Source organism: Arthrobacter sp. Leaf337, from assembly GCF_001423745.1.
Lineage (GTDB): Bacteria > Actinomycetota > Actinomycetes > Actinomycetales > Micrococcaceae > Arthrobacter.
In genome coordinates this window covers 285372-339611 of sequence record NZ_LMPC01000012.1, presented here as the reverse complement: position 1 = coordinate 339611, position 54240 = coordinate 285372, and the positions used below count along the sequence as shown (strand labels likewise).

The 54240-nt window shown below is 65.4% G+C and carries 60 protein-coding genes (2 of these 60 running past the window's edge); 32 read left to right on the top strand and 28 right to left on the bottom strand.

Annotated elements, in window-relative coordinates; translation table 11 throughout:
- The 7 genes from ASF98_RS10740 to ASF98_RS10710 all read left to right on the top strand — a co-directional run.
- Positions 1 to 435, top strand: the 3' portion of a protein-coding gene (locus ASF98_RS10740) for a glycoside hydrolase family 68 protein (protein WP_055801323.1). It extends 1161 nt beyond the left edge of the window; only the last 435 of its 1596 coding nucleotides appear in the window; its start codon lies off the left edge, out of view; the stop codon is at positions 433 to 435.
- A gap of 222 nt (positions 436 to 657) precedes the next feature.
- Positions 658 to 1107 (top strand): hypothetical protein, encoded by a 450-nt coding sequence (locus tag ASF98_RS10735; RefSeq protein WP_055801321.1) that lies wholly within the window; start codon positions 658 to 660, stop codon positions 1105 to 1107.
- A gap of 88 nt (positions 1108 to 1195) precedes the next feature.
- The gene (locus ASF98_RS10730) at positions 1196 to 1657 is read left to right on the top strand and encodes an Asp23/Gls24 family envelope stress response protein (RefSeq protein ID WP_055801318.1); all 462 of its coding nucleotides are present in this window, start codon (positions 1196 to 1198) and stop codon (positions 1655 to 1657) included.
- The gene (locus ASF98_RS10725; protein ID WP_055801316.1) at positions 1654 to 1845 is read left to right on the top strand and encodes a hypothetical protein; all 192 of its coding nucleotides are present in this window, start codon (positions 1654 to 1656) and stop codon (positions 1843 to 1845) included. Before ASF98_RS10730 ends, ASF98_RS10725 begins: the two co-directional genes overlap by 4 nt.
- Positions 1842 to 2225, top strand: coding sequence for a hypothetical protein (locus ASF98_RS10720; protein WP_055801313.1), 384 nt, complete (start codon positions 1842 to 1844; stop codon positions 2223 to 2225). The genes ASF98_RS10725 and ASF98_RS10720 overlap by 4 nt, the downstream gene beginning before the upstream one ends.
- Complete coding sequence (locus ASF98_RS10715; RefSeq protein WP_055801310.1) at positions 2222 to 2890, top strand: hypothetical protein; 669 nt, start codon at positions 2222 to 2224, stop codon at positions 2888 to 2890. Before ASF98_RS10720 ends, ASF98_RS10715 begins: the two co-directional genes overlap by 4 nt.
- Complete coding sequence (locus tag ASF98_RS10710) at positions 2887 to 3498, top strand: hypothetical protein (RefSeq protein WP_055801307.1); 612 nt, start codon at positions 2887 to 2889, stop codon at positions 3496 to 3498. The genes ASF98_RS10715 and ASF98_RS10710 overlap by 4 nt, the downstream gene beginning before the upstream one ends.
- Positions 3499 to 3538: 40 nt before the next feature.
- Here ASF98_RS10710 and ASF98_RS10705 read toward each other — a convergent pair whose 3' ends face one another.
- Complete coding sequence (locus ASF98_RS10705) at positions 3539 to 5404, bottom strand: glycoside hydrolase family 13 protein (RefSeq protein ID WP_156372367.1); 1866 nt, start codon at positions 5402 to 5404, stop codon at positions 3539 to 3541.
- 109 nt (positions 5405 to 5513) lie between these two features.
- On the opposite strand from ASF98_RS10705, the gene ASF98_RS10700 reads away from it, so the two are divergent.
- The 5 genes from ASF98_RS10700 to ASF98_RS10680 all read left to right on the top strand — a co-directional run bounded on the left by ASF98_RS10700 (position 5514) and on the right by ASF98_RS10680 (position 10168).
- Positions 5514 to 6800, top strand: a complete 1287-nt coding sequence (locus ASF98_RS10700; protein ID WP_055801301.1) for an ABC transporter substrate-binding protein — start codon at positions 5514 to 5516, stop codon at positions 6798 to 6800.
- 6 nt (positions 6801 to 6806) lie between these two features.
- Positions 6807 to 7844 carry a carbohydrate ABC transporter permease gene (locus ASF98_RS10695; RefSeq protein ID WP_028272911.1) on the top strand — a complete coding sequence of 346 codons (1038 nt, stop codon included), beginning with the start codon at positions 6807 to 6809 and terminating at the stop codon, positions 7842 to 7844.
- Positions 7841 to 8737 carry a carbohydrate ABC transporter permease gene (locus ASF98_RS10690; RefSeq protein ID WP_055801297.1) on the top strand — a complete coding sequence of 299 codons (897 nt, stop codon included), beginning with the start codon at positions 7841 to 7843 and terminating at the stop codon, positions 8735 to 8737. Before ASF98_RS10695 ends, ASF98_RS10690 begins: the two co-directional genes overlap by 4 nt.
- Positions 8737 to 9003 carry a hypothetical protein gene (locus tag ASF98_RS10685; RefSeq protein WP_055801296.1) on the top strand — a complete coding sequence of 89 codons (267 nt, stop codon included), beginning with the start codon at positions 8737 to 8739 and terminating at the stop codon, positions 9001 to 9003. Before ASF98_RS10690 ends, ASF98_RS10685 begins: the two co-directional genes overlap by 1 nt.
- Before the next feature lie 100 nt (positions 9004 to 9103).
- A complete protein-coding gene (locus ASF98_RS10680) occupies positions 9104 to 10168 on the top strand; it encodes a LacI family DNA-binding transcriptional regulator (RefSeq protein ID WP_055801293.1) in 1065 nt (354 codons plus the stop codon).
- 12 nt (positions 10169 to 10180) lie between these two features.
- Here ASF98_RS10680 and ASF98_RS10675 read toward each other — a convergent pair whose 3' ends face one another.
- Positions 10181 to 11149, bottom strand: coding sequence for a hypothetical protein (locus ASF98_RS10675; RefSeq protein WP_055801290.1), 969 nt, complete (start codon positions 11147 to 11149; stop codon positions 10181 to 10183).
- 10 nt (positions 11150 to 11159) lie between these two features.
- Positions 11160 to 11966 (bottom strand): exodeoxyribonuclease III, encoded by an 807-nt coding sequence (locus tag ASF98_RS10670; RefSeq protein ID WP_055801287.1) that lies wholly within the window; start codon positions 11964 to 11966, stop codon positions 11160 to 11162.
- A gap of 324 nt (positions 11967 to 12290) precedes the next feature.
- Here ASF98_RS10670 and ASF98_RS10665 point away from each other — a divergent pair, with 324 nt between their 5' ends.
- From ASF98_RS10665 to ASF98_RS10650, 4 genes are read left to right on the top strand one after another with little or no spacing between them, the layout of a single operon-like run.
- Positions 12291 to 13790, top strand: coding sequence for a CoA-acylating methylmalonate-semialdehyde dehydrogenase (locus tag ASF98_RS10665; protein WP_055801285.1), 1500 nt, complete (start codon positions 12291 to 12293; stop codon positions 13788 to 13790).
- Complete coding sequence (locus ASF98_RS10660) at positions 13790 to 14902, top strand: enoyl-CoA hydratase/isomerase family protein (RefSeq protein ID WP_055801281.1); 1113 nt, start codon at positions 13790 to 13792, stop codon at positions 14900 to 14902. Before ASF98_RS10665 ends, ASF98_RS10660 begins: the two co-directional genes overlap by 1 nt.
- Positions 14895 to 15827 carry a 3-hydroxyisobutyrate dehydrogenase gene (mmsB, locus tag ASF98_RS10655; RefSeq protein ID WP_055801277.1) on the top strand — a complete coding sequence of 311 codons (933 nt, stop codon included), beginning with the start codon at positions 14895 to 14897 and terminating at the stop codon, positions 15825 to 15827. Before ASF98_RS10660 ends, mmsB begins: the two co-directional genes overlap by 8 nt.
- Before the next feature lie 36 nt (positions 15828 to 15863).
- Complete coding sequence (locus ASF98_RS10650) at positions 15864 to 16643, top strand: enoyl-CoA hydratase (protein WP_055801275.1); 780 nt, start codon at positions 15864 to 15866, stop codon at positions 16641 to 16643.
- A 29-nt stretch (positions 16644 to 16672) separates the two neighbouring features.
- Here ASF98_RS10650 and ASF98_RS10645 read toward each other — a convergent pair whose 3' ends face one another.
- The 4 genes from ASF98_RS10645 to ASF98_RS10630 form a co-directional block, all read right to left on the bottom strand.
- Positions 16673 to 17305 carry a class I SAM-dependent methyltransferase gene (locus ASF98_RS10645; RefSeq protein ID WP_055801272.1) on the bottom strand — a complete coding sequence of 211 codons (633 nt, stop codon included), beginning with the start codon at positions 17303 to 17305 and terminating at the stop codon, positions 16673 to 16675.
- A gap of 142 nt (positions 17306 to 17447) precedes the next feature.
- Positions 17448 to 17876 carry a DUF1761 domain-containing protein gene (locus ASF98_RS10640; RefSeq protein WP_055801269.1) on the bottom strand — a complete coding sequence of 143 codons (429 nt, stop codon included), beginning with the start codon at positions 17874 to 17876 and terminating at the stop codon, positions 17448 to 17450.
- A gap of 87 nt (positions 17877 to 17963) precedes the next feature.
- Positions 17964 to 18470: a MarR family winged helix-turn-helix transcriptional regulator gene (locus ASF98_RS10635; protein ID WP_055801266.1), complete on the bottom strand. Its 507-nt coding sequence runs from the start codon at positions 18468 to 18470 to the stop codon at positions 17964 to 17966.
- Positions 18471 to 18495: 25 nt separating this feature from the next.
- The gene (locus tag ASF98_RS10630) at positions 18496 to 20286 is read right to left on the bottom strand and encodes an AMP-binding protein (protein WP_055801263.1); all 1791 of its coding nucleotides are present in this window, start codon (positions 20284 to 20286) and stop codon (positions 18496 to 18498) included.
- A gap of 159 nt (positions 20287 to 20445) precedes the next feature.
- On the opposite strand from ASF98_RS10630, the gene ASF98_RS10625 reads away from it, so the two are divergent.
- The gene (locus tag ASF98_RS10625; RefSeq protein WP_235505870.1) at positions 20446 to 21579 is read left to right on the top strand and encodes an acyl-CoA dehydrogenase family protein; all 1134 of its coding nucleotides are present in this window, start codon (positions 20446 to 20448) and stop codon (positions 21577 to 21579) included.
- Between the two features lie 53 nt (positions 21580 to 21632).
- On the opposite strand, the gene ASF98_RS10620 is transcribed toward ASF98_RS10625, so the two are convergent.
- On the bottom strand, positions 21633 to 22205 hold the full coding sequence (locus ASF98_RS10620; RefSeq protein WP_055801256.1) for a dihydrofolate reductase family protein: 573 nt from the start codon (positions 22203 to 22205) through the stop codon (positions 21633 to 21635).
- 61 nt (positions 22206 to 22266) lie between these two features.
- Positions 22267 to 22809 (bottom strand): GNAT family N-acetyltransferase, encoded by a 543-nt coding sequence (locus ASF98_RS10615; protein ID WP_055801254.1) that lies wholly within the window; start codon positions 22807 to 22809, stop codon positions 22267 to 22269.
- 174 nt (positions 22810 to 22983) lie between these two features.
- Between ASF98_RS10615 and ASF98_RS10610 the strand changes: the two genes are divergently transcribed.
- From ASF98_RS10610 to ASF98_RS10595, 4 genes are all read left to right on the top strand, one after another.
- Positions 22984 to 23385, top strand: a complete 402-nt coding sequence (locus ASF98_RS10610) for a cytochrome c oxidase subunit 4 (RefSeq protein ID WP_055801251.1) — start codon at positions 22984 to 22986, stop codon at positions 23383 to 23385.
- 347 nt (positions 23386 to 23732) lie between these two features.
- Complete coding sequence (locus ASF98_RS10605; protein WP_156372366.1) at positions 23733 to 24026, top strand: hypothetical protein; 294 nt, start codon at positions 23733 to 23735, stop codon at positions 24024 to 24026.
- A gap of 145 nt (positions 24027 to 24171) precedes the next feature.
- The gene (locus ASF98_RS10600) at positions 24172 to 24906 is read left to right on the top strand and encodes a TetR/AcrR family transcriptional regulator C-terminal domain-containing protein (RefSeq protein WP_055801245.1); all 735 of its coding nucleotides are present in this window, start codon (positions 24172 to 24174) and stop codon (positions 24904 to 24906) included.
- A 24-nt stretch (positions 24907 to 24930) separates the two neighbouring features.
- Positions 24931 to 25911 (top strand): hypothetical protein, encoded by a 981-nt coding sequence (locus ASF98_RS10595; protein ID WP_055801242.1) that lies wholly within the window; start codon positions 24931 to 24933, stop codon positions 25909 to 25911.
- Positions 25912 to 25955: 44 nt separating this feature from the next.
- Here the strand turns inward: ASF98_RS10595 and ASF98_RS10590 are convergent, their stop codons facing one another.
- A complete protein-coding gene (locus ASF98_RS10590; protein ID WP_055801240.1) occupies positions 25956 to 26993 on the bottom strand; it encodes a helix-turn-helix transcriptional regulator in 1038 nt (345 codons plus the stop codon).
- 120 nt (positions 26994 to 27113) lie between these two features.
- Here ASF98_RS10590 and ASF98_RS10585 point away from each other — a divergent pair, with 120 nt between their 5' ends.
- Together ASF98_RS10585 and ASF98_RS10580 are read left to right on the top strand one after the other, a co-directional pair.
- Positions 27114 to 27512: a DUF1304 domain-containing protein gene (locus ASF98_RS10585; protein WP_055801237.1), complete on the top strand. Its 399-nt coding sequence runs from the start codon at positions 27114 to 27116 to the stop codon at positions 27510 to 27512.
- Positions 27513 to 27747: 235 nt separating this feature from the next.
- Positions 27748 to 29538 carry an alpha/beta fold hydrolase gene (locus ASF98_RS10580; RefSeq protein ID WP_055801234.1) on the top strand — a complete coding sequence of 597 codons (1791 nt, stop codon included), beginning with the start codon at positions 27748 to 27750 and terminating at the stop codon, positions 29536 to 29538.
- An 18-nt stretch (positions 29539 to 29556) separates the two neighbouring features.
- Here the strand turns inward: ASF98_RS10580 and ASF98_RS10575 are convergent, their stop codons facing one another.
- The 4 genes from ASF98_RS10575 to ASF98_RS25015 form a co-directional block, all read right to left on the bottom strand.
- Positions 29557 to 30453 (bottom strand): SDR family NAD(P)-dependent oxidoreductase, encoded by an 897-nt coding sequence (locus tag ASF98_RS10575; RefSeq protein WP_235505813.1) that lies wholly within the window; start codon positions 30451 to 30453, stop codon positions 29557 to 29559.
- A 138-nt stretch (positions 30454 to 30591) separates the two neighbouring features.
- Positions 30592 to 31017 carry an NAD(+)--rifampin ADP-ribosyltransferase gene (gene arr / locus ASF98_RS10570; protein WP_055801229.1) on the bottom strand — a complete coding sequence of 142 codons (426 nt, stop codon included), beginning with the start codon at positions 31015 to 31017 and terminating at the stop codon, positions 30592 to 30594.
- 30 nt (positions 31018 to 31047) lie between these two features.
- Complete coding sequence (locus ASF98_RS10565; RefSeq protein ID WP_055801226.1) at positions 31048 to 31443, bottom strand: hypothetical protein; 396 nt, start codon at positions 31441 to 31443, stop codon at positions 31048 to 31050.
- A 47-nt stretch (positions 31444 to 31490) separates the two neighbouring features.
- Positions 31491 to 31613, bottom strand: coding sequence for a hypothetical protein (locus ASF98_RS25015; protein WP_268760425.1), 123 nt, complete (start codon positions 31611 to 31613; stop codon positions 31491 to 31493).
- 19 nt (positions 31614 to 31632) lie between these two features.
- Here ASF98_RS25015 and ASF98_RS10560 point away from each other — a divergent pair, with 19 nt between their 5' ends.
- Complete coding sequence (locus ASF98_RS10560) at positions 31633 to 32166, top strand: dihydrofolate reductase family protein (RefSeq protein WP_235505806.1); 534 nt, start codon at positions 31633 to 31635, stop codon at positions 32164 to 32166.
- Positions 32167 to 32176: 10 nt separating this feature from the next.
- Positions 32177 to 33250 (top strand): DNA polymerase IV, encoded by a 1074-nt coding sequence (locus ASF98_RS10555; protein WP_055801222.1) that lies wholly within the window; start codon positions 32177 to 32179, stop codon positions 33248 to 33250.
- A gap of 79 nt (positions 33251 to 33329) precedes the next feature.
- Here the strand turns inward: ASF98_RS10555 and ASF98_RS10550 are convergent, their stop codons facing one another.
- A complete protein-coding gene (locus ASF98_RS10550) occupies positions 33330 to 34199 on the bottom strand; it encodes an AraC family transcriptional regulator (protein ID WP_055801220.1) in 870 nt (289 codons plus the stop codon).
- Positions 34200 to 34291: 92 nt separating this feature from the next.
- Complete coding sequence (locus ASF98_RS10545; protein ID WP_055801218.1) at positions 34292 to 34573, bottom strand: hypothetical protein; 282 nt, start codon at positions 34571 to 34573, stop codon at positions 34292 to 34294.
- Between the two features lie 828 nt (positions 34574 to 35401).
- Between ASF98_RS10545 and ASF98_RS10540 the strand changes: the two genes are divergently transcribed.
- Together ASF98_RS10540 and ASF98_RS10535 are read left to right on the top strand one after the other, a co-directional pair.
- Entirely contained in the window at positions 35402 to 35704 is a 303-nt protein-coding gene (locus tag ASF98_RS10540; RefSeq protein ID WP_055802414.1) for an antibiotic biosynthesis monooxygenase family protein, read from the top strand.
- A gap of 19 nt (positions 35705 to 35723) precedes the next feature.
- Positions 35724 to 36035 carry a hypothetical protein gene (locus ASF98_RS10535; protein ID WP_055801214.1) on the top strand — a complete coding sequence of 104 codons (312 nt, stop codon included), beginning with the start codon at positions 35724 to 35726 and terminating at the stop codon, positions 36033 to 36035.
- A gap of 202 nt (positions 36036 to 36237) precedes the next feature.
- On the opposite strand, the gene ASF98_RS10530 is transcribed toward ASF98_RS10535, so the two are convergent.
- Together ASF98_RS10530 and ASF98_RS10525 are read right to left on the bottom strand one after the other, a co-directional pair.
- Positions 36238 to 36867, bottom strand: coding sequence for a suppressor of fused domain protein (locus tag ASF98_RS10530; RefSeq protein WP_082506792.1), 630 nt, complete (start codon positions 36865 to 36867; stop codon positions 36238 to 36240).
- Positions 36868 to 36923: 56 nt separating this feature from the next.
- Positions 36924 to 38060 (bottom strand): FAD-dependent oxidoreductase, encoded by a 1137-nt coding sequence (locus ASF98_RS10525; RefSeq protein WP_055801210.1) that lies wholly within the window; start codon positions 38058 to 38060, stop codon positions 36924 to 36926.
- 339 nt (positions 38061 to 38399) lie between these two features.
- On the opposite strand from ASF98_RS10525, the gene ASF98_RS10520 reads away from it, so the two are divergent.
- Positions 38400 to 39059: a hypothetical protein gene (locus ASF98_RS10520; RefSeq protein WP_055801208.1), complete on the top strand. Its 660-nt coding sequence runs from the start codon at positions 38400 to 38402 to the stop codon at positions 39057 to 39059.
- Between the two features lie 1628 nt (positions 39060 to 40687).
- Here ASF98_RS10520 and ASF98_RS10510 read toward each other — a convergent pair.
- Positions 40688 to 40903: a hypothetical protein gene (locus tag ASF98_RS10510; RefSeq protein ID WP_055801205.1), complete on the bottom strand. Its 216-nt coding sequence runs from the start codon at positions 40901 to 40903 to the stop codon at positions 40688 to 40690.
- A gap of 52 nt (positions 40904 to 40955) precedes the next feature.
- Here ASF98_RS10510 and ASF98_RS10505 point away from each other — a divergent pair, with 52 nt between their 5' ends.
- Both ASF98_RS10505 and ASF98_RS10495 read left to right on the top strand, forming a co-directional pair.
- A complete protein-coding gene (locus tag ASF98_RS10505; RefSeq protein ID WP_235505804.1) occupies positions 40956 to 41585 on the top strand; it encodes a DUF4166 domain-containing protein in 630 nt (209 codons plus the stop codon).
- A 737-nt stretch (positions 41586 to 42322) separates the two neighbouring features.
- Entirely contained in the window at positions 42323 to 42916 is a 594-nt protein-coding gene (locus tag ASF98_RS10495; protein ID WP_055801196.1) for a recombinase family protein, read from the top strand.
- 123 nt (positions 42917 to 43039) lie between these two features.
- Here the strand turns inward: ASF98_RS10495 and ASF98_RS10490 are convergent, their stop codons facing one another.
- The 8 genes from ASF98_RS10490 to ASF98_RS10455 all read right to left on the bottom strand — a co-directional run bounded on the left by ASF98_RS10490 (position 43040) and on the right by ASF98_RS10455 (position 51674).
- Complete coding sequence (locus tag ASF98_RS10490; protein ID WP_013599688.1) at positions 43040 to 43243, bottom strand: cold-shock protein; 204 nt, start codon at positions 43241 to 43243, stop codon at positions 43040 to 43042.
- Between the two features lie 144 nt (positions 43244 to 43387).
- The gene (locus ASF98_RS10485) at positions 43388 to 44302 is read right to left on the bottom strand and encodes an alpha/beta fold hydrolase (RefSeq protein WP_055802410.1); all 915 of its coding nucleotides are present in this window, start codon (positions 44300 to 44302) and stop codon (positions 43388 to 43390) included.
- Between the two features lie 11 nt (positions 44303 to 44313).
- Entirely contained in the window at positions 44314 to 47040 is a 2727-nt protein-coding gene (locus tag ASF98_RS10480) for a PEP/pyruvate-binding domain-containing protein (protein ID WP_055801195.1), read from the bottom strand.
- 9 nt (positions 47041 to 47049) lie between these two features.
- The gene (locus ASF98_RS10475) at positions 47050 to 47367 is read right to left on the bottom strand and encodes a hypothetical protein (RefSeq protein WP_055801192.1); all 318 of its coding nucleotides are present in this window, start codon (positions 47365 to 47367) and stop codon (positions 47050 to 47052) included.
- 91 nt (positions 47368 to 47458) lie between these two features.
- Entirely contained in the window at positions 47459 to 48610 is a 1152-nt protein-coding gene (locus ASF98_RS10470; RefSeq protein WP_055801189.1) for a GGDEF domain-containing protein, read from the bottom strand.
- Between the two features lie 140 nt (positions 48611 to 48750).
- Positions 48751 to 49806, bottom strand: a complete 1056-nt coding sequence (locus ASF98_RS10465; protein WP_055801187.1) for a zinc-dependent alcohol dehydrogenase family protein — start codon at positions 49804 to 49806, stop codon at positions 48751 to 48753.
- An 84-nt stretch (positions 49807 to 49890) separates the two neighbouring features.
- Positions 49891 to 50517 carry a response regulator gene (locus tag ASF98_RS10460; RefSeq protein WP_055801183.1) on the bottom strand — a complete coding sequence of 209 codons (627 nt, stop codon included), beginning with the start codon at positions 50515 to 50517 and terminating at the stop codon, positions 49891 to 49893.
- Positions 50514 to 51674, bottom strand: coding sequence for a sensor histidine kinase (locus ASF98_RS10455; protein ID WP_055801181.1), 1161 nt, complete (start codon positions 51672 to 51674; stop codon positions 50514 to 50516). Before ASF98_RS10455 ends, ASF98_RS10460 begins: the two co-directional genes overlap by 4 nt.
- A gap of 241 nt (positions 51675 to 51915) precedes the next feature.
- Between ASF98_RS10455 and ASF98_RS10450 the strand changes: the two genes are divergently transcribed.
- Positions 51916 to 52509, top strand: coding sequence for a GlcG/HbpS family heme-binding protein (locus ASF98_RS10450; RefSeq protein WP_055801178.1), 594 nt, complete (start codon positions 51916 to 51918; stop codon positions 52507 to 52509).
- Between the two features lie 82 nt (positions 52510 to 52591).
- Positions 52592 to 53227 (top strand): ankyrin repeat domain-containing protein, encoded by a 636-nt coding sequence (locus tag ASF98_RS10445; protein ID WP_082506826.1) that lies wholly within the window; start codon positions 52592 to 52594, stop codon positions 53225 to 53227.
- A gap of 150 nt (positions 53228 to 53377) precedes the next feature.
- Here the strand turns inward: ASF98_RS10445 and ASF98_RS10440 are convergent, their stop codons facing one another.
- Positions 53378 to 54240: the 3' portion of an acetyl-CoA acetyltransferase gene (locus ASF98_RS10440; RefSeq protein ID WP_055801175.1), read on the bottom strand. 322 nt of this gene lie beyond the right edge of the window; only the last 863 of its 1185 coding nucleotides appear in the window; the start codon falls outside the window, past its right edge; its stop codon occupies positions 53378 to 53380.

Sequence of the window (54240 nt, the reverse complement as noted above, 5' to 3'; positions counted from 1 at the left end):
GGGAAGAACAAGTACTACCTGTTCACCATCAGCCACCAGTTCACCTATGCGGCCGGCATGCGCGGCCCCGACGGTGTCTACGGCTTCGTCGGTGACGGCGTCCGGTCCGACTACCAGCCGATGAACAACAGCGGCCTGGCCCTGGGCTCGCCCACGGACCTCAACCTTCCGTCCGAGTCCCCGGAAGCACCCACTCCGAACCAGAACGGCCGCCAGTTCCAGGCCTACTCGCACTACGTGCAGCCGGGTGGCCTGGTGCAGTCCTTCATCGACAACGTGAACGGCGTCCGCGGCGGCTCACTCTCGCCCACCGTGAAGATCAACTTCCGTGACGGCGTGTCCAAGGTGGACCGCACCTTCGGCAAGAACGGACTCGGTCCGTTCGGTTACCTGCCCACGAACGTCAAGGTTGGCGGCGAGGGACTCTACAAGTAACCCTCGTCTGGCTAGCTAGCACGCGCAGTAAACAGCAGGGCCGTCCGGAACCTCTCCGGGCGGCCCTGCCGCTTTTTTCCCTTATATAGGTAGGACCTTCCGCCCGCCGCTTGGGATCCCGGAGGCCATCCGGGCTAGACTCGCACGCCGGGGACAGAACGCCATCGCCGCCTGAAGCCGGAAACGGAACGGGCGGCACAATCTCGACCAGAAAAGTGACTCTTGAACAACCTCTCACGCCCTCTGACCGCAGCCGCCCTCTTCGCCGCACTGGCGCTCACCGCATGCTCCGCGCCCGAAGCCGGCAGCGCGCCGTCGTCGTCCGCTCCCGCAACAGCAGTGGCAACGGCGACACCCACCCCCACCAAAAGCTCCGGACCATACGGGGACTTTTCCTCCGCGGCGGAGGCGTGCACCACCATCTCCCAGCAGGCCACCGGCGCCTCGCTGTTCCCGCTCTCAGCCGCACAGGGCAAAACCGCGGAACTGGAACAGCTCAAAACGGAGCTCAGCGACACTGCCGAACGCGTGCCGGACGAGCTCAAAGCCGATTTTGCCCACCTCAACGAGGTGGCCGTCGCCGGGCTGAGCGACCAGACGGTGTACTCCAGCGGAAAGTTCGACGCCGCCATGGCCCCCGTTACCGGCTGGCTCGCCGCCAACTGCAAATAGCGGATTCCGGCCTGGCCATTTTCACTGGCGTCCGGCCGCTTGTCGCGGCCAAGGGATAGGGTGGTGTTCAAGAGAAGGGGAGTGCCTGATGGAATACCAGAACCCACATCCCGCGCCGGGGGCCCACGCTGATCCAGCCGTTGCCCTGACGGCCGGCACCGGACGTACCGTCATTTCCGAAACGGCAGTTGCCAAGGTAGCCGGCATCGCAGCCCGGGCCGTTCCGGGAGTGTATTCGCTCGGCACCGGTCCGTCCCGCGCCCTCGGAGCCATCCGCGATGCCGTCGGCAGCTCGGACCATGCCGCCGGCGTCCACGCAGAGGTCGGCGAGACGCAGGTGGCAGTGGACATCAACCTCGTGGCCGTCTACGGGACGCCGCTGCACTCCCTGGCGAACCAGGTCCGTGCCGCCGTCTACACCGCCGTCGAAGAGCTAGTGGGCCTGCAGGTCATCGAGGTAAACGTGGAGATCAATGACGTCTACGTGGCGGGGCCGGCAAAGCCCGGACTGCCCGTGGAAGCCCGGACCGAAAGGGAGGCCATCCAGTGAACCTGACCGTGGTGGGAATTGCAGTGGGCGCCTTCGTGGCCTTTATGGCTTTCCAGTTCGGCGTCTGGGGCTTCCTGGTCTCGCTGCTTTTCATGGGGATCGGAGCCCTCTTTGGCCGTGCCGCGGAAGGGAAACTTGACCTGCGCAGCGTGTTCGACGCCATCACCGGCCGGCGCTCGTCCTCATGAGCAGCACGGCCGGAACCGTGGCCGGCGGCTCCGTGATGGCCGGGCACAACCGCATCAGTACCCAGGCGCTCACCAGCCTGGCCCGGGCCGCCGCCGCTGAAGCGCTGGGCGTCCCGGCACACGACGTCCGGGCAGACTGGTCCGACGACGACGGCCTGCTGGCCCTCTCGCTGGTCCTCCCGATCAGGATTCCGCCGCTCACCACGGTCCTGCGCGACCCCGGCCGGGTCGCCGGCTTCGGCGGCTCCATCCGGGACCGCGCCGTCGCGGCCAGATCCGTGATCCTGCACCGCGTTGCGGAGCTTAGCGGGGCGCAGCTGAGCCGGGTGGACATCCGCATCAGCGGCGCCGCCATCAGCGAAGGGGGAAGGGTCCAGTGAACAACGCCACCGACGTCCGCTCAAAGGGCAGCCACGCGGCAGGCAACGGGGAATCCGGTGCAGTCTCCGCGGTCAGCGCCCCGGACCCCCGCGGCGCCGGCATGCGCCGGATCCTGGACCGCGAAACACGCTCCTCCCGTGCAGGGGTGGCCGGAATCGCTGCTGTCCTGGTGATCATCCTGTGCGGCTACGGACTCCTCGAGGCCGCAGTCCGTGCGATCGGGCAGCCGCCGTGGCTCATCGATCCGCAGACCGCCGCAGAACGCATCATCGCGCTCCCGCAGGGCATCCCCCCGCTGCTGCTTGGCGCCATCGGAGCCGTGACGGCCATGGCGGGTCTGTTCTTCTTCCTTAATGCAGTGCTGCCCGGCCGCCGCGCCCGGCACCTGCTTCCGGACCGCCGCGCCGGAGTGGTGGCTGATGACGAAGTGATCGCCTCCGCCCTTGCCCGCCGTGCCAGGCTGGCCGCAAACGTCACGCAGGAACAGGTGATGGTGGTGGTGTCCCAGCGTCAGGTGATAGTCAACGTGCGGCCCACCTCGGGGGTGCCGGTCAGCGAAAACGCCGTCCTGGCAGCCGTACTCGACGAGCTGCGCGACATGGCTCCGGAACCGATGCCCGAAGTGCGCGTCAATGTGGCCACGTCAGGAGTGATCGGGGCATGAATAGCACCCCCAGGACGCTGAACAGGATCCTGATCGGAATCCTCGGACTGAAACTGCTCGCCATCGGACTCTTGCTGGTTGTGCTGGCCACCGTCCCCGCGGCGGCATCATGGTGGCAGCAGTGGTCCGCCGGTGTATGGAGCGGAATGAGCCAGCTGTTACAGCGCACCAACATTCCCGGCCGCCAGGAAAGCTGGCTCTGGGCGGTCCTTGCGCTGCTACTCGCAGTGGTCATTGCCTTGATGGTCGCCTGGGTGGCCCAGCAGGGCAAGGGCCGCGCCAGCCTGATCCTTGCCGAGGACGACGCCGAGGGCGTCCCCGGCAATGTGCGGATCGGCGGCGGCGTTGCCGAGCAGGCGCTGCGGGCGGCGTTGGCCGAACGGCAGGACCTGGCCGGTGCCACCGTGGCCACCTACGAAGTCCGGGGCGAGCCCGCGCTGAAGATCCGGCTGCAGCCCCGGCAGGGAGTGGCTCCGCACCTCCTCGCCGCGGATGTCTCGGCCCTGGTGGAGGCGCTCGACGCCGTCGTCGGCAAACGCATCCCGGTGCTGATCCACATCGGCACCGGCGCCCGTTCCCGGTTCAGCCGCGCGGAACGCGTCCGCTAGCCCCCGCGCGCCAGACAGCCACGAGCCAGGTCTCCGTCAGCTAGATCGCCACGAGGTAGGCGGCCGAGTTGGGCGCAAGTTTCCGTGTGCCTCCCGGCACCGTCCCGGATTCCGTCGGGCCGTCCGTCACGGCCTCCGGCCTGCTGGCAAGGGCAACCCGGTAGCCCCCCGGCAGCGCGGCCGCGGCGATGCCCATGTTGGCGACCACCAGGACATCCCTGTTCTGGAAAGCGAGCACACCCTCCTCGGGAGCATGCACATCGGCCCAGCGGAAGGTTCCTGCGCCCAGCCGGTGTTCCTTGCGGAGGGCCAGCGCGGCTCGGTACAGCTCTAAGGTGGAACCGTCGACGCCGTCCTGCCGGTCCGCGGCCAGTTCACCGAATGATTTGGGTTGGGGGAGCCAGGGGGCGGCGGGCGCGCTGCCGGTGAACCCGGACGCGAATCCGTAGCCGGGCTCGGCAGCTTTCCATGGGAGCGGCACGCGGCAGCCGTCGCGCCCCCGCTCCACTCCGTTGGTTCGGAAGAACGTGGGGTCCTGGCGGGCTTCGGCCGGGACCGTGGTGTGCTCCGGCAGGCCCAGTTCTTCCCCCTGGTAGAGATAAGCCGAGCCGGGGAGGGCGAGTGAAACCATGGTGGCTGCCCGGGCCCGCGCGAGGCCCAGCCGGGCGTCGGGCTGTTCGTCTTCGGCGGCGATGCCCTTCGGGAACGTGGTGGGGTCCTTCAGCCCGAAGCGGGTGGTGTGCCGGACTGTGTCGTGGTTGCTGAGGACCCAGGTTGTGGTGGCTCCCACCGTGGCGGCAGCCCGCAGCGAATCCTCAACGGCCACGGCCGTCCGCTCCGCATCCCAGCCCGCCAGCAGGAAGTCGAAGTTGAACGCCTGCTGCATTTCATCGGGCCGGACGTACCGTGCCAGCCGCTCGGCCGGCTCCACCCAGGCCTCGGCCACCATCATGCGGTCGCCGTCGTACTCGGCCAGCACCCGGTTCCAGTCGCGGTAGATGTCGTGCACGCCGTCCTGGTCAAAGAAGGGCGACGGCGGGTAAAGCGGCGAGACCACCTGGTGCTCGTCGGCGGAATCAGCGGCAGCGTGGGCGCGGTGCGGTTCCTCGGCCTCGGTGTGGCCGCCGTGGGCTTCGCCCGGCAGTTCGCTGGCTCCTTCCACCATCGCAGCGGAGCCCTCCCAGTCCGGCAGGCCCGCTTCCTTGACCATGCCGTGGGCCACGTCCACACGGAAGCCGTCCACGCCACGGTCCAGCCAGAACCGCAGCACGGAGCGCATCTCCTCCTGGACCTCGGCATTGTCCCAGTTCAGGTCCGGCTGCTTGGTGTCAAAGAGGTGCAGGTACCATTGGCCGGGCCTGCCGTCGGCCTCCGTAACGCGGGTCCAGGCCGGTCCGCCGAAGATGGATTTCCAGTTGTTCGGCGCCAGGTCGCCGTCTCCCGATCCGGGGACGGAATCCTTGCCCGGCCGGAACATGTACCGGTCGCGCTCCCGCGAACCCGGGGGCGCGGCGAGTGCCGCCTGGAACCAGGCGTGTTCGTCCGAGGTGTGGTTGGGGACCAGGTCAACGATGACCTTCAAGCCCAGCCGGTGAGCTTTCTGCAACATCTCATCGAAGTCCGCCAGGGCGCCGAAAAGCGGATCCACCTGACGGTAATCCGCCACGTCATACCCGGCGTCGGCCTGCGGCGACTTGTAGAAGGGAGACAGCCACACGGCATCCACGCCGAGCCCCTGCAAGTAGTCCAAATGCGCCGTCACACCGCTCAGATCGCCCATCCCGTCTCCGTTGGCATCGGCAAAGGACCGCGGGTAGACCTGGTATACGACGGCGCTGGCCCACCACTTCGGAATCGAGGAACCGTCTGTCGGGACTGGGCTGTGTGCCACAGATATCCTTTCCATAAACTTCGGTGTAAACGCTTGCATTTCTCACCGCAACGTTACTAGTGTGATGGGCACCACTTCAACCGCACCGCCGATTTTGCTCGACACTCAGCGAGGAGTCTCCTTTATGAAATCCCCTAAGTTCCTTTTGCCGGCCGCTGCCGCCGGCGTCCTAGCGTTAACCCTGTCCGCCTGCGGAGGCGGCGGCGGCACCACGGGCGGGGGTGGCGGCGGCGACGCTGAACAAGGCCTCGACGGCCGCGGCCCCATCACCTACGTCCAGGGCAAGGACAACAGCAACGTCGTCCGCCCGCTGGTCGACAAATGGAACGCTGCGCACCCGAACGAGAAGGTCACGTTCAAGGAGCAGACCGACGCCGCTGACCAGCAGCACGATGACCTGGTCCAGAATTACCAGGCGAAGAACCCGAACTACGACGTTGCCAGCGTCGACGTTGTGTGGACTGCCGAGTTCGCCGCCAAGGGCTGGCTGCAGCCGCTGAAGGACAAGATGGCGGTAGACACCAAGGGGATGCTGGAGCCCACCATTGAGGCAGGCTCCTACAAGGGCACTCTCTACGCGGCACCGGTGTCTTCCGATGGCGGCATCCTCTACTACCGCAAGGATCTCGTCCCCACTCCGCCCAAGACCTGGGACGAGATGATGCAGATGTGCTCCATCGCCAAGGCCAACAATATCGGCTGCTATGCGGGCCAGTTCAAGAAGTATGAAGGCCTCACCGTCAATGCGTCCGAGGCGATCAACTCCTTCGGCGGTTCCGTGCTGGACAAGGACGGCAAGCCGAGCCTGAATACTCCGGAAGCCAAGACCGGCCTCGAGAACCTGGCGAAGGCCTACGCGGACGGCAACATCCCGAAGGAAGCCATCACCTACCAGGAAGAGGAAGGACGTCAGGCATTCCAGGACGGCAAGCTTCTCTTCCACCGCAACTGGCCTTACGTGTACAACCTGGCCACCACTGAAGCATCGTCCAAGGTCAAGGATGTCCTGGGCATGACCGCACTGCCCGGTGCGGACGGTCCCGGTGCCTCCTCGCTGGGTGGTCACAGCGCGGCTGTGAGCGTGTACTCCAAGAACAAGGCCACTGCCCTGGACTTCGTGAAGTTTCTGACGGCCGAAGAGCAGCAGAAGTTCTTCGCCACCCAGGGTTCGCTGGCACCCGTGCTCGGTAGCCTGTACGAGGACAAGGAACTCGTCGCCAAGCTGCCGTACCTTCCGGTCCTGAAGACCTCCATCGAGAACGCCGTGCCGCGCCCGGTATCGCCGTTCTACCCGGCGGTTACCAAGGCCATCCAGGAAAATGCCTACTCCGCTATCAAGGGAGAGAAGACCGTGGAAAGCGCACTGTCTGACATGCAGAAGTCCATCGAGTCCGCTAGCGCGGGACAGTAGCCACTCATGTCAACCGAATTGGGCCCGACGCCGGTAAAATCACCGGCGTCGGGCGGTACCCCGATCCATCACGGACCCAAGGGCGTCGGTGAGGACAACAAGATCCTCAGCCAGGGCAAGTGGGCTTCCTGGCTCCTCGCCCCCACCATCATCGCGCTGGCGGTAGTGATCGTTTACCCGATCATCAGCGCACTCGTGATGTCCTTCCAGAAGGACGCCGGCCTGGATCCGGTCACCGGGCTGTTCACGGCCGGCGGCCCGGCAGGCGTCCAGAACTATGTGAACTGGCTGGCCCAGCAGTGCTCCGCTCCTGGTGGCGGCACTGTTGCCTGCCCGCCCGGAACCCTCGGTGCCCAGTTCTGGTCAGCCACGGCCACCACGTTCTTCTTCACCGTGGTCACCGTGACGCTGGAGACCGTCCTCGGTTTCTGGATGGCCCTCATCATGGCCAGGACGTTCCGGGGACGCAGCCTGGTCCGTGCAGCAGTCCTGGTTCCCTGGGCCATTCCCACCGCCGTGACCGCCAAGCTCTGGCTGTTCATTTTCGCCTTCGAAGGCATCGCCAACAAGCTGTTCAACACCACCATCCTGTGGACGGGCAGTGAGTGGCCGGCCAAGTGGGCCGTGATCATTGCAGACGTCTGGAAGACCACGCCGTTCATGGCACTGCTGATCCTGGCCGGCCTCCAGATGATTCCTGCGGAGGTCTATGAGGCCGCCAAGGTTGACGGCGCGACCACCTGGCAGCGGTTCCGGATGATCACCCTTCCGCTGGTCAAGCCGGCGCTGATGGTGGCAGTCCTGTTCCGCACGCTGGATGCACTCCGGATGTTCGACCTCCCGTACATCCTTACCGGCGGTGCCAACAACACCACTACGCTGTCCATCCTGGTGATCAACCAGATCAGACAAGGGTTCAACGCGGCGGCAGCATTGTCCACCATTACGTTCATCATCATCTTCCTGGTTGCGTTCATCTTTGTGCGCTTCCTTGGTGCGAACGTCGTGGAGCAAAGCGGAGCCACTGGTAAGGGGAAGAAATGAGCGCCGGGACAGCCACCACTGCCCTCAGGGCACAGCAGGACCGGGGCCGGAAGGCAGCCCAGAACAGGGAGAAGTGGGCGCAGGGACGCACGTACATCAGCGCCGTCGTCGTCCTGATCTGGTGCCTTGCGCCGGCCTACTGGATGGTGGTGACTGCTTTCCGCGAGGTGGGCTTCACCTACGACACCTCGATCCTGCCCACCCATGTCACGCTGGATAACTTCAATACGGCCTTCGATACCTCCTTCGGCAACAGGTTCGGCCAGGCACTGCTCAACAGTGTTTTCATCGGCGTCGTCGTCACGGTGGTGTCGTTGCTTATCGGTGTCTTCGCGGCCTACGCCCTCGCGCGACTGAACTTCCGGTTCAAATATCTGGTGCTGGGCTTCATCCTTGGCGCATCCATGTTCCCGGGCGTCGCCCTCATCACTCCGCTGTTCCAGCTCTTCACCAACATCGGCTGGATGGGCACGTACCAGGCGCTGATCATCCCGAACATCTCCTTCGTGCTCCCTCTGACCGTGTACACGATGACCTCCTTCTTCCGCGAAATGCCATGGGAGCTTGAGGAATCGGCGCGGGTGGACGGCTGCACCCAGGGGCAGGCATTCCGAAAGGTGATCCTGCCGCTGGCGGCACCGGCCATCTTCACCACGGCCATCCTGGCGTTCATCTCCTCTTGGAATGAATTCCTGATTGCCAGCCAGCTGTCCAGCGACGCGACCCAGCCGGTAACGGTTGCCATCGCAAGCTTCGCCGGCGCACAACCGAACCAGATTCCGTACACGGCCATCATGGCCGCCGGAACCATCGTCACCATTCCACTGGTGATCCTGGTCCTGGTCTTCCAGCGCAAGATTGTTGCCGGCCTCACCGCCGGCGCTGTTAAGTGATGGGTTCGGCAACGGGCAAGGAACAGAACCAGGGGCTCGTTCGCAGTGAGCACAAGCGTGCCCGCTCCGGCGAGGACTTCGACATCATCATCGGCTTCCTGGGCTTCTGGGCCGTCGTGCTGCTGGTGGTCACCGTCTGGATGGAGGTGACCACCCAGCCGGCCCTCGGCTGGGCGCTGGGCCTGCTGGCCACGTTACTGGCGCTGTACGGGATGGTGCGGCTCCGCCGGCGTCTGCCGGCCCGGACCGCTACACGTAAGAAATAGGAGCTGATCAAAGGCTCAAAGCTGAAGCGGAATAGACTGGCTTGTTGCCGCAGGAACACCCAGGTAGCAAGAATCTGCGAACAGCAAGCAAGGGGAAACCGTGGCACGCACAACAGACAGGGCTCAAAGGGGCGGCCATTCCGGCGTCAGCATTGAGGACGTCGCCGCAGCAGCCGGGGTTTCCACAGCTACAGTCTCGCGCGCAGTCCGCGGACTGCCCAGGGTTTCGCCGGCCACCCGGGAAAAAATTCTCGAGGTGGCCGGCGCTTTGGGCTACGTGGCATCTTCCTCCGCGTCGGGCCTGGCCACCGGGCGGACAAAAACCATCGGTGTGCTGGCGCCGTTCGTCAGCCGCTGGTTCTTCTCCAAGGCGATCGAGGGCGCGGACCGGGAACTGCACGCGCGCCAGTACAACCTCTCATTGTTCAACCTGGGCGGCCACGGCAGCAACCGCGAGCGGCTCTTCAGCAAGACCATGGTCTACAAGCAGATCGATGCCCTGCTGGTGCTTTGTATGGCGCTGACCCATGAGGAACTCGAACACCTGCAGAAGATCGACATTCCCCTGGTGGTGGTCGGCGGCCACGTGGAGGAGTGCCCCTACATCGGCATTGACGACTACGCCGCGGCGTCCACTGCCGTCCGGCACCTGATCAGCCTGGGCCACAAGGACATCGCGCTACTGCACGGCGACGACGAAACCGACCTCAACTTCGATGTTCCCCGCGTCCGTATCAAGGCGTTCCAGGATGTCATGGCAGGATCCGGGCTGACTGTGCGCCCGGAATGGGACGAGTGGGGCGACTTCACGGTGCGCAGCGGCCAGGACGCCTTCACCAGGATGTGGGCCCGGCCCGGCCCGAAGCCCACCGCCATCTTCTGCGCGTCGGACGAGATGGCCATGGGGGTCATTTTCGAGGCCACCAAAATGGGCGTACGGATCCCTGAGGACCTGTCCGTCATCGGGATCGACGACCATGACTTCTCGGACGCCATGGGGCTGACCACTGTGAGGCAGCGGCCTGACGAACAGGCCGAACTGGGCACCAAGATGCTGCTGGACGAACTGGACGGCGCCGTGGGGGCGGTCCACTCGCAGGTCGCGCCCCACCAGCTGATCGTTAGAAGGACGACGGCGCCGCCCCCGTCCCGCGCGCAGGTTTAGCCGCGCACAGGTTTAGGAGGCCCGCGCCAGCTGCCTGATGGGAATCCAGCGCGAGGCCAGCCGGCGGTAGGCCGCCGCGGCTCCGGTCATGTCTCCCTCGGCCAGGCATTCGATGCCCAGGCGCACGTCCATGGGTGACTCATCCGGGTACACCTTGTCCGCCACCGCACCGTAATCCAGTTCCACCACCGAACCGGGGTGGAAGAGTTCCAGCCACTCGGTGAGCTGGGTCATGTCGTCCAGCATGTCCAGGTCGGGGGCTGCCAGGGCAAGGTTGGCTACGGCATATCGGACGCGTTCCAGCGCTGCACCGATCGGTGCCCATACCCGGACCGTGACGATCCGTCCGTCCGACTCCACCACATCTTGGGGATCGGATTCCTGGAAGAGCGAGAACCAGCTGAAGGGGATGCCCCAGGTGGACGCCCGCGTGTGGACGCGGCTGGTGCCCTCGCGGGCCTTCACCAGGTCAATGCGCTCCTGGTGCTTATCCCGCTGTTCCTCCGGAATCAGCAGCTCAGCGAGCGGACCGTGGACACCCTCCATGAGGGCGTTGGCAGCCAGTCCGGCCCGCAGCACCAGCTGGCTGGGACAGTACAGCAGAGCCTGTTCTTCACTATCGGCGCCTGCAGCTGCGGTGCCGGCAACGGCGTCACCCTGCCCGCCGGCGTCGGACGTCCCGGACGCATCGGGTGCGCCGGAAGACTTCTGCGTCATTGGCTGTTTCGGCTCCGGGGGAGCCGGAATGACCCGGACCAGGTCGGTGCGCCCGGTGGGGAAGGGGTCGCCGCCGGGGCGGGTGATCCGGCCGAGGGACGCCTGCAGCTCAGCGTTTTCCACCGCCGCGCGGGAAGCAGTCCTGGCACCTGCCGCCCGGAGCGCTGCGCGTTGATCCTCCGGAAAAGCGGTGAGCGGCTCGTAGATCCGCAGTGCGGAGGAGAAAGGCAGGCCCGCCTGGCCCCGGTAGATGTTGCCCGTCATCGCGGCCCCATCAGTCGGCCAGTTCCACGATGACTGGTGCGTGGTCCGAAGCGCCCTTGCCCTTGCGTTCCTCACGGTCGATCGAGGCACCGGTCACGCGGGCGGCGAGGGCGGGGGAGGCCAGGACGAAGTCGATCCGCATGCCCTCTTTCTTGGGGAAGCGGAGCTGCGTGTAGTCCCAGTAGGTGTAGACGCCCGGGCCCGGCGTGTGCGGACGGACGACGTCCTGGAACCCGGCGGCTTCGAAGGCGTGGAAGGCGGCGCGCTCGGGTTCGCTGACATGGGTCATGGCGTTGGCGCGGAAGAAGTCAATGTCCCAGACGTCGTCGTCCTGCGGTGCGATGTTCCAGTCGCCCATCAGGGCGATCTGCGCCTCGGGGTTATCAGTGACCCAGGTCTGGGCGTGCGTTTTCAGCATGTCCAGCCAGCTGAGCTTGTAGGGCATGTGCTCGTCATCGAGCGAGCGGCCGTTGGGAACATAGAGGCTCCACACCCGGACGCCGCCGCATGTGGCGCCGATGGCGCGGGCCTCCTGAACGGGGTCTTTTCCGTTCTTGCCGAAGACCGGCTGGTCAAGGAAGGAGCGTTCCACGTCCTCAAGCCCCACGCGCGAGACGATAGCCACGCCGTTCCACTGGCTCACGCCGAAGTGGGCCACCTCGTAGCCCATGCGCTCAAAGAGTTCCCAGGGGAAATTGTCGTCCTTGCACTTGGTTTCCTGGATGGCCAGCACGTCGCAGTCACTGCGCTCGAGCCAGGCCTCCACACGGTCGGCGCGGGCACGGAGGGAGTTCACATTCCAGGTAGCAATCTTCACAGTTCCTAACTTACCGAACTTGGGCGCCGGGCATCTGTCCAGCGCAGCTCTTTGCCGCCGTCGTGACCCTGTTTCGCCAAGAAGGTGGGGGCAAACACGCGGGGCGCACGGCGACTACGGGGACGGAAGCCAGCAAAGAAGGTCACGACGGCGGGCCCCACCGGGTCGCCACCTCGCCGTCGCCCGCCCCGGCGGCGCTCAGCGGCGCTCGACGGCGGTGGCCAGGTGGCGCGCGCGGCCCTCCCGCACTCTGGAATTTAGTAGGAAGTCCGAGTATATTCAGCTTCAGGATGATGTAGGTCACATGCAAAGGAGCATTCCGCCATGGTTCGCGAGCTTTCCCATTACATAGACGGGCAAAGGGTTGAAGGCACCTCCGGGCGCTTCAGCGACGTCTACGATCCCTGCACCGGGCAGGTCCAGGCCAGGCTGCCGCTGGCCAGCGCCGAGGAAGTCCGCAACGCCATCGCCAGCGCGGAGAAGGCCCAGGTGGAGTGGGGCGCCATGAATCCCCAGCGCCGCGGCCGGATCCTGCTGAAATTCGTGGACCTGGTGAACGAGCACATCGACGAACTCGCCGCGTTGCTCTCCTCCGAACACGGCAAGACCCTCCCGGACGCCAAGGGGGACATCCAGCGCGGCATCGAGGTGGTGGAATTCGCTGCCGGCGCCCCGCACCTGCTCAAGGGCGAGTTCTCGGACAACGCCGGGACCGGCATCGACGTGCATTCGCTGCGCCAGCCCCTCGGCGTGGTGGCCGGCATTACGCCGTTCAACTTCCCTGCGATGATTCCGCTGTGGAAGTCCGGACCGGCCCTGGCCGCAGGCAACGCGTTCATCCTCAAGCCCTCGGAGCGCGACCCTTCGGTACCGCTGCGCCTCGCCGAATTGTTCACCGAAGCGGGAGTCCCGGACGGTGTGTTCAACGTGGTCAACGGGGACAAGGAAGCAGTGGACGCCCTCCTCGAGGACGAGCGGGTGAAGGCCATCGGCTTCGTGGGCTCCACCCCGATCGCCCAGTACATCTACGCCACGGCGGCCGCCCACGGCAAGCGCGCACAGTGCTTCGGCGGAGCTAAGAACCACATGGTGATCATGCCGGATGCGGACCTGGACATGGCTGTGGATGCACTGATGGGAGCAGGCTACGGCTCCGCCGGCGAACGCTGCATGGCCATCTCCGTGGCCGTCCCGGTGGGCAAGGAAACGGCCGACGCCCTGGTGTCCAAGCTGGAGGAACGCGTCAAGCACCTCCGGGTGGGTCACAGCCTGGACAAGGACTCGGACTTCGGGCCCGTGGTGGCAGCGTCCGCCAAGGAACGGATCGAAGGCTACATCCAGTCCGGCGTGGATGAGGGCGCCACCCTGGTGACGGACGGCCGCGGCCTCACCGTGGACGGCTACGACGGCGGATTCTGGGTGGGCCCCACCCTCTTCGACAACGTCACCAAGGACATGAAGATCTACAAGGAGGAAATCTTCGGGCCCGTGCTGAGCGTCCTCCGCGCCTCCGATTACGACGAGGCCCTCCGGCTCTGCAGCGAGCATGAGTTCGGCAACGGCGTGGCCATCTTCACCCGCGACGGTGACGCCGCCCGTGACTTCGCCAGCCGTGTGCAGGTGGGTATGGTGGGGATCAACGTGCCCATCCCGGTGCCCATCGCCTACTACACATTCGGCGGCTGGAAGGCTTCCGGCTTCGGGGACCTGAACCAGCACGGAGCCGACGCGTTCCGTTTTTACACCAAGACCAAGACCGTGACCACCCGCTGGCCCTCCGGCATCCGCCAGGGCGCCAGCTACGTGATGCCGGAAGGCAGCTGATGAGCGCAGGACCTACCGCAGGTACGAACACGGCAAGCCCCGATGAGACGCCCACTGACGAGGTCCTGTTTGAGCGGCGCGGCCACCTCGGCGTCATCACGCTGAACCGGCCCAGGGCGGTGAACGCGCTCACCGCAGGCATGGCGGCCGCCATGCTGGAACAGCTCACTGCATGGGCGGACGACGACGGCGTGGCCATCGTTCTGGTGCACGGCTCCGGGGAGCGGGGGTTGTGCGCCGGGGGCGACATCGTGGCCATATATGAGGACATGCTGGCGGGCGGTGACGCCACCGCGGACTTCTGGCGCACCGAGTACCGGCTGAACGCACTGATCGCCGGGTACCCCAAGCCGTATGTGGCGTTTATGGACGGCCTGGTGCTGGGTGGCGGTGTGGGGATCTCGGCGCACGGGTCCGTGCGTGTGGTCACCGAGCGCACCCGCACCGGCATGCCGGAGACCACCATCGGTTTTGTGCCCGACGTCGGCGGCACCCTGCTGCTGTCCCGCTCGCCGGGGGAGGCAGGCACCCATGCGGCCATGACGGGCGCCCACCTGAGCGGCGCGGATGCCCTGTTCCTGGGCCTGGCGGACCACTTTGTGGCGTCCGGGAACCTTCCCGCGCTGGCGGCCGCGCTGGAAACCGAAACGGCGGAAGCCGCCGTCGGACGCTTCGCGGAGACGCCGCCGGTATCGGTGCTGGCCGGGCAGCGGGACTGGATCGATTCCTGCTACGCAAGCGACGACGCGGAGGACATCCTCCGCAGGCTCCGCACCTTCGACGGCGAAGCCGCCGCTGAGGCGGCTGACGCGGCGGACACCATCGAGGCGAAGTCGCCCACCTCCGTGAAGGTGGCGCTGGCATCGCTCCGCCGCGCGCGTGGCCTGAGCCTGGCGGAAGTCCTCGCCGAGGAGTATCGCGTGGGGCTGCGGTTCCTGGCCGGCGCGGACTTCCGCGAAGGCATCCGCGCTCAGGTGGTGGACAAGGACCGGAACCCGCAGTGGAAGCCGGCCACGCTGCACGAGGTCTCCGCCGCCGACGTCGCCAGGTTCTTTGAGCCGCTGGGGGACCGGGAGCTCAACCTGCAATCTAAGGAGGCCCGCAATGTCTGAAACAACAGGAGCCGGGAACCGGGGACACGTGGCGTTCCTCGGGCTGGGACACATGGGCGGGCCCATGGCCGTCAACCTGGTCAAGGCCGGGTACACGGTGGCAGGGTTCGACGTGGTGCCCGCAGCGCTGGACGCGGCCCGGGAACACGGTGTGCCCACCGTGGCGTCACCGGCCGAAGCTGTGGCCGGTGCGGACGTGGTGCTCACCATGTTCCCCAGCGGCCAGCATGTCCTGGATGCCTACCGCGGGTCGGGCGGCCAGCCGGGCTTGCTGGACGTGGCCGGACCGGGCACCATGTTCCTGGACTGCTCCACCATCAACGTGGACGAAGCCCGCGAAGCGTCAGCGATGGCCGTTGCCGCAGGCCACCGGGCCGTGGACGCTCCCGTCTCGGGAGGCGTGGTGGGTGCCGAGGCCGGAACCCTGACCTTTATGGTGGGCGCCCTGCCGGAGGACTTCGACGCCGTGCGGCCCCTGCTGGAAGTGATGGGCAAGCGCGTGGTCCACTGCGGCGGTCACGGGGCAGGCCAGGCCGCGAAGGTCTGCAACAACCTGATCCTGGGCGTCTCCATGATCGCGGTGAGCGAAGCGTTCGTGCTCGGCGAGAAGCTGGGGCTCACGCACCAGGCCCTCTTCGACGTTGCGTCCGCGGCATCCGGGCAGTGCTGGGCGCTGACCACCAACTGCCCCGTTCCGGGGCCGGTGCCCACCAGCCCGGCCAACCGCGACTACCAGCCGGGATTCGCCGGCGCGCTGATGGCCAAGGACCTCAAGCTGGCCCTGAACGCGCTGCAAAGCACCGGAGTGGCCGCCCGGATGGGCCCGCTGGCATCGGAGATCTACGATACGTTTGCGGCTGAAGGCGGGGCGGGCCGGGACTTCTCCGGCATCATCACGGATATCCGGGACAAGTCCGCGCACTAGGCAGTTTTCGAAGCAGAACCACGTGAGGAGTCAGGCATGACGGAGCAGTACGGGAACATTCTGGTGGAGCGGCGCGGACGCGTGGGGCTGGTGACGCTGAACCGGCCCGAAGCGCTGAATGCGCTGAACAAAGCCACCATGGATGAACTCGTGGCCGCCGTCACGGCCATGGACGCGGATCCCGCAGTGGGCGCCGTGGTGGTCACAGGGTCCGGCAAGGCGTTTGCTGCCGGCGCGGACATCAAGGAGATGGCCGACCAGGGCTACATGGACATGTATGCCGCGGACTGGTTCCGCGGCTGGGAGGATTTCACCAGGCTCCGCATTCCGGTGGTGGCGGCTGTCTCCGGCTTCGCCCTGGGCGGCGGCTGCGAACTGGCCATGATGTGCGATTTCATCATCGCGGGGGACAACGCCAAGTTCGGCCAGCCCGAGATCAACCTGGGCGTCCTGCCGGGCATGGGCGGATCGCAGCGGCTCACCCGGGCCGTGGGCAAGGCCAAAGCCATGGACCTGATCCTCACCGGCCGGTTCATGGACGCCGAGGAAGCGGAGCGCGCCGGGCTCGTCTCCAGGGTGGTGCCGGCGGCAGACGTTGTGGACGAGGCTGTGAAAGTGGCCGAGGTGATTGCCTCCAAGTCAAAGTCGGCTGCGATGCTGGCCAAGGAAGCCGTCAACGCCGCCTTCGAAACCGGACTGGGCCAGGGCGTGCTTTTCGAGCGCCGCCTCTTCCACTCGCTGTTCGCCACCGAGGACCAGAAGGAAGGCATGGCCGCTTTCACGGAGAAGCGGCAGCCGGTCTTCAGGCACCGCTAGGGAGTTCGGTTCCCAGCCCCCGGGCGCCGCTAGGGCCTTGGCGCCCGGCGGTGGGCTCGGAGCACTGAATCGGTGACGGTCACAGTGCCGCCGTCCGCGTCCGTCACGGACCGCGGGCGGGCCTCGCAGACGTCGATTTCCCATTCGTCCGGGTCCAGGCCGGCGGCGATTTCCTCCGGTGTGAAGAGCAGGCCGGGATCGCTGGGGCGGTGGACTCCCGTTTCTAGGTCCGATGGGTGGTGGCCGACGATCAGGAGCGTTCCGCCGGGTGCCACGGACGCGGCGAGCCGGTGATACAGCTCGGTCCGTTCGGCCGCTGGAAGGTGCATGAACTGCGCGGACACGAGGTCGAACGTGCCGGGCGGCGGCGGTGAAGCCGTCAGATCGTGATGGGCCCAAATGATCCGGGCGGCCGCCTCCGCGTCCTGCGCTGCCCGTTCGGCTGCCCGGGCCAGAGCCACCGAGGAGATGTCCACGGCCGTGACCCGCCAGCCCTGGCGTGCCAGCCAGAGGGAATCGGCCCCTTCGCCGCTGCCCACGTCCAAGGCAGAGCCGGGACGCAGGCCGGCGGTCTCGGCCAGCAGGTTCGCGTTCGGGTTGCGGCTCCAGACCGAGCCGTGCTGGCGGTAGCGCTCATCCCAGAATGACTCGTCAAACTTCATCCATGCTCTCCTTGCTGGCCGGCGCTCGCGTCCCGGCAGGGTGCCCTCAGGGGCGGTCCGCGCTACGCCGTGACAATGCCACGATACGCCGTGACGGCTTCCTCCAGTTCCTCCGGCCCAGCAGCCCGGCTCAGTGGCGCAGCTAGGCGGCGCTAATGCCGAACAGGCCGATAATCAGGCCCATGACCACCAGGGTCACCAGTTCGTGGGCGCAGTTGAGAATGGTCAGCCCGGCCGGGCGGCCCTCGAAAGCGTCGTGCGTGATGAAGCGGGCGGCCGTGAAACCGGCCCAGAGGATGACGGCGGTGATCAGGGTGTTGGCCAGGAAGTTGCCGCCGTAGAAGTGCTGGGAGATGGCGGCGGACCCGGCCAGGACCAGGGCGCTGATGAAGCTGACCACCAGCGTGATCAGGATGGGTTTGACGGCGTCCTTTGCTTCCCCGCTGGGCGAAACCTTCGCGACCTTCATCCAGTAGTTGCCGAACACCTTCGGGGTGTACCAGACCGAGCCCACCACCATGCTGGACAGGGTGGCCAGCAGTACGGCCCAGATATTGATTTCCGGAATCATTGCGCTCTCCTCGGGTCCAGCGTCAGGTCATGTCCTAGACATCAGCAGTCTAGGACCGGCCGTGGCTTCTTCAAGGCAAAACGGTGGTCAGTCGCCGAAGTCGCCGGCGTTCTGCCGGAATCGCCCGAGGATCCGGATCAGCTGGTCCACGTCCTGGCTGGCGAAACCGGACTGGCCGAATACCTCGGTGTTGAGCGCCGCCGTCGCCCGTTTGGCCAGGGTGCGTCCTTCGGTGGTGAGTTCGATCAGGGTGGTGCGCCCGTCGGTCGGGTGCGGGGAGCGGACCACGAGGCCCGCGTCCTGGAGGCGGTCGACGGCGTTGGTCACCGAGGTGGGGTGGACCTGTAGGAGCGCGCTGGCCTTGTTCATGGGCAGCGCGCGGCTGCGGGCGAAACTCAGGAGCGCCAGGAGTTCGTACCGGGCGAAGGTGAGGCCGAAGGGCTTAAGGACGCCCTCGATCCGGGCCAGCAGGATCTGCTGGGTGCGCATGATGGCCGTGATGGCCGCCATGGGCGCGGCGACGTCGCCCCAGCCATGCCGTTCCCAGTTGCGCTGGGCGTCGGCAATGGGATCGCGCGGGAGCGGGTTTCCCATGGCACCTCCTGACATGTGGGTTGCTTCAGCCTAGCTTTTCAGCCCCTGGGCTTTTCAAACCCGGGAAATCCGTCTCCGAGTACTCGACGCCCAGGCCTTCGGGCTGCGGGCCGCCGCCGTGCCGGAGCTCTTCGCTGTGCCGGAGTTCCACGCGCCGGATTTTGCCCGAGATGGTCTTGGGCAGTTCCGCGAACTCCAGCCGCCGGATGCGCTTGAACGGGGCCAGATGGTCACGGCAGTAGCGCAGGATGTCTTCGGCCAGTTCGGGGCCGGGCTGGTGCCCGGCGGCCAGGACCACAAACGCCTTCGGCACGGACAGTTTCAGCGGATCGGGGGAAGGGACGACGGCGGCCTCCGCCACGGCGGGGTGTTCGATCAGGACGCTTTCCAGCTCGAACGGGGACAGCCGGTAGTCGGAGGATTTGAAGACGTCGTCGCCGCGGCCCACGTAGGTGATGATGCCGCGCTCGTCCCGGCTGGCCATGTCCCCCGTGTGGTAATAACCGTCACGGAAGGCGTCGGCGGTCTTCTCCGGGTCGCCGTAGTAGGCCTTCATCAGCCCCGCGGGGCGGGGGTCCAGGCGGAGGCAGAGCTCGCCGTCGTCGGCCTCTTCTCCCGTTGCGGGGTCAACGAGCACCACGTCGTAGCCGGGCAGCGGTCTGCCCATGGCGCCGATCTTGATCGGCTGGCCCGGGGTGTTGGCCACCTGCACTGTGGATTCGGTCTGGCCGAAGCCGTCCCGGATGGTCTGGCCCCAGGCGCGGTGGACCTGGTCGATCACCTCGGCGTTGAGGGGTTCGCCGGCGGACACCACCTTGGTGGGCGGGTTCTTCAGGACAGTCAGGTCCGCCTGGATCAGCATGCGCCACACTGTGGGCGGGGCACAGAAACTGGTCACTTTTTCCCGGTCCATCTGTTCCATGAGCGCCTTGGCGTCGAACCGGCTGTAGTTGTAGATGAACACGCACGCCTCGGCGATCCAGGGCGTGAACACGTTGGACCAGGCGTGCTTGGCCCAGCCGGGGGAGGCGACATTGAGGTGCACATCGCCGGGGCCCAGCCCGATCCAGAACATGGTGGACAGGTGGCCCACGGGGTAGGACGTGTGCGTGTGTTCCACCAGTTTGGCCTTCGAGGTGGTGCCCGACGTGAAGTAGAGGAGCAGTGTCTCGTCCGCCTTGGTGGGCGCGTCGGGCGCGAAGTCCGTCGGAGCGCTGTGGGAATCGGCGTACTGCAGCGCGGCTGAGTGTTCATCGGCGTCTGCATCGGCGCTATCGGTGCTGGAAACATCGGTGCTGCTGCGCTCGCCGTCGGCAATTTCAATGAGCTTGTAGTTGCCGGGAACGTCGGCAAACTTGCCGATGTTGGAACTTCCGACGGCGGCCCAGCCCGCTTCGCCGCGCTCCACCCGGTCCGCCAGGTCCGCGGGACCCATGAGCGTGGTGGTGGGGATCATGACGATTCCCAGTTTGATGCCGGCCAGCATGAGCTCCCACAGTTCCACCTGGTTGCCGAGCATGATGATCATGCGGTCACCACGGCGGACGCCGCGGCTGCGGAGCCAGTTGGCCACCTGGTTGGAACGCCCGGAAAGCTCCCCGAAGCTCCGCCTGGCGGCGCTGCCATCCTGCTCCACGATCACCAGGGCCGGTTTGGTGCCCTTGGCGGGGTCCGCGGCGATCTGGTCGAACCAGTCGAGGGCGAAGTTGAATTCTTCGAAGCGGGGCCACTGGAATTCATCCCGTGCCCGGCCGTAGTCCTCGCGCAGGGCCAGAAGCCTGTCCCTCGCGGCCCGGAAGTCGTCGGTGACTGTCATGGGACCCTTTCGCCTAGTGATCCATATCACTGTGCAATATACTAGGACATCCAAGGGTTTGGAAGAGTGAAGGGATGCGTGCCGGTGCAGCCACAACGACGTGACGGCGGGGAAATCACAACAGTTGCGGAGCAGCCGCCGTTCCCGGACGCGGACCTCATGTACATCGTGGATCTGCTGCCGCAGGGGGAGCGGTCGCGCTACCTGGAGGTGCGGGACTTCCTGCAGTCCCGCATACGCGCAGCGTCCATCGAATACTGGAACCGCGAGGAATTTCCGTTCGGACTGCTGGCCGAAATGGGCAAGTACGGGCTGGGCGGGCTGCAGACGGACGGGACGTCGGCGCTCTTCAAAGGCCTGATGTATGTCGAAGTGGCCCGGGCGGATGTGTCCCTGTCGGCGCTGGTGGGCATCCACAATGAGCTGATCGTGGGGATGATCGACGAGCTCGGTTCGGACGAGCAGAAGCAGCGGTGGCTGCCCGGGTTGCAGGCGTTCACCCAGCTGGGAGCCTTCGCGCTGACGGAGCCGGAGCACGGCTCGGACATTGCCGGCGGCCTCGAAACGTCAGCGCGGCTGGAGCGCGGCGAATGGGTGATCAACGGCGCCAAGCGGTGGATCGGTGCCGGGACCATCGCCGACTTTGCGCTGGTCTGGGCCCGGGATGAGGCGGACGGCCAGATCAAGGGCTTCATCGTGGAAACGGACCGGCCCGGCTATTCCGCCACAAAGATCTGCAACAAGATCGGCCTGCGGATCATGCAGAACGCGGACATCGTTCTCGAGGAGGTCCGGATTCCGGAGTCCAACCTCCTGCCCGGTGCCACGGATTTTTCCAAGGCCAACGACCTCCTCCGCGACTCGCGTGCCTGGGTGGGCTGGCAGGCCGCCGGGATCCAGCTGGCCGCGTTCGACGTCGCCCGTTCCTATGCCCTGGAGCGGAAGCAGTTCGGGAAGGAGCTGGCCCGGTTTCAGCTGATCCAGCAGCAGCTGGCCGAAATCCTTGGCAATGCCAGTGCCTCCCTGGCGCTCATGGCCCAGCTGGCCCGGATCCAGCAGGACGGCAAGCTGGAAATGGTCCAGGCGGCCATGGCGAAGTCCACCACCACCCGGCTGGCACGGGCCTCAGTGGCGATGGGCAGGTCCCTGCTGGGCGGCAACGGCATCAGCAGCGACTACGAGATGGGCAAGCTGTTCGGCGACGCCGAAATTCTGTACACGTACGAGGGCAGCTACGAGATCAATTCGCTGATCGTGGCCCGGGCCGTGACCGGGAAGTCCGCGTTCGTCTGAGGACGCTCGTGGTCCGCCTGAAGCGCCGACGGGGCCCGCCGTCGTACCTTCAGTTAGTCTTGGCCGCGCTCGTAGTGGAGGAGAACCACTCCGTTGCCGAACGCATGTGTGCCGGCCAGCTTGAGGTTCATTCGGACGTCCGGTGACTCGAACAGCGGCCGGCCGTTGCCCTGGCCCAGGACCACAGGGTGGACGTAGATCCTGTATTCATCCACCAGGCCGAGCCGCAGGAACGTCGCGGTCAGATTGGCGCCGCTGAGCGCAATGTCGCCGCCCGGCTGCGCCTTTAGTTCCGCGATTTCTTCAGGCACGACGTCGTGCTTCACGGTTGTGTTCCAGCCGGCTTCGGTGAGGGTCCGCGAGAACACGATTTTGGGAATCTCGCGCCAGATCGCTGCGAACTCGGCCTCGACCGCCGTGCTGTTCGGATCCTGGTCGGCGGTTGGCCAGTAATCGGCCATCAGTTCGTAGGTGACCCGCCCATCAATGAACGCGCCCATCTCCCTGCAGACATCGTTGAAGTGCTGGTGCAGTTCCTCGTCCACCATGTTCCAGCTGATGTCGCGGTTCAGCCCTTCGAAGTATCCGTCCACCGAAACTGACGCGATCAGAATGATCTTCCGCATGTCGATCCCTTCGTGGCAGGGCGGGCACCCGGGCGGGGCCGCCGTCGTACCCTCCAGTGAATCACTCGAGGATGCGTTGGAACAGGACATGGTCCTGCCAGGAGCCTGCAATCTTGAGGTAGGACGGTGCCAGGCCGATCTCTTCAAACCCGGCGCGGGACAATACTTTGCGGGAAGGCGTGTTGTGTTCGAGGGTGGCCGCCTGGACCCGGTGCAGGCCGAGCTCGTCCTTCGCTGCAGCCAGCACGGATGTGATGGCTGAGCTGCAGACGCCGCGGCCGTTGAAGTCCTTGTCCACCCAGTAACCGACGTGGGCGCTGAGGAACGGGCCGCGGACGATTCCTGTCAGCGTGATCGCTCCGACAATGCGGCTGCAGGCCAGCAGAACCCACGGCACCTCCTGCCCCGCAGCCTGCAGGGCGAGCTTGGATTCGATGACGGCGCGCTGGCCGGCAGCCGTGAAGAACTCGTCAGCCCGGGCCGGTTCCCAGGGGGCAAGATGGTCCCGGTTCAGCACGTACGCCGCACTGAGCCGTTCAGCATCAGCAGCCTGAAGCAACCGCATTTGGACATCGCCGGTCACGGTGGCGGCCTCAGTAGTCATCCTCCGACTCTATCCGCGGGAGGCTGCCGTGTCCGTGGCGGAGCAGGGCCGGGGATGGCGCCGCTGCAAGGGGGGGGTCCTTCGTCCCTTCCGCGGGGCTGGGAGTGAAGGCCACAGTTGGATCAGGAGGGTTGCGCTTGCCTAACCCCGGTTTGATTCGCAGAAAGAGGAGTCATGAAAATCGAATCCTGGATTTTCGGAGGCATGGCCATTTTCTTCGTCCCCGTTGGGGTGGTCTACGGCTTCGTCACGGAGTGGACCGAGCCGGTTGGCTTCCTGGCCTTATGGCTGGTGGGTGGCCTGGCGGGGCTGATCGGGGGCTACCTTGGCTACACAGGCCGGCGGGTGGGGATGCGTCCCGAGGACCGTCATGATGCGGAGATCCACGAAGGCGCAGGTGAGCAGGGCCAGTTCAGTCCCTGGAGCTGGTGGCCCATTGCCTTGGGCTTTTCCGCGGCAACCGGGTTCCTGGGCCTGGCAATTGGATTCTGGATCCTCTACATCGGTGCAGGGTTTGCACTGGTTGCGCTGATTGGCTGGGTATTTGAATACAGCCGCGGGGACCACGCCCACTAGCTAAGGTGTGGAAGGCGCGCGCCCGGAGAGGGCGTCGGGCAAAAAAATTCGCCCATCGACTTGAAACTAAGCCTGCTTATGATTAGGGTTGAAGTCATGAAGGGGTGCGGCGTTATTGCGCACTGACGCCCTTTCGGAAGGTCCCAACGGGGCCGGACAGCTTGGGAGAATGGCCTGTTCCATAGGCGCTCCCGGTGCCCGCCGAGGCGAAGAGCTGTAAGCAACCAAAAAGAGATGCGGTGAACCGCGGCCTGAACCTGGGCTGCAGCCACCTTGGTAATCGCGTAACCGCGGTGCCGGGGGAGTGATTGCGTGCATCAAAATCGAGGGAGCAAAAGATGTCAGTTATGAAGAAAGCAACTACCGCCGTTGCCGGATCGCTGTTCCTGGTGGGGATGGCCGCAGGGCCTTCGATGGCTGCGGACAACAGCACTGTCAACGACGGCCTGGTCAACGTCACTGTCGGCGATGTGACAGTCCTTGAGGACGTCAATGTCGGCGTAGCCGCTGATGTGACGGCACAGATCTGTGGCGTGGAAGTCGGGCCGGTCGCCGTTCTGGGTGAGGCTGTCGACGCCACGAGCACCGAGTCTGTCGTCTGCGACGACAACAGCGGTCCGGTCACTATTATTCAGAACTGACGGACTGCACCTGCGTAGCGGGCGTTGATGTCCTCTAACGCAAACAAAAAGCGGCGGGACCATCTGGTCCCGCCGCTTTTGCCGTCCGTAAAGCTGGTGTACGTAGTACACTCGTGGCAACAAAATAGCAAGGTAAGGTGCCCACATGACGCAGCAGGCGGAAGCCACGCGCCGGATCCCGCTGAACCGGGAGCGGGTGCTGACTGCCGCCGTCGTACTCGCCGACGAAGCGGGCATCGAAGCGCTCAGCATGAGGCGCCTGGCGCAGGAGCTCGGCGTCGTACCGATGGCGCTCTACAAGCACGTCGCCAACAAGGAGGAACTCCTCGACGGCATGGTGGACGTCCTAGTCGGCGAAATCGATCCTCCCGCCCGCGATACCGGGTGGCAGAGCGCGGTCCGGTTACGGGTGCTTTCAGCGAGGAAAGCCCTATTGCGGCATCCGTGGGCCCGGCAGGTGCTTGAGTCCCGCACCACCCGGACACCGGCGGTCCTTGGCTACATGGACTCGTTCATCGGGATGTTCCTGGCCGGCGGCTTCTCCGTGGACCTCACCCATCACGTAATGCATGCACTCGGCAGCCGCATGTGGGGGTTCACCCAGGAGCTGTTCGACGATTCCGCCGGCAATGCGGCGGCCGGGATGGCGCCGTCAGGGGTAACGCCGGAAACGCAGGAGGCCATGCTCCGGGAGATGGCGCAGCGCTATCCGAACATCCTGCAAGTAGCCATGGCGGCCAATCACGACGACGGATCCGTGGTGTCGCAGGGCTGCGACGACCAGTTTGAATTCGAGTTCGCGCTTGACCTCCTCCTGGCCGGGTTCGAGCGCTTCCACCGGCAGGGCTGGACGTCGGAGCGGGCGAAGCTGGAGCGGTAGCCGGCCGGATGCTAGCTTGTGGGGATGGAGGCACTCGACTGGCTGCTTGACTCCGATCCCGCGATCCGCTGGCAGGTCCTGCGCGACCTCACGGACGCGCCGCCTGAGGAAGTGCAGTCCGAGCGTGCCCGCGTCGCCACCCAAGGCTGGGGCGCCCGCCTGCTCGCGCTGCAGGACGGCAACGGCCAGTGGGACGGCGGAACGTACTTCCCGGCGCAGTTCGACGAGTCGGAGCCAGGCCAGCCCTGGACTGCAACCACTTACAGCCTGTTGCTGCTGCGCGATTTGGGGCTTGATCCCCGCAGCGGCCAGGCACGCCGCGCCGTCGAACTCGTCCGCGACAACAGCCGCTGGGAGGAAGGCGATCAGCCGTTCTTCGAGGGCGAGGTGGAGCCGTGCGTCAACGGCATGGCCGTGGCACTTGGTGCCTACTTCGGTGAGAAGGTCGACGGCGTCGTGGAGCGTCTGCTGGGTGAGCAGCTCGCCGACGGCGGATGGAACTGCGAGGCGGAACGCGGTTCGGTGCGTTCGTCGTTCGGGACAACCATCAACGTGCTCGAAGGGCTGCTGGAACACGAGCACGCGACCGGCGGGTTCCCGGACTCAATCGAGGCCCGGCAGCGCGCCGAGGAGTACCTGCTGGAACGCGGGCTCCTTCGGCGCAAGACCACCGGCGAACTGATCGACCGAGACTGGCTGGAGTTTTCCTACCCCACCCGCTGGTTTTACGACGTGCTGCGCGGCCTCGACTACTTCCGCGCGGCATCCACCAGTCCGGACGAACGCATCGCCGAGGCGGTGGAGGTGCTGCGCTCCAAGCAGCAGCCCGATGGCACCTGGCTGCTGGAAAACACGCACCCGGGCCGGATCCATTTCGCCTTGGAGGACGGTGACGGGCGCCCGAGCCGGTGGAACACCCTAAGGGCGCTGCGGGTGCTCGGATGGTATGAGGGCAGTATCGCTGGCGGCAGCGCTCGAGCGATGCGGCTGCGGGAAACCAGATGAGGCAGCGTGCCGGGCTGCCTCGTAGCTAGCCGGAACCGGCCACCTCAGCCGAGAAGTCTCGCCACCAGTTCGCCGCGGCTCCCCACTCCAACCTTGTCGAAGAGGGACTTCAGGTGGTCATGGACCGTGTGGGGCGAGATGAACAAATGGTCGGCTATGTCTGTCGTCGCCGAGCCGGAGACCACCTCAAGGCAGACCTCCCGCTCCCTGGCCGTGGCGCCGTAGGCGGCGAGCAGGAGGCTCACCATTTCGTGGGTGGTGGCGGGTTCCACGGTGACCACCATCTGCCCGGGGTCGTCCCCGGTGATGAGCCGGCTGGCCTGGAGTACCACCCAATGATCTCCGGCGTCGCGCATCCTCATGCGGGCCGTCCCGGAAACAGAAGCCTTCGCGGCGGCCACCACCGCGTACAGCGTCATGCTGAATCGGCCGGGCGCCTCATCGTCCAGCTGAGCCAGCCAGGTGGCGGCTGCCTCAGTCGCGGCACGCAGCTCACCGCGCCGTCCGACCAACACGATCACCGGACCCTCCGGCCCGCGTGCCGCGTGCCGCTCCAGGCGGACGGCGACCCGGGTGGCCGCGGCCAGGGCTGATGCGATGGAACTCAAGAATTCCACTTCCCGGTCGGTGAAGTCCGCGCCCGGCTCACGGAAGAGCCCGCCCACGGCCCAGCAGGCGGCATCGGCCCGGAACACCGCACGAAGTTCGTGCTCCAGCCCCTGCGGACGGAGCAGGTCGTTGAGCCGCACGCTCCTGACCACATCGCGGTGCGGCACATCGGAGAGCCGGGCGGCCGGTACCGGCCGCCGGATCAGCGCCGCGAAGGCATTCGGCTCCGTGCCCGCATATTCGGTCTCGGCGAAGCGCGCGGCGTATTCATCGGGCACAGGCCACGGCGGCCAGTTGGTGATCGACGTCATGATGAGGGAGTCCGGGTCGACGCCGGACCAGCAGGCCTGCTGAAACGGCACGGTGTGATGGACGACGGCGAGCGCTGCAGCATGCAGCTCGGCTACGCCCATGCCTGTGGTCGCCATGGCCGAAATCTCGCGCTGGGCCCGCTCTGCACGATCTGCCCACATGCTTTTAGTATCCGCCGCCAAGGACGGACTGCAATCCCCAATTTGGGGGATGGTCGGGGTGCTGGCGGAACCCCCTGGGCGGGGATGGGACAGGCTTCGCGGCGGACGTAGTCTTCGACCATGAACGCCGTTGCCCAACTGTTTGCGCTGCTGGAAGCCCTGATCTATATCGCGGTCTTTCCCCTTGAGGCCTTTCTCCTGCGCCGCCCGGCTGTGCAGAGATTCCTCAGCACCCCTGCAGAAAATGTCCCCGCCGTCATGATGTGGGCGATTCCCGTCGGCTTCCGTAATCTCCTCATAGCTTTGGGGGTCATTGCGGGACTCGTGGCATTGAATACCGGGAACGAGGTGGTCGGCCGGACGCTGGTTACCTACTGCTGCGCGTACATGGTCCTGGGCGGATCCACCATGGCCCTGGCCGATGCGCTGGGACACTACCCCAAGAAGGGCGACAGCATTCCGGGAACTCTTGCCGCCACTGTGCCGGCCCTCATTGCGCTCGCAGCCTCGGTGTTCTGAGCGGGCTTTGGCCGCTGTTCTGAACGCAGGGACAAACGAAGGCCCGCCTATGGGGGACAGACGGACCTTCGCAGTTAAGACGGTACGCCTCTTCTAAATACCCATCGAGTGGAGATGCATTACTGCCGCGCGCCGGCAACTTCGGGACCTGATCGCGGCGTGCGTCACCGCCCTTTCCGAGTCCCGGCCTGCGGCGTAGTCTGCCTCTTATCGCGACACCCGGGCGGGAGGATCTTTGGACGGCTATGCCGAGCTGCGGGCGTTCCGCGCCACGCACCCGTACCGATCGGTGACGGTCGGCGGCGTCGAATGGAAGTACATCGCCGGACCGGTGCCCGGGGAGGCAAGCCCGGCACTTCTCGTCCTGGGCGGCGGGTTCTCCTTCGGTGATTCCGCGTTCCGCACGATCACCGCTTTCGAACCGCACTTCCGGGTGCTCTCACCCTCGTATCCGTCGGTGCGGACAATGGCCCAACTTGTGGCAGGGGTTGCGGCCATCCTCGACGCCGAGAGTATCCAGTCCGCGAGCATTTTCGGCCATTCCCTCGGCGCCGGCGTCGCGCACGCCTTTGCATGCCACTATCCTCAGCGCGTGGACAAGCTCATCCTGTCCGGGTTCGGTCTCTATACCCGTGGTCACGTGCGCCTGGTGGCCGCCTTCGTCGGTCTGTTCTCGATACTGCCCAAAGATGCCCTGGCGGCTTTCTACCGTCCGAGGATCGCACGCCTTGTCGCTGGGGCGGAAGCCGACGAACGTGCTTTCCTCAGCGCCTACACGGAAGACCTTTTCGCAGCACACACGAAGGAATCGGCCCTTGCCCGCCTGGCAGTCGTGCTGGATCTGGCGGCGCATCCGGACCGTTACGCCGCCTCGTCCACCTTCGAGCGTCCGGACGACGTGCTGGTGATCGCCGCTGCCGACGACCGCGGTTTCACCCCGCGCGAACGCGAAGCGTTGCTTGCCGCCTACCCCGGCGCCCGTGCCTATGTTTTTGGCGAGGGCGGCCACCTGACGGCCGTCACCCACCCGGCTGAATACGCCGACGTCGTCGATCGCTTCCTCAAGGGCCGTCCCCTTCCCACGGGGCGTAGCGAAAACCCGGCCGGCGCGAGCCCTGCCGACGCGCCGCGACGCGCGCCGCACGGGGCGGCGTCCGAACCCGTCCGGGAAAAACCGGCGTCGAGCCCGGCCACGGCCTTGGAGGCCAGGCTGGCCGGCTTCCGTGCCAGACACCAGTACCGCACGCTCGACGTTGACGGTGTGCGCTGGCGCTACCTTTCGGGCGGCTCGGGCGAACAAACGGTGCTTCTGCCCGCCGGTGGTACACGGATGCCGGACATGTACCTGCTGCTGATCGAGGCGCTGGAGCGGGACTTCCGTGTCCTCGCGCCGGCCTACCCCGCCGGTGCCGGCATCGCCGGGCTCGCGGACGGACTGGCTGCGATCCTTGACGCCGAGGGAGTCAATCAGGCGGATGTGCTGGGCTCGTCTTTCGGCGGATTTGTGGCCCAGACGTTCGCCCGCCGGCATCCGGAGCGCGTGCGGCGCCTGGTGCTGGCGAACACCGGCAGCCCTACAGCGGCCCCGCTCCCTTGGCTCCCGCTCCTCATCCGCTTCCTCTCCGTCCTTCCCGAAAGCGCCGTGCGATCCCTGACCGGCCGGAACTGGCGCCGCTGGTTTGTCCCGGACTCGCAGGGCGACGCGAGTTTCTGGACCACGCTGCTGTCGGACGTACTCAGCCGGCTGGGCAAGGAGGATCTGCTGTCCGGCCTACGGGAGATGAAGGAGTTTGCCCATCTTCCGGCCGAACGGGCAGGCGGGGTGCGCACGCCCACCCCGCCTGTACCGGTCCTGCTGATCGAATCGGAGCGGGACGAAGCGTTCCCGCCCCGGGCACGTGCGGCTCTCCGCGACCTTTATCCGTCCGCGGAGATCCGTCTTTTCGCGTGCGAAGGCCATGGGGTCATGGCGACGCGGACCGCCGAGTACATCGCCACCGTGGGGGAGTTCCTTCGCCGACCCTGACCTAGGCAGCCCTGATTTTCACGGGAGTCCGGCCAGGTGCGAGCAGGCGTCCCACAAGCGCTTGCGGACTTCGGGATCCGATCCCATGCCTGGCGTCGGGAGCTCCTTGCGCTTTGCCCAGAGCTTGCCGGAGACTGCCGCCGTTTCCCCAGAGGTGGCGAGCCAAAGCGCTGTGTCTGCCGCCTTTTCAGCCGGCGCACCGAGCGCGTTCGTGATCCAGCGAAAGGGGCCCCCGACGTCGAGCAGCAGCGATGTGTTCTTGACCAGTCCCGGATGGACGGCATTCGCCACCACGCCCGAGCCGTGCAGGCGCTCAGCGAACTCTTGGGTGAGCAGAACCCTGGCCAGCATTGTGGGCGGGGTCGAGCGCAGGTAGCTGTACCTGCCCTTGGCTGTCTGGAGGTCGTCGAGATTGAGTTTGGTGTTGCCGTATTTGGACGCGATATTCACGATGCGGGACGTGCGCGCGGCCCCGGACGGCCGGCCCGAAACTCCGCCGTCTCCTGGCGGTACGGCCGCGGCGTGTTTGAGTGCGTCCAGCAGGAGGTTGGTCAGCAGGAAGTAGGCCATCACATTGGTGGCGAAGGTCAGTTCGAGCCCGTCGGGGGTCACATGCCGCTCCTTGCGGAACACGCCCGCTGCGTTGACGAGCACGTCGAGCCGGTCATGGCGCGACAGGAACTCGGCGGCCGCCGCACGGATTGAGGACTGGACTGAAAGGTCACAGGTCAGCGGCTCAAGCCGGGCGTCAGGGACGAGCAGGCGGATGCCCTTAATCGCCTCTTCGGCCCGGGCCCCTGAGCGCCCCACCACCACGACCAACGCGCCCTCGCGGGCAAGTCCGGTTGCCACGGCTTTTCCCAGGCCGCTCGCCGCCCCCGTCACCAGCGCCACGGTTCCATCCATGGAAGCCATCGTCATCGCCTCCTGAGGCTTGTCCTGCCAACTAGGTCGCCGCGTCACGGCATCGCCTTATCGCCGCCGGGCGCTTTAGGCCCTCCGTCTCGACTGGTCACATCACAGCACACCACAGTCGGGTTGACCAGCGTTGAATCAGTTGATTGCCTCAATGCCAAGCCGCTTGAGTTCTTCAAGGTGGTTCCGCATGTTCTGAAGCACCTCGGGGGAGTGCGGCTGCCAATCCAGGATCTCGTCAACCACTCGCAGCGGCGCTCGGGTGCGGTAGGACCTCGTCGGGTTGCCCGGGAACTTCTTGTCCGTCAGATTGGGGTCATCCTCAAAGGGGCCCGTGGGTTCCACACGGTAGATTCTGCCGGGTCCCTCGCCCACGCCGAGTTCCGCTCCCCAAGTAGCCGCATCGAGGGTTGCGGTCAGGTAGATGAAGTTCGCCCGCTTTCGCTCCCCGAAATTCGAACTGTAGCCGGGTTCCAGCAGGTCCCCCGGCTTCAGCTTAGCCTTCGTGCCGTGGTAGAAGGGCCCGGGATCCTTGGCCTCAGACGACAGCGGTTCGTTGTCCATGCACACCCTCCTCGAAGTTGGGCTACCACTCTAGCTCGCCGACGGCTGATGCCACGGTTTTTGGGCCGGGGTCGTGAGGGAGGCCAGCGCGGCCGCCAGGGCGGGCACGTAGAACCAGCCAATGGTTGCGGAAGCGAGCAGGGTGAAGATGGTGAGGGCAACGGTGGTCGCGACGGATGCGGGCATCCGTGCCGGTCCCCTCACTAGGAGAGGCAGGCCGGTCAGAGCGACGGGGATCAGCACCAGCACAAAGACGTAAGGTCCTACGTTCTCGAGCAGGGTTGAGGCAGTGACTTGGTCTGGCCCGTCATTCGAAATTATCGCTGTGCTGTACACAGGAACCAGGAGTAGCACCAGGGAGGCTGCAATCGTGAGCGAGAAGGCAAGGATCTGGCGAACACTTTTCGGATCCGAGCGGTATCTCATGTGTCCCCCCAAAGTGGAGTTGCGTCTAAGCCAACGAAAGCACGGTTTTAGGCATTCGACCAGACGATTTCATCGCTTTCGATGTCCGCTCGGATGCCGTCCAGCCCGAAGACTTGGGGCTCGTTGATCGCGCGCCAGCGGGCTACAGTTGGCGCCGTGCGAAAACTCATAGTTCAGCAGTGGGTCACCGTGGACAACATCGCCGCGGAGGAGAACGGCGGGCTCAGCTTCGTGTCAGGGGAGGCGTTTTCCGAGACCACCAACAAGGCGTTCAAGGCAAGCCTGATGGGGTTCATCGACTCTGTCGACACGATGATTCTCGGCGCGAATACCTACAACCAGAACAAGGACTACTGGCCATCTGCCAATGAACAAGGTGAATACGGTGAGAAGCTCAACAACCTGACCAAGTTCGTCGCCTCGTCGACGCTGGCTGACGCGCCATGGGGTGACTTTCCCGCCGCGACCCTAACGCGCGACCCGGCCGCCACCATCCGGGAGCTCAAGGAGGAGAGCGGCAAGGACATCTGGCTTTGGGGGAGCTTGAGGCTCATGCACTCACTGATGGACGCCGGCGTCGTCGATGAAGTCCGGATGCTGGTCTGTCCGGCGTCACGCGGCAAGGGAAAACGCATTTTCGAGGATTGGCAAGACCTGCGGCTGCTTGAGGCCACCCCGTTCGAAAACGGCGTGGTACTTCTGCGCTACGAGATCAAGAAATAAGCGCCAAGGAGTGAGCGGAATCCGGTGGGTACTGCACGTCGATCTCGACCAGTTCATTGCGGCTGTCGAAGTGCTCCGGCGGCCGGAGCTTGCGGGCAAACCGATCATTGTCGGCGGTCGGGGCGACCCCACGGAACGAGCTGTGGTGTCGACCGCATCCTATGAAGCAAGGGCGTTCGGCGTGGGTTCCGGAATGCCCTTACGCATTGCGGCCCGGAAAGTGCCCGACGCCGTGATCCTGCCCGTCGATCACGAGGCGTACCTCGCGGCGTCTGAAACGGTGATGGCTACCCTGCGTTCGCAGCCCGGCGCCACCGTGCAGGTGCTGGGTTGGGATGAAGCCTTTGTAGGCATTGAGACAGAGAATCCGGAAGCCTACGCCCGGCAGGTGCAGGCCGCTGTTTTGGAGCGGACGCAGCTGCATTGCAGCGTGGGCATCGGCGACACCCTGGTCCGGGCCAAGGTAGCCACCGGCTTCGGCAAGCCGGCCGGAGTCTTCCGCCTCACCGCCGGGAACTGGCTGGAGGTCATGGGCAGTCGGCCCACCAAGGATCTGTGGGGCGTCGGAACCAAAGTGTCGGGCCGGCTGGCCAGACTCGGCATCAACACCGTCGCCGAACTCGCCGCGTGCGACCCCCAAGACCTGGTCCCGGAGTTCGGCCCCAGGATGGGTCCTTGGTACGCGGAGCTCGGACGCGGGGACGGCGCCAGCGTTGTGGACGACACCCCGTGGGTTGCCCGCGGGCATAGCCGGGAGACCACCTTCCAGCGGGACCTGACCGAGCCCGCCCAGGTGGACGACGCCGTCAGGGAACTGACAGCGCGCGTCCTTGAGGATGTTGTGGCTGAAGGGCGGCCCGTCATCGGATTAACCCTCAAAGTTCGGTACGCGCCGTTCTCCACCAAGACCCACGCGAAAAAGATCCCCGAGACTTTCGACCGGCACGAAATCCTCGCGCGGGCTTTGGACCTCGCGGCCGGAATCGAAGCGGGCCGTCCGATCCGGCTCCTGGGCCTGCGGGCCGAAATGGCCATGCCCGATGATGCCCGAAAGGGACATACGCCGACCCGCGGCGGCTGGTGACGGCGTCGCTCCTTTCCTTACTTCCGCGAATGAACCCTTCGCGGAAGCAACCAATACCGGAACGTTTCCCCGAATGCAGCTATCTGGTATCGGTGGTGATTGCTTCGATGGGGATCCATAGTTGGCCGCGGCCTTTAGAGCCGTCTGGTTCCGACTGGACGCTCAGCAGTTGTGGTCCGGGCGCCCAGCGATATGGATTCGCGGGGAACCATTCGGCCGCTGCGTCAGCCCAAAGATGCTGCAGGACCTCGGGAAACTTGCCTTCTGTCTCGAACACAACCCATAGCCCGGCCGGGATATCCGTAGAGTCGTATCCGACCGGCGCCGTCCGTGATGATGCCGCAGCGCGCCAGTAATCCAATTCGCTTCCCTCTGTTCCCGGGTCCTCGAGATTTTCGGTGACAGCGAGCAGTCCGAACGGCTCCGTGTCCGATAACTGTGCCAGTCGCGGCCTCACCGTCGGGTCCAGGTTCCGCTCGAACTCTTCGATTAGCGGATTCGGACCCTCGTAGATGAGCCGGACACGTGTCTTGAGCCCGATAAGGCGGAAGGCGTCCTTCTTCACTATGCGGTGCTTCATGTCGGCACTCCCTTCGATTCGAAGATGGAATCTCAATTGCGGTTGTGAATGGAGCACGGCGCCCGGGCGTCGCGCCTGTGACGGAGTGAGCCCGTGCATGGATTTGAAAGCCCGGGTGAACGCTTCGGCCGACCCATACCCGTACCGGATCGCTACGTCCAGTACGGCCTGGCCAGCGACAATTTCCGCTGCCGCTGCCGTCAGCCGCCGGCGCCGGATGTATTCGGACAATGGCAAGCCCGCGAGTGAGGCAAACATTCGCCGAAAGTGGTACACCGAGGTGAGAGCCACCTGTGCCAGACGTCCAACGTCGATCTGCGAGGCAAGGTCAGCCTCGATGAGCTCGATAGCCCGGTTCCATTCCTGCACGGCTGCCTCCTTCCTTTACTACGGTACGGAGACTCCGACCCGTTGACCCGACAATGCCTGCCCGAAAAGATCAGTCGTCGGTCGACGCGAGGTCAGGCGTAGGCCAGGCTCATCAGCAGTGCCTTGAGTTGGACGTATTGGTCAGTTGCCATCCAGGCTCTGGCTGCGCCCCTGTTTGGGAAGGCAGGGTCATTGAACAGAACTCGGGTGCTCAGGCCGCCGTTCGCCGTTGAAACGAGATTGCACCACGATGAGACGCCCTCACCTTGCGCCAGTGAACGGGGATCGCTTAGCCCCATGAAGTAGGCGTCGCCATCACCGTAGGACTCCACGACGAAGCCGAAAACGGGCTCGGCGCCGTCCGGTGCAGCCATTCCAGGAACAGCCACTTGATCGAACACCCGACGCGATACGGGACCGCCAGTACAACCAGCGGTCAAGCCATTTCCCAGGGAGAGCAGATCATTGCCTCCGCTGTCAGTGACGATCGCTTGGGGGGGGGGGGGGGGGGGGGGGGGGGGGGGGGGGGGAGCACGGTTCGCACCGTCCATGCTTCCGGATAGGCGAAGGAGATGTGTCCGTCCGGGAAAGTGAAGGTCTTCAGTGCTGGAGATGCGTGCTTCGCCGACGAAGCGGGCAGCGCTGACCCTGATACCGCAGTGGCGGCAGAGGCCGCCGGTGCCGCAGCTGACAGAAATGCTAGCGCTGGTGTGGGTTCGGCCGTGTCGTTCACGGTCACGTTCGAGGCGGCGGCAGGGCCGGTTCCTGGCTGTGGCCCACATCCGGCGAGTACAAGGCCGACGGCGAAACCCGCCATGCTGACGGCCGTGAAGATTCCGGCGCGATTGGAATTCATTGTTATAACCCCCAATATCTGTGACGGCGGGCTGAATGTCCCGCTCGGTAACTAAATTTCCGGAACCTCGCTTGGAGTTACAGTCAGTGCAAAAAAACATTCGGTGATGGCCACCAGGGACAATTCGGTTCACGACGAACCGCGCGCAGCGCCAAGATGGATGCCTCTGTCAGCGAAAGCACCCCCTCCGTGAGACGGCAGGATGGGTAACGGGTGTCGGGTTAGCTGGGCAGTCGCGGTCATAGGAACCGCCCCAAATGCCATCAACAGGATGAATTCTCCATCATGGCCGACCGAGTGGAGTGTTCCTAACTAACGATCTATGCGAACCTGCGAGACTTGCCTAATGATTACCGAGCACGCGCTGCTTCCCGTCATTTCCGGTCATGAAGAAGATTTTGAGGCAGCGTTCGACCGGGCTAGATCGATTATTGCGTCGACGCCAGGCTTTATCTCGTTATCGCTCTCGCGTTCGATCGAAACTCCCAGCACTTATTTGCTGCTCGTGCAGTGGGACAGTTTGGAGGACCACACCGTTGGTTTCAGGGGATCCCCGCAGTACCAGCAGTGGCGGCAGCTACTGCACAGATTTTACGAACCGTTTCCCTTGGTCGAACACTACGAGCTCGTGAACTCTGCTCCTCGATAGAAAGCCTTAGGGGGCAGATGTGAAATACATCCTCGTTTTGCAATGGCCAGTTACCTCTGAGGCCGACTTTGATGCGCTCATCTCGATGGAGGATCTGCTTGAGGCAGACCTCCCGGATGCACACGGTTTCGTGGACGGCCACGACTTCGATGCCGGCGAGATGAACATCTTCGTCCACACCGACCGACCACTCGAAGCGTTTCAGGACGCGATGACATCGCTGCGCCCTGACCCACGATGGGTCGGCGTACGGGCGGCATACAGGCCGGCCGATGGAGATCGTTATGTGGTCGTGTGGCCCAAGACGCTTGAAGTGTTCTCAGTGTCGTGACGCGGAGAATCCGTGCTCTGCTTTCATGGCTGCGACAATCCTCTGGACGTTGGACATGCTGCCGGGCACCACTGCGTCTGACACTCGGATGGTAGTCCCACAGACCCACACGTCCTCCCTAAAGTTTGCCGAAGGGCTACGAGGCCAGACACAACGGGCGCACATATCGATGCCCTAAGGGAGTCGGGTCACAGGTTAGTTATCAAGGTCTTTCATTGCGCAGTGCCCACGAGGGCCAGCGAAGGATTGAGCGTCTTTCTATCCCCGCTGGCAAGTCTCTGTCCAGGTCCCAGGATCTAACGCCGGTCTCTTCCCAGATTCCGAAGAGCTCGTCGGATCGGTTACCGTGCCTGTACTCGGCTTCCTCGGGAAAGACCGGCAAGGCGTCGAGGAACACGACGTGCCGGCCGTTCGTCAGCTGGAGTTCCGGGATCAGGTCATCGGGACGTTCGGTTAGCACCCATCCCGTGAATTTCCGACCCTTTATGACTTTCCAATTGCCTGCCACAAAGACGCCGTGTTGAGGCACTGTGTTGCTTTTGAGGACGCTCAAAACCATGTTGGCGAACGCCTCTTTTACCGCCTCGGAACCGGACTTCACTCCCACGAAGAGCTCAACGGCGTGCTGTCTGGCTCCCGGGCCATGGCGGGTGGCGCCAGCCGAAGCATAGAGGTGGACGCCCATCCGGCTCGTACCTTTTGGCCACTCGAAGACGCCCACAGATTCCCCTGAGCGCGTACGCATATCGTGGTACTCCGGCTCAGATCCGACTACTGCAACGTAGTGCTCGCGCAGCTCCTCAACCACCGACATGCTCCCCATGAGTTCCATCTAACCATCGACTAACGGTCGCCAAGTGACATTTAGCGCTGCGAATAGTCCGCCACTTATCGCTGCGAATCTGGGGCTCGTCGCTCGTTCCGAAAGGGGAGCGCGTTTAACACCGCATTGCGCATCGTGATGCCCGATCGGGTCTTGGGTACGAGGAGGCGCGATGCGATGCCGGCGCGCCGTTGTAGCGGTCGGATGTGTTTGCGGTGCGTGTGTTCATAGCCAGCGAAAGCGGCGGTGTGGTCGTCCGGGTGGGCGGCAATCGCGTCGGCGAGGGTCTTGGCCCCGACGATCGCGCTGCTGGAGCCGTCACCGAACAACGAGATGCAACTCGCCGCGTCACCGAGCAGCACCACGCGGCCGGCAGTCCACTGCGGTACGTCCACGCGGGTGACGGCGTCGAAGTACCTATCGTCGGACGCGCCCCATTTCTCAAGCGCGAGCGTGGTGAACCATCCGCCGCCGGCGTAGGTGGACTCGACGAGGCGTCTGCCTTGGTCCGCGTCGCGGTAGTCGAAATCGTGCTGTCCCCGGAAGATGAATGCGAACCCGGGCTTCCCGCCGGCCGGATGGATGGTCAAGGAGGTTCCCGGTTCGTTGTACAACAGCACGGTGCGCGCATCCTCGATCGGTGCAGGGGCGCGCACGGTGCCCACGAACATGCCGAACGGGCGGGAAAAACGTTTTTCGGGGCCGAACGCCAAGCGCCTAACGGTGGAGTGGAGTCCGTCGGCTCCGACGACCAGGTCGAAGCGACGGGAAGGAGTCCGCTGAAACTCGACGTCGATTCCGCCGCCGTCCTGGTGCAAAGCGGTGATCGAGTCGTCCCGGATGATGAGACTTGTCTCTTGGGCCTTCTCGAGCAACAGGGCGACGAGTTCATTGCGTGCGACCTCGACCTCCTCGTGGCGGTCGACACGCTGGCGCGTGCGGATCGTGGCCTGTGGCCGCCCGTCGGCGCCGACGAAGACCAGGCGCTCGACACCGGTGGCAGCCTCCTCCAGGCGCGACCAGATGCCCATCTGCCGTGCAACAGCGACCGCTCCTGCGCGTACGTCGACAGGGTTGCCGCTAGATGGTGTGTCGGCCGCTCGTTCCACAATTGTGACCGACCAACCGGACTTCGCCAGCCAGTACGCGGCGGTCGAGCCGGCAATGCCGCCGCCGGAGAGCAGTACGCTGCGATCCACCATGCCCTCATTCAAGCACTCAACGCCAGAGGTAAGTCCGCATCGCTGGGGATTCCACGTCGGCAACCCTGACCGGGCCGAAAACTGGTCATTCGACTCGTGGGATTAGTTGTTGCCGAGAACTGGTCGCTCAGAGAGATAGCAACATTGAGCGGGCATCTAACTGGTTGTGCGGGTGCCGATGAGGCCGGCATCAACCTTGGTTTGTTAAACCCTGTCGCGAACCTAGTCGCTGTGGAGACGTGTCCCTTAGTCCTCCGGGCGCTAGGATCTGCACAGGACGCATCAGCAGGTTTTCAGGGGCGCCTTGTCAGCGTTTGTGCTTCGGGGAAGAAGAAGACGATGAGCGGTATTGACGATCTCATGGCGGAGGCCAATGACCGCTGGGCAGACGCGAAGAGAAGAGCGCAGGGCGTCGAGGACAACGGCCTGGGCGAGGCCGTGAAAACCTATTACACCCGCTATATCCCTGCCGGATTCTTCATCCTGGTCGCGGCCGGGACCATCGGCGCAACCCTGGCTTTCCCGGGCACACCGGAGAGGTTGCCGACCTTCCTAACCTTCGGGTTTCTCCTTGGATTTCTAGGCGCCCTGATTGGGGGCTTGGTCCACAACGCGAAGAAAGTGGCACCCGCAGTAAAGTTCGGGAGGATTGATGTGCTTCTTTCCTTGGAAAACGAGGAAAAGAAGCAGGTCCGTCGTCAGATCGCAGGGAAGGGACCCATCGATCCGGAACATCTTTCAGTCAGCCGGGCCGCCGCGGTGCAATTACGAAAGGGCCTCGCCACGCAACTGCTTCTGGCGCCGTTGTATCCTCTCATCTTCATTCCCCAAGTCATGAACTCAGCTCTCCGCGGTGACAGTCTGTTCGCTTGGCTGATGGCAATTGGTGTGGGAGTAATAGCGGCCGGGGTAGGGTTTCTCGTCCGTGACTTCCGGCGGGCGGGCCGGTTCCTGGCCCACACAGCGGAGCGGGCAGCCCCGGGCAACGCGCCGTTTTAATGTTCCAAAGCCGAACCCCGACTGGGGCCGAAAAATGGTTGATCAGGACGTCTGGCGAAAATAGCCAGGAGAGAGCAGCCCATAGGGTTGCAACCCTGACCGGGCCGAATATTGGTCATGCGACGAGTGAGGCTAGTTGTTGCCAGGAATTGGTTGCGGAGAGCGATTGCGACCTCTACCGGGCATCTACGCGGGGCCGGAGGATCAACTGGTATGGGCCCTGTCGGAATGCTTTCGCTTGTGGTTCAGTACACTCATGCCAGAGCGATCCCCACGAAAGCCGACGGGCAAGCCTCCGGTCAGCGCAAGCCCTGAGCTGAGGCGCAGGCTCCGCCGCCTCACCTACTATGGGTCAGCCTTGGCCTTGGCAATGATTATTCTGAACTTCCTACCCATTGAGCCCGAGCCGTGGGTTTGGGGCAAGGTGGCAATTCTTGCCGTTGGCACGATCATATTCATCATCTGGGCGACTCGGTTTTCATTGTGGCAACGCGATGAGTACTGGCGCGAACGCGGCAGAGACCCTAAGCATCCCGAACGCTTCCCTGAGCGCTCAGACGATAACTAGCTGCACACCACAAGAGGCAGGAGTACATGTGAAGAATTTTTCTCCCAGCTATGGAGGAGTGGGACTTGACCCTCTGTTCGTCGTGGTTTTTCCGCCGTCATGTTAGTGATTCTGGGAATCAGCGCGTTCGTGATCATGAGGCGGCGCAAATAGAGAGAGGAGCTCTTGGTCGATGTTCGTTGAAGTGGCCATGAATCCGATCCGGTGGGGTTCTCCCCAGACGCCGAGCAAATGTTATGCCCCCTGCTAATGCGTCGCTGAGGTTGTAAGTCGTTTATGCGACGTCGTGGCAGTGGTGCACCAGCATTGACCTACTCGCGAAGGACCTTCCACCGGCCGAACCTACAGCGCGACAGTTTCAACCCACTGAAGGGAATCAATGAAAACATTTGAACGGCCGAGGCTAGTAAGCCACCGAATGCATGCACCTTGTCCGCTTCGACTGCCATTTATGATTCTCGAATGGGGGAAAGCGCAAACCGAGAAACATCGGGAAAGCACAAGCCGATCTTCGTAGAGATTGGGATTCGGGCTTCCATGGACCGGGTGTGGGTGCTGAGCCAGGACCTGGCACTCCATCCTCGCTGGGATTTGCGTTTTTCCCGCATCGTCCCGATGGGCGGTGACCAGCAAGGTGAACCTGTTCGTTTTCGCTACGAGTTCTGGTTGCCATGGCATACCATTCGCGGGACCGGGACCTCGCTAGGTCACCGGTATCGCAAGGATGGGCAGGCGACGTCAGTGCTCAAGTTTGATACCTCGGATGCTTTGTCACCTATCGGGGCAGGATCGGGGTACTGGCGCTACATCCCCACGGAAGATGGCGTGCGTTTTATCACCGGGTATAACTACCGGCCGGGAATGGGAATCGTAGGGAAGGCCTTTGACGCCAGGCTCATCCGGCCCGCTTTGGGATGGGCCACTGCCCTCAGCTTTGACCGACTGCGTCTATGGGCAGAATCCGATATTGACCCCGGCGACTCCCGTAACCGCTGGATTATTGATGCGGCAGTGAGAGCCGGTGGTGCCGTAAGCGCCGGCGTTCTGCTCAACAAAGCAATTAACGGCAGAAACACAGGTTGGGCTTTTCTGGCTGGTACTGCCCTTTTGACAGCATCCGCTCTCCCGGCGCATTGGACAGTGCCTCGGGCAGGACGTTGCCGCCGGGCGCCATCTGATGCGCACTTTGGTCGTGCCCCATCAGCTCTGGATGCGCTGCCATCACCTTCAACACCAAGAATTGCTGCTCAGTCAGGGACGAAAGACGAGTAACCATGCCTTCGATTTTCGAGCTAGCCCTGGGCCAAGACTTCCGGAAGTTGCACCCCATGCTCCAGAAGCGCTTCGGCGTGGACATAGACAGCGGATATGCCTGCGTAGGCCGAGGGGTCTTCTCGGAAGTCCGCTGTGGCGCATGGTGGACAGTTCCGTTCCTTCGTCTGGGGGCCTTCCGCAACATCCTCTTCCCCGACCAAGGACGGAACATCCCGTTCACTATCGAGAACTATCCGTACGTTGATGGTTTCGGCAGACCCACGGTCACCTTCGTGCGGACCCTCGAGCTGCCCCGGGCCAGGAGACGCCGCTTCGATGCCACCATGATCTACAGCCCTCAACGTGGCGCGGTTGTCGATTACCTCGGAACGCACCAACATCTGGCTACTGACCTGAAACTGGAAGTTCTCACCGACGGAACGTTGCACCTGCAGTCAACAGCCCAGCGGTTTTACGAAGGTGTCATAGGTTTCACCTTCCCTGCGGCCTTGACTGGCACCGCAGACCTTTATGAAAGCTTCGATGACGACCGTGGCGTCTACACCATCCAGATGCAGGTGCGGAACCCGGTCACGGGCTTCCTGTTTGGATACCGGGGCGAGTTCTCCTGCACATTTCCCCGCCTGTCGGATGAAGATTTCCCAGAGCACCTAAAACCACATAGAGAAGAAAGCCGCCAATAGGAGTCCCGTCGCGGCACAGACGACCCATTTGAGGAATCCCTTTCGGGACAGTCCACGCCGTTGTTCCGAGGAATTGGGGTCAAGGCTGGCGGCTAGGCTCGTCAGCCGCAGCGCTACATTGAGATCTGCTGGACCGCGCTTGGTATGAACGCCAGAGTGTTGATCAATGCCAGCGTGGCTATGCCATACCCAATGACCAGGGCAGCGATGGCTAGCCCACGGCCACTTTCGCCTCTCAGAGGGATCTGATTGAGGGCAACGTGTCCGGCCCCGACTGCAAAAACAGCGAGAACCGCGACGCCGAATACCCAGAATCCTGAGGCAGCGATGACGGCGAAAATGATGGCCGCAAGGGCCAGTTTGTTTGGTCGTCGAGTTGCTGTGCGAGCCGGCACCATAGGCGTACTCATTTCGGTTCCCCCAACCTCGTTAGTACAAGCGAGTTTAGCGGGCCACATGCGCAGACAGAATGGACTTGAAGCGTTTGTTTCGGGAACGCTCTCAAAACCCGAGGTACCCTTCCGGGCACCCGGGGCGGGCCCACCACCTCACGAAACACAGCGAAACATTTCTCGCATACCCGCCCGTTCAAACCGTCCCATTAGACGGTCCTCCTCCGGGCGGACCCACCCCTCACCAGCACAAACGCAGTCCTGCGGAGAGACGCCGCCGTAAGACCCGTCCGGTGACGGTGACCTATCTGGTCCACCTAAACGTCGCGTGGCACACTGTTGCGCATGACCGCTTTGCTGGTCGGCTACGCGCGGGTGTCAACGGAGCAGCAGGACCTCACGGCGCAGCGCGACGCCTTGGCAGCCTTGGGGATCACTCCGGACCGGATCTACGTGGATCACGGGCTGACCGGTACTGACCGGAACCGTCCGGGCCTCCGTGAAGCGATGGCGGCCTGCCGGGACGGGGACACGTTCGTGGTGACAAAGCTGGACCGCCTGGCCAGGTCGGTGCGTGACGCCCACGAGATCGTCGACGAGCTTGCCCAGCGGAATGTGAAACTCAGCATCGGCGGATCGGTGCACGATCCAACTGACCCGGTCGGAAAACTGCTGTTCAATGTCTTGGCCATGGTGGCTGAATTCGAGAGCGACCTGATTCGTGCCCGCACGCGCGAAGGCATGAAGATCGCGAAAGCCAAAGGCCGCCTGCGCGGAAAGAAGCCCAAGCTGTCACCTGCGCAGGAGGCTCATTTGGTGAAACTGCACGACGCCGGCGAACACACCACGGGCGAACTTGCAGAGCTCTTTTCCGTGGCCAGGTCCACGGTGTACCGGGCAGTACAGCGCGCCAGGCACAAGACAGGACCGGCCCGCTAACCGCCGGCCCTCCGGGAGTTGCGGGATTGCCAACGCAACAGCCCCTTCGAACCGGATGGTTCGGAGGGGCTGTTGTTGGTGCAGGGTGGGCCGGCTGGGCGCCGGCGCCTTTACCCTAAGCCTTTAGAGAGGGCGGATGTTCTCTGCCTGCGGGCCCTTCGGACCCTGGGTCACATCGAATTCGACCTTCTGGTTCTCATCCAGTGAACGGTAACCGCTGCTTGCGATCGCCGAATAGTGGGCGAAAACGTCAGCTGATCCGTCATCGGGGGCAATGAAGCCAAAACCCTTTTCGGCGTTGAACCATTTAACTGTGCCTGTTGCCATGGCTGCATTCCTTTATGTGACTCTGATTTTCTCTGCAGACACGGAGGCCCGCAGAGCGGAGAACGTCCCCCGCTGTCCCCAACGTACGGGGCGGACGCATTACGTGCAAGGGTATAAGTGCCCTTGCGACACTTTGTGTCTCTGTCAGCCGCCCGCGGCGTACATGGCCAGCAGGTCCCGGCCGAACTGGTGGGGCGACGTTTCGGACGGGCTATGGCCTCCGCGGTAGACCAAAATCCGGGCACCTATCGACTGCGCGAACTGGCGGTGCAGCCCTAGCGGCCAAAGATCGTGCTCTCCCACGGCCACGAATTTCGGCACATTGGCGGCGGCGATGGCCGGCCGGAGGTCCGGGACATTTTTCATCAGTTCGTAGATGTCCCGGACGGATTGCCGCCGCGTAATCCGGAACCGGTTCCGGACAAACCGCAGACGGTTGGGGGAGACCTTGTTGACGTTCCTGCGGATGCCCCAGATCATCATCGCGGCCCCCACCCGGCCGTTGGCCCAGCCGGTGAACCGCCCGATCCTGCTGACTCCCCGGAAACACTGCCCCGTCAGGGGCGGGCAGCTAAGGAGCGTGAGGCTGCGGAACAACTCCGGGCGCCGCGAGTAGGCAATCTGCGCCAGGATCGCGGCGAAGGAGTAGCCCACCACATGCGACGGACCTTCGCCAGACTCCAGAACAGCGATGAAATCGTTGACGAAGAGCTCATAGTCATAGTGCCTCCGGGACGGGACGAGGTTCTCCGGGCCGGCGGCTGCCGATTCATACTGGCCCGCCAGATCGTAACTCACCACGTAGAACCCGGCCTCGGCGAGCTCGGGCATCATCACGGCGAAATCCTCCTTGGAGCCCGTGGCCCCGGGAACCAGCACCACCCGCGGGTTCTGCGGCTTGCCCATAGTGACCATCGCCAGGCCGCCGCTCGGTGCTGCAAAGCGGCTGCTCGTCGAACCCTCCGGAAGGACTGCCCAGTCCCAGTCGCGGATCTCCGCGTCCCTCTGCGTTGCGTCATCCGCAACCCCACCGGCGGAACGGGGTTCCTCCTGCGCCATGGAAAAGAGCCTCACCACGTTACGGTTCCGGCCGCGCCGTCCACGGTGACGGTCTGCCCGTCGCGCAGCCGACCGGTGGCATCGGCAACACCCACGACGGCGGGGATGCCGTACTCGCGGGCCACCACCGCCCCGTGTGAGATGACGCCGCCCATCTCCATCACCAGTGCGCCTGCTGTCATGAACAGCGGCGTCCAGCCGGGATCAGTGGAGGGGGCCACCAGGATTTCCCCGGGTTCCAGATGAGCCCCGACCGGATCCATCACGACCCGGACCTTCCCGGTGGCGGTGCCTGCGGACGCTGGCGTCCCTGACAGTCGGTCCGGCGCCGCGGTCCCGGGCAACGCGGAAGCCGCCGCCATCATGGCTGCCTCGACGTCGGTGCCGTCCGAGAGCAGGAGGCGCGGCACGCGCCGCCGCCGCAATTCGACGTCGTACAGCCGACGGCGGCTGGCGACGATTCCTTTCAGGTCGGCCCCGCGCAGGCCCACCCGCAACTCATCGAAGTCCAGGAAGAACACGTCGCCGGCGTCCGCGACGGTGCCGGTCCCCGCCAGCTCGGCACCCACGGCCGTGAGCTGCCGGTGCATCTCCGCAAGCACCATCACGATGTAGAACTTGGGCAATTCACGCAGGCCGCACAGCTGGCGTGCCCGGCGCAGGCACAGCGCCACGAGTCGCCCACGCAGCCGGCCCTTCTTCCCGGCCCGTTCCACCAGCTCGCTGATCCGGGCCTCCGCATGATCGGCGGCCCTCGCAAACTGGCGGTCCGGCGCCTGCTCGGGATCCTCCACCCGGAGGTAGTTCGAGATCATTCCCAACAGATGGTCCGGTTCCTCAGCCCACCTCGGCATCCCCAGGTCGATCTCCGCCACGGCCCGGTGGCCGTACTTGGTCAGGAACTTCCGCAGCCCGTCCTGGGCAGCGGCTGGCAGCGTGCCCGCCTGGTAGAGGTCAGCAAGCCCGTCAGGCCGCAGCTCCGAAAACACCCGCCGCGCTTCCGGGTCCCGGCCCAGGGAGACCGCCAGGTGCCATAGTTCCAGGTCCATAATGGTGGTCACGTTATGCGGAAGCCCCCGAAGGACTGCCTCAAGTTCGCGCGGCTGGGCAATCCCGCGGAGCAGCCTGCGGGCCGCGGCCAGCATCAGGTACCCCACGGACGGACCCGGCAGAGTGGCCCGGATCAACCCGTTGATGACATCGGTTCCCAGGACGTCCTCCGCGTGCTGGAGCCGCCTCGCCGCAGAGGCCGGAAGGGGGAGCGTCAGCCGGGCTTCGAGGCGGTCCTGGAAGCGGCGGGCCCTGCGCAGTTCCCCGTCCGGCCACAGCAGCGTACGGGTCATCGCCGGAACGAGCCCTGCCATCAGGCCCAGGCTCTGGGTTCCTTCGCTGCCCTTTGCTTCCGTCCTGGCGGGGCCCGGAGTGGCCTTCCGGTCCGATCTTTTGCGGACCGGCCGGACAATGTTGAACCTCGGGTCCTCCAGCAGCGACGGGAAGACGGCAGCCGACCTTCCGTCCGCGAGCGGCAGCATCCTCACCAGTGCCTTCCGGCCGGATTTGCTGCGGATGATCGGTGTCAGGTCGATGTACATCCGCAATCCCGGGTTCACGTACTTCCAGGGACCCTTGTTGCCCCGCATGAGTCCAAGGACCGAGAGCCCCATCGGGGTGATGGGGCGCGTGAGTCCCTGGAGCAGCGTGCCGCACAGGTAGACGCGCGTATCCGCGCCGGATGCGGCGCCGGCCGCGCCCGAGGCCGCATCCGTTCCGGCTTGTCCGCCGAGCGGGTCGTCGTCCGGCAGTGGATACAGCGTGGTGATGGGCCGCGACTGGGTCAGCCAGGCCTTGCCGCCGGGGTCGATCACCCACTCCACGTCCTGGGGTGCGCCAAAAAGCCGCTGGGCGGCGTCACCGAGGGACGCCAGTTCGCGCAGCTGGGTCTCGGTCAGGCCGGGCGCCGTGCCATCCGGCCGCTGCAGGCTCCGGCCCGATGCCGTGTCCACCACGAAATGGTCGGGATTCACGGCGCCGGACACTACCGCCTGTCCCGGCCCGGCAGCGGCGTCTATGACGGTCTCGGTGCGCGTCCCGGTCACCGGGTTGGCGGTGAACATCACGCCGGCGATGCCGGCGTCGACCATTTGTTGAACGACGACGGCGAGGCCCACCTCGCGGTGACTGATCCCGTTCGAAGTGCGGTAGGCCACCGCACGGTCGGTCCACAGGGAGGCCCAGCAGCGCCGGACGGCCTCGACGACGGCATCGGCACCGGCGACGTCCATGAAGGAGTCCTGCTGCCCCGCAAAACTTGCAAACGGCAGGTCCTCGGCGGTGGCCGAAGACCGCACCGCCACCGGTGTGTTCCCCATCGCGGCGTAGGCTCCGCGGACTGCGGCCTCGACGTCGGGCGGCACCGGTGCTGCCGCCACCGTCTCCCGGGCACGCCGCGCGAGTTCGTCACGGTCCCCGTCCGACAGCCCGGCGGCGCCGTCCGGGCCGGCACCGTCCAGGCGGGCGGCAATGGCGTCCAGCTCCGCCGTCGCGGCCATCCGGTAACCCGCCGTCGTCAGGCAGAAACCAGGCGGAACCGGAAAGCCGGCCGCCACGAGTTTTCCGAGGTTCAGGGCCTTGCCGCCCACCAGGGCCAGCGACCCAGAAGGCAGCTCACCGAGCTCAATAACAAGGCTCCCGCCGCCGCCGGCGTCGTCCGGTTCCGGACAGGGGTTTACCGAAACCATGCCCTGCTCCTAGCTGTTGTCCGCATCCTCTCCGGTGTCCTCCCACATGACGTCCAGATTGTGGAAGATCACGGGGCCGTCGCACAGTGCGGCCATCTTCGCTGCGAACTCCGACGTCTCCGGGCGGCCGGAGTTCTCCATCGCCGAGTCAAAGGAATCAAAGTCGACGATGGTGAAGTAGGTCCCTGGATGGTCCCGGTCCGAGGTGGCAACAATCCGGCGGAACGTGGGCGTCGTGCTGCCCTCTGTTCTCGACGGACGGCCCAGCTCTTCAATTTCCTTGATGCGGGACGACTGGAATTGGATGATCTGCACAAACCCGGCCATGACGGCTCCTTGACGGCGGTGGATGCTGATGCGGATCACGCTAGACCCCGCGGCGGGGCGCGCAAAGGGGACAAGTGCCCTACTTTGCGGGCTACGGCGCGGGGAGTCCCCGGACCGTGCGGTTGCGGCCCTGCGACTTGGCCTCGTAGAGGGCGGCGTCCGCCGTCGCGATCAGCTCATCGAGCCCGGACGGGCCGTGGCCGATGGGCGCGATGCCGTAGCTGACCGTGGGCATCCGGGAACCGTCGGGACCGCGGACTGCCCTCAAATGCCGGTTGATTTCCTTTGTGATGGCTTCTGCCCGGTCCGGGCTCACACCCGGCAGAAGGAAGATGAACTCCTCGCCGCCGTAGCGTCCCACAAGATCTGTTGAGCGGACCGTGCCGTTGCAGGCGGCGGCGAAGGACTGCAGAGCCGTGTCGCCGGCAGCGTGGCCGTAGGTATCGTTGACCGCCTTGAAATGGTCCAGGTCGGCCAGGATCAGGGAGCCCAGCGCCCGGGTGTGCCGCAGCCGCTGCAGCTCATCGGAGGCCAAATCCAGGAACGCCGCACGGTTGAGGAGCCCCGTGAGGCCGTCCTGGGTGGCCACGGCCCGCAGCGCGCGCGTCTGCTGTTCGCTGCTTAGGGCCGCCATGCTGAAGGACACCACTACCAGCAGCACCATGGTGACCAGGGTGGTGACCGCCGAGCCGAAATAGGTCACGAAGATCCGGCCGTCCGGGCCTTCGCCGAGATACACGATCAGCCGGCAGGAGTAGTAGGCCGAGAAGAAGGCAGCGGCGATGGCCAACGGGATCCGGACCCTGGAGTAGCCCGGTTCCAGCCGCCAGAGTTCGCGCGAGGCAAGGCCCAGCATCAGGCTCATCAGGGCGAGGAAGACGGCGCCTCCAGCCCAGATGTTCACGCCCGGATTTTCGAAGGCTGATGACACGGTCACAACGGCAGGACCCGCCGCCAGCTGCCAGGAACGCGGCCGCGAAGCCCGCAGGGACCTGGCACCGGCCCACACGCACGCCGCCCCGGCCACTAGCAGGCAGTTCCCCAGCGGATTGGCCCACACCTGGTGCGGTGTTCCGTTGAAGAGGTAGGAAGCGGATCCCGCGAGGAAGAGCGTCAGGGCCACGCACCACCAGGCGCTGTACGGGGACCGCGTGCTCCGGTACGCGGCAAAGTAGAACAGGAGCGCCAGCGTGAACGCGACAATGGCGAAGGCAACCCTGAGGGTTAAGGTGTCGAGTTGCATTCAGTTCCCCCGGCTCGCAACGAAGCGACGTCCCGGACGGCACGCGGCCCGAGACACTACGCAGACTTAGTATCGCATTCGGTGGCACCGGCGGAGCGCCGGCGTCGCGCCTGTTAAGTGCGTGCGGGCCGTCGGCCGGATCAGGGAGTCAGCAGCACCTTGACGGCGCGCCTTTCATCCATCGCCTTGTACGCCTCCGGCGCTTCCTCCAGCGGCATCACGGAGTCAAAGACGCGGCCGGGGTTGATGGCTCCGGCCAGCACATCCGCCAGCAGTTCGGGGATGTACGTCCGGGCCGGAGCCATGCCGCCGGCGATGGAGACGTTGGAGTCGAACAGGTAGCGCAGCGTGACCTCGGCTCCGCCCGTGGGAACGCCAACGAAACCCAGCGCCCCGCCGGGCCGGACACAGTGCAGCGCCTGCTCCATGGATTCCTTCGTGCCCACGCATTCCAGCACCGAATCGGCCAGCACTCCGCCCAGCAACTCGCGGACCTTGGCCACGCCGTCGTCGCCCCGTTCCTCCACGATGTCCGTGGCGCCGAACTCGCGGGCCAGCGCCTGCCGGTCCGCGTGGCGGGACATGGCAATGATCCGCTCTGCCCCCAGCCGTTTGGCCGCGAGGACACCGCAAAGTCCGACGGCGCCGTCGCCCACCACGACAACGGTGCGGCCCGGTGCGACTTTGGCCGCAAGTGCCGCGTGGTGGCCGGTGGCCATGACATCGGACAGTGTCAGCAGGTTGGCTGTGAGCGCAGCGTCCGGCTCGGTGACACCCGGAACCTTGACCAGGGTGCTCTCCGCCCGCGGAACCCGGACGGCCTGGCCCTGGCCGCCGTCGATCTTGTGCCCGGTGTCATCCCGGCCGCCCCAGCCGGCCAGGTGGTCGCAGGCGACGGTGACGCCATTGAGGCACTGCGGGCACTCGCCGCAGCTGACCACGAACGGCGCGATGACAAAATCGCCCTCCGCCAGCTCGGTCACGCCTTCTCCGATGCTCTCCACCACGCCGACGAATTCGTGGCCGATGGCCGTCGGCTTCTTCGTGGGCCTGACGCCGCGGTACGGCCAAAGGTCCGAGCCGCACACGCAGGACGCGGTGACCCTGACCACCACGTCGGTGGGCAGCTGGATGGTGGGGTAGTCCCGGTCTTCAACCCGGATGTCTCCGGGGCCGTGGATGATGGTGGCGCGCATGGTGGGCTCCTTCGATGGGGTGCTGGGCCAGGTCCGAGTCTAAACCCGGCTGCGGGACGCGCGCTTGGCTGCGGCAGGGATCCGCTAGCGCATGCCCTCGCGCCGGATCGCAGTAGCAATCGCCGCGGCCCGGGTCTCCACGCCGAGTTTGGCATAGATGTGCGCCAGATGGGTTTTCACGGTGGCCTCGGAGATGAACAGCCGCCGGCCGAGCTCCCTGTTGCTGAGGCCTTCAATCAGCAGGCTCAACAGCTCCGCCTCACGGGGTGTCAGGACCTCGTCCGGGTTCCGCAGTTGTTGGAAGAGCCGCGACGCCACGGGCGCGCTCATCACGCTCTTGCCCTGCACCGCCCCGCGGATGGCGGCGAAAATCTCCTCCGGCGCCGCGTCCTTGAGCAGGTAGCCCATGGCGCCCGCGTCGACGGCCCGGACAATGTCGGCATCCGAGTCATACGTGGTGAACACCAGCACGGCCTGCCTGGCATTTTGCCGGCGCAGCTGCTTGATGGCCTCGATTCCGTCCATGCCCGGACCCATCGCCAGGTCCATCACCACCACTGCGGGACTGAGCTGCTCCGCCAGGGCCAGGGCGTCCTCTCCGGAAGCCGCCTCAGACACCACCTCGATGTCCGGCTGCGTTCCCAGCAGCGCCTTGAGACCGCTGCGGACCACCAGATGGTCGTCCACCAGCAGCACGGTGATGGGCTTCATTGTTCGTCACCCGTGGGCAGTTGCGCGGCCACGATCGTCCCTTCCCCGGGGCTGCTTTCCACCGAAAATACTCCGCCCAGCTGCTCCACCCGCTGGCGCATCGCCCGGAGGCCGTAGCCTCCGGCGTCCGACGGCGGTGCCAGCGACAGCGGGTCGAAACCGGCGCCGTCGTCGTACACATCCAAAGTGACGGCGCCCGGCAGGAAGCCCAGCGTCACGGTGGCGTTCGCCGCCGCTGCGTGCAAATGCGTGTTCGCTGCGGCGCTCTGGACCACCCGTATCAGCGTGTGCCGGACATCGGCGGGGACGGCGCGCGGCTCGCCGGTGACCAGCAGGCGCACGCCCGGGAGGTACTGGGAAGCTGCCTGGCTCAGGGCGTCAGGCAGCGGCGCGGTGTCCAGGCCGGGGCTGGCGAGTTCGTGGACCAGGCTGCGCGTGTCCGCCAGGTTCCGGCGCAGCATCCCGCTGGCGGAGAGGACGTCGTCGCGCGCGGCTTGGCTGGGCCACGACCGGTTCGCGGCCTCCAGCAGGAGGAGGCTGCTGGCCAGGCCTTGCGTCACGGTGTCGTGGATTTCCCGGGACACGCGTTCGCGCTCCTCGATGGTGCCGGCCCGGCGCTCGCTGGCCGCCAGCCGCCCCTGGGCCAGGGACACCTCGGCGTGCAGCCGGCGCTGCTCGGCGGCGTCCTGCTCGATCCGGTCATAGATGAGCGTAAGCATGACGCCCACGGCCACAGGCCCCAGGAGCATGGCAACATCGCTGCCGCCGCTCAGCCGGAACAGTCCGACGGCCGTGGCCGCCGCCGTCGCGCCCCCCGCCAGGTAGGCCACCCAGCCGGTGAACGCGGTCCGGCAGAGGAAGAACAGCGCAAACGAGCACCACGCGAAGCTGGGTGCCGCAATCACCAGCACTGCCCAGAGCGCCACCAGGGCGAACATCCACACCGCCCACGGCCGGCTGCGCTGGGAAAGGACGGCGACGACGGCATAGAGCGAACACACCGCAGCGGCCAGTGCCAGCACCCACAGGTTGTCCGCGGGGCTGTGCCGCATCACGTACCGGACGGCCGAGGCCACCAGCAGCACGGCAAAACCAAGATGCACGACGGCGTCAATGCGGCCCAGCGGTGTCCGAAGGGCTGGTGGTAAGGAGGGCATGCGGGGTCCGGTTCCGGTGGAGGAGTTCTCTTCACCATGCTAGGGCCCGCGCCGTTATTGGTCTCTCAGTCTTTTGGCTGATACGTCCAGCCCGATGGGGGAGGCTGCGGCAGACCATTGCCGGATGCCGGCTGCGTCCCCGGCCGGAAGGATGGATTCGAGGCCCGGGAACGAACCCGGGCAGTGCCGCTGAGGTCACCGGAAAACGCAAGCCCCTGATGCTCATATCCAAGGAGAACCCGTGAAGAAGTCCAACAAGATCGCCGCCGCTGCCGCCGCCGGAGCGCTGCTCCTGACCGGCGGGCTGACGGCTGCGGCCAACGCCGTGCCCGCACCTGTTGCTGCGCCGGCGGCGGTTGCCGGCGCAGTGCCCGCCGTCGACGTCCAGCCGGCGCCAGAAACCGTGGTGGCGCAGAACCGGATCAGCGTGGGTGCCTCCGCGGACGCCGTCAAGTCCGCCCTCGCCAAGTGCCGGGCCGACAAGCTGCCGTTCGTGACGGTGGCCCTGGTGGACAGGTTCGGCACCGTCCAGGCACTCCTCCGCGGCGACAATGCAGCCGAGCACACCATTGAGGCGGCGCAGCAGAAGGCCTACACCGCTGCCGCCTTCGGAACGCCCACCAGTGAGCTCGCCAAGCGCATCAACGGCAACGGCCCCAGCATCGCAGACCTTCCCGGCACCCTGTTCCTCGCCGGCGGCGTCCCGCTCAAGGTCAACGGGGTGTCCGTGGCCGGCATCGGCGTGGGCGGCGCCCCCGACGGTGCCCTGGACGAAGCCTGCGCAACGGCGGGCGCCGAGGCCATCGCCGCTGCGGCCGCCGGAACCGCGAAGTAGGCTCTGGTTCATGGGGCGGTCCAGGACCTGGCGCAGGACGTCGAGCAGGCGCCGATTGGCAGTGCTCGTAGCCGCCGGCGGCATGGCAGCTTTCCTTGCTGGCTGCCAGGCGAGTCCGGGACAGCCGGAGCGGCTGGACTCCCCGCCGTCGACCGTGAACGTCACTCCCGCGACGCCCACGGCAACGCCGTCGGCAGTGGCTCCGCCGGCGTTGCCCCCTGGGGCGCAGGCGGAGCTCGACCAGCGGCTCATCCGGGCGGCCAAAGCCAACGACGCCGGTGCCGTTGCGGAGCTCATCCGGGCCGGCGGCAACGTCAATGCCAAGGACCCCATCCAGGACTCGGCGTTCCTCTATGCCGGGGCCGAGGGCTTCAACGAAGTGCTGCAGCTGACCCTGGCAGCCGGGGCGGACGTGCGCAGCACCAACCGCTTCGGCGGAACGGCGCTCATCCCCGCGAGCGAACACGGGCATGTGGACACCGTGCGGATCCTCATCGCTGCCGGCGTGCCCGTGAACCACGTGAACAACCTCGGCTGGACCGCTATGCAGGAAGCCATCCTGCTCAACGACGGCGGTCCCAGGCAGCAGGACGTGGTCCGGTTGTTGCTCGAAGCCGGCGCCGACCCCGGCATCCGGGATCCCCAGGGACGCACCGCGCTGGAAAATGCTGAGCGGCTGGGGTTCAGCGGGATCGCCGCCATGATCCGGGGCGGCTAGCCCAACTGCTGCTACTTACATGGGTGGGGCTAGACGGCCTAGCGCCGTCCTGACCTTCTTTCGACGGCCACAAGGCCCGACACGCGAGTACATGCGCGTGTCGGGCGCTGCCTGTGGACAAAAGAAGGTCATGGCGGGGGAGGACTCCGGTTAGACGGCCTCGAGGACGCTGACGTAGTTGGCGATCCCGACGCCGCCCATGTTCTGCACCGCAGCCCGGCGCGGGTTGGCCAGCTGCATGCCGCCGGCGGTCCCGGTGAGCTGCATCGCGGCGATGACGTGCTGCGAGACGCCGGTGGCGCCCACGGGGTGGCCCTTGGCCTTGAGTCCGCCGGAGACGTTGATGGGCAGCCTGCCGTCCTTGAACACCCAGCCCTCCTCGATGGCGCGGGTACCTTGGCCCGGTTCTGTCAGTCCCATGGCCTCGTACATGAGCAGCTCGGCGATGGTGAAGCAGTCGTGCACTTCGGCGAAATCCAGGTCGTCAAGCCCGACGCCGGCCATCCCCAGCGCGCGCTGCCAGGACGCGCGCGTCGCTGCGAACGCGGTGGGGTCCCGGCGTTCCCCCGGGAAGAAGTCGTTGGCCTGGCCGAAACCGGCGAGCCGCACCGGGGCGGTTGCCCCGCCCGTCGGCGAGACGGACAGCACGACGGCGGCGGCGCCGTCGGACACGGGGGAGCAGTCGGTGCGGCGCAGCGGATCGGCCACCATCGGGTTCTTGTCCGAAACAGTGCGGCAGAACTCCTCGCCGAGGTCCTTGCGGAGCTGGGCATACGGGTTGTCCACACCGTTGCGGTGGTTCTTCGCCGCGATGGTGCCCAGGACGTCGGACACCGGTCCGTAGCGCTTCTCGTAGTGCTTGGCCACTTCGGCGAACAGGCCGGTGAAGCCGGTGGTGGAGGCTTTGCCGGCCATGTCGTAGTCGGCGCCCAGCAGTGCCGCCCCGACGACGTCGGCCCCGGCGTGCGTCATCTTTTCGGCGCCGATGACCAGCACGGTCTTGGCGGTGCCGG

What these genes read in the sequence shown, in the direction of transcription:
- ASF98_RS10645 (WP_055801272.1), bottom strand. Translation starts at nt 17,305, where the DNA reads ATGAAGTTTGACGAGTCATTCTGGGATGAGCGCTACCGCCAGCACGGC.
- ASF98_RS10605 (WP_156372366.1), top strand. Translation starts at nt 23,733, where the DNA reads ATGAAGAAAGCAACTACCGCCGTTGCCGGATCGCTGTTCCTGGTGGGG.
- ASF98_RS10705 (WP_156372367.1), bottom strand. Translation starts at nt 5,404, where the DNA reads ATGGAAAGGATATCTGTGGCACACAGCCCAGTCCCGACAGACGGTTCC.
- mmsB (WP_055801277.1), top strand. Translation starts at nt 14,895, where the DNA reads ATGTCTGAAACAACAGGAGCCGGGAACCGGGGACACGTGGCGTTCCTC.
- ASF98_RS10615 (WP_055801254.1), bottom strand. Translation starts at nt 22,809, where the DNA reads ATGACTACTGAGGCCGCCACCGTGACCGGCGATGTCCAAATGCGGTTG.
- ASF98_RS10585 (WP_055801237.1), top strand. Translation starts at nt 27,114, where the DNA reads ATGAACGCCGTTGCCCAACTGTTTGCGCTGCTGGAAGCCCTGATCTAT.
- ASF98_RS10590 (WP_055801240.1), bottom strand. Translation starts at nt 26,993, where the DNA reads ATGTGGGCAGATCGTGCAGAGCGGGCCCAGCGCGAGATTTCGGCCATG.
- ASF98_RS10635 (WP_055801266.1), bottom strand. Translation starts at nt 18,470, where the DNA reads ATGGGAAACCCGCTCCCGCGCGATCCCATTGCCGACGCCCAGCGCAAC.
- ASF98_RS10620 (WP_055801256.1), bottom strand. Translation starts at nt 22,205, where the DNA reads ATGCGGAAGATCATTCTGATCGCGTCAGTTTCGGTGGACGGATACTTC.
- ASF98_RS10660 (WP_055801281.1), top strand. Translation starts at nt 13,790, where the DNA reads ATGAGCGCAGGACCTACCGCAGGTACGAACACGGCAAGCCCCGATGAG.
- ASF98_RS10530 (WP_082506792.1), bottom strand. Translation starts at nt 36,867, where the DNA reads ATGGAACTCATGGGGAGCATGTCGGTGGTTGAGGAGCTGCGCGAGCAC.
- ASF98_RS10675 (WP_055801290.1), bottom strand. Translation starts at nt 11,149, where the DNA reads ATGACGGGCAACATCTACCGGGGCCAGGCGGGCCTGCCTTTCTCCTCC.
- ASF98_RS10505 (WP_235505804.1), top strand. Translation starts at nt 40,956, where the DNA reads ATGCTCCAGAAGCGCTTCGGCGTGGACATAGACAGCGGATATGCCTGC.
- ASF98_RS10710 (WP_055801307.1), top strand. Translation starts at nt 2,887, where the DNA reads ATGAATAGCACCCCCAGGACGCTGAACAGGATCCTGATCGGAATCCTC.
- ASF98_RS10460 (WP_055801183.1), bottom strand. Translation starts at nt 50,517, where the DNA reads ATGAAGCCCATCACCGTGCTGCTGGTGGACGACCATCTGGTGGTCCGC.
- ASF98_RS10465 (WP_055801187.1), bottom strand. Translation starts at nt 49,806, where the DNA reads ATGCGCGCCACCATCATCCACGGCCCCGGAGACATCCGGGTTGAAGAC.
- ASF98_RS10485 (WP_055802410.1), bottom strand. Translation starts at nt 44,302, where the DNA reads ATGGCGCAGGAGGAACCCCGTTCCGCCGGTGGGGTTGCGGATGACGCA.
- ASF98_RS10445 (WP_082506826.1), top strand. Translation starts at nt 52,592, where the DNA reads ATGGCAGCTTTCCTTGCTGGCTGCCAGGCGAGTCCGGGACAGCCGGAG.
- ASF98_RS10545 (WP_055801218.1), bottom strand. Translation starts at nt 34,573, where the DNA reads ATGGCTGCACCGGACGGCGCCGAGCCCGTTTTCGGCTTCGTCGTGGAG.
- ASF98_RS10695 (WP_028272911.1), top strand. Translation starts at nt 6,807, where the DNA reads ATGTCAACCGAATTGGGCCCGACGCCGGTAAAATCACCGGCGTCGGGC.
- ASF98_RS10480 (WP_055801195.1), bottom strand. Translation starts at nt 47,040, where the DNA reads ATGGTTTCGGTAAACCCCTGTCCGGAACCGGACGACGCCGGCGGCGGC.
- ASF98_RS10595 (WP_055801242.1), top strand. Translation starts at nt 24,931, where the DNA reads ATGGAGGCACTCGACTGGCTGCTTGACTCCGATCCCGCGATCCGCTGG.
- ASF98_RS10475 (WP_055801192.1), bottom strand. Translation starts at nt 47,367, where the DNA reads ATGGCCGGGTTTGTGCAGATCATCCAATTCCAGTCGTCCCGCATCAAG.
- ASF98_RS10720 (WP_055801313.1), top strand. Translation starts at nt 1,842, where the DNA reads ATGAGCAGCACGGCCGGAACCGTGGCCGGCGGCTCCGTGATGGCCGGG.
- ASF98_RS10600 (WP_055801245.1), top strand. Translation starts at nt 24,172, where the DNA reads ATGACGCAGCAGGCGGAAGCCACGCGCCGGATCCCGCTGAACCGGGAG.
- ASF98_RS10495 (WP_055801196.1), top strand. Translation starts at nt 42,323, where the DNA reads ATGACCGCTTTGCTGGTCGGCTACGCGCGGGTGTCAACGGAGCAGCAG.
- ASF98_RS10575 (WP_235505813.1), bottom strand. Translation starts at nt 30,453, where the DNA reads ATGGCTTCCATGGATGGAACCGTGGCGCTGGTGACGGGGGCGGCGAGC.
- ASF98_RS10565 (WP_055801226.1), bottom strand. Translation starts at nt 31,443, where the DNA reads ATGAGATACCGCTCGGATCCGAAAAGTGTTCGCCAGATCCTTGCCTTC.
- ASF98_RS10730 (WP_055801318.1), top strand. Translation starts at nt 1,196, where the DNA reads ATGGAATACCAGAACCCACATCCCGCGCCGGGGGCCCACGCTGATCCA.
- ASF98_RS25015 (WP_268760425.1), bottom strand. Translation starts at nt 31,613, where the DNA reads ATGAGTTTTCGCACGGCGCCAACTGTAGCCCGCTGGCGCGCGATCAAC.
- ASF98_RS10540 (WP_055802414.1), top strand. Translation starts at nt 35,402, where the DNA reads ATGATTACCGAGCACGCGCTGCTTCCCGTCATTTCCGGTCATGAAGAA.
- ASF98_RS10490 (WP_013599688.1), bottom strand. Translation starts at nt 43,243, where the DNA reads ATGGCAACAGGCACAGTTAAATGGTTCAACGCCGAAAAGGGTTTTGGC.
- ASF98_RS10690 (WP_055801297.1), top strand. Translation starts at nt 7,841, where the DNA reads ATGAGCGCCGGGACAGCCACCACTGCCCTCAGGGCACAGCAGGACCGG.
- arr (WP_055801229.1), bottom strand. Translation starts at nt 31,017, where the DNA reads ATGGACAACGAACCGCTGTCGTCTGAGGCCAAGGATCCCGGGCCCTTC.
- ASF98_RS10510 (WP_055801205.1), bottom strand. Translation starts at nt 40,903, where the DNA reads ATGGTTACTCGTCTTTCGTCCCTGACTGAGCAGCAATTCTTGGTGTTG.
- ASF98_RS10455 (WP_055801181.1), bottom strand. Translation starts at nt 51,674, where the DNA reads ATGCCCTCCTTACCACCAGCCCTTCGGACACCGCTGGGCCGCATTGAC.
- ASF98_RS10700 (WP_055801301.1), top strand. Translation starts at nt 5,514, where the DNA reads ATGAAATCCCCTAAGTTCCTTTTGCCGGCCGCTGCCGCCGGCGTCCTA.
- ASF98_RS10610 (WP_055801251.1), top strand. Translation starts at nt 22,984, where the DNA reads ATGAAAATCGAATCCTGGATTTTCGGAGGCATGGCCATTTTCTTCGTC.
- ASF98_RS10470 (WP_055801189.1), bottom strand. Translation starts at nt 48,610, where the DNA reads ATGCAACTCGACACCTTAACCCTCAGGGTTGCCTTCGCCATTGTCGCG.
- ASF98_RS10665 (WP_055801285.1), top strand. Translation starts at nt 12,291, where the DNA reads ATGGTTCGCGAGCTTTCCCATTACATAGACGGGCAAAGGGTTGAAGGC.
- ASF98_RS10525 (WP_055801210.1), bottom strand. Translation starts at nt 38,060, where the DNA reads ATGGTGGATCGCAGCGTACTGCTCTCCGGCGGCGGCATTGCCGGCTCG.
- ASF98_RS10625 (WP_235505870.1), top strand. Translation starts at nt 20,446, where the DNA reads ATGTACATCGTGGATCTGCTGCCGCAGGGGGAGCGGTCGCGCTACCTG.
- ASF98_RS10650 (WP_055801275.1), top strand. Translation starts at nt 15,864, where the DNA reads ATGACGGAGCAGTACGGGAACATTCTGGTGGAGCGGCGCGGACGCGTG.
- ASF98_RS10685 (WP_055801296.1), top strand. Translation starts at nt 8,737, where the DNA reads ATGGGTTCGGCAACGGGCAAGGAACAGAACCAGGGGCTCGTTCGCAGT.
- ASF98_RS10630 (WP_055801263.1), bottom strand. Translation starts at nt 20,286, where the DNA reads ATGACAGTCACCGACGACTTCCGGGCCGCGAGGGACAGGCTTCTGGCC.
- ASF98_RS10520 (WP_055801208.1), top strand. Translation starts at nt 38,400, where the DNA reads ATGAGCGGTATTGACGATCTCATGGCGGAGGCCAATGACCGCTGGGCA.
- ASF98_RS10640 (WP_055801269.1), bottom strand. Translation starts at nt 17,876, where the DNA reads ATGATTCCGGAAATCAATATCTGGGCCGTACTGCTGGCCACCCTGTCC.